62 protein-coding genes (2 of these 62 cut by a window edge) are annotated in these 54870 nt (G+C 72.5%); 49 read left to right on the forward strand and 13 right to left on the reverse strand.

The genetic code is table 11. From position 1 onward, the window contains the following. The 3 genes in view from ABD948_RS04585 to ABD948_RS04595 are tightly spaced (each overlapping or abutting the next) and all read right to left on the reverse strand, a layout consistent with a single transcriptional unit that may run on beyond the window. Window positions 1-315, reverse strand: the beginning of a protein-coding gene (locus ABD948_RS04585) for a DUF4350 domain-containing protein (protein ID WP_345263103.1). The gene continues 918 nt to the left of window position 1, outside the view; only the first 315 of its 1233 coding nucleotides appear in the window; it begins with the start codon at window positions 313-315; its stop codon lies off the left edge, out of view. Continuing rightward, entirely contained in the window at window positions 312-935 is a 624-nt protein-coding gene (locus ABD948_RS04590; protein ID WP_345263105.1) for a DUF4129 domain-containing protein, read from the reverse strand. The genes ABD948_RS04585 and ABD948_RS04590 overlap by 4 nt, the downstream gene beginning before the upstream one ends. Beyond that, window positions 932-1858, reverse strand: coding sequence for a hypothetical protein (locus ABD948_RS04595; RefSeq protein WP_345263107.1), 927 nt, complete (start codon window positions 1856-1858; stop codon window positions 932-934). The genes ABD948_RS04590 and ABD948_RS04595 overlap by 4 nt, the downstream gene beginning before the upstream one ends. A gap of 1025 nt (window positions 1859-2883) precedes the next feature. Here ABD948_RS04595 and rpsJ point away from each other — a divergent pair. The 25 genes from rpsJ (at window position 2884) to ABD948_RS04720 (ending at window position 16798) form a co-directional block, all read left to right on the forward strand. Beyond that, complete coding sequence (gene rpsJ, locus ABD948_RS04600; protein ID WP_008360994.1) at window positions 2884-3192, forward strand: 30S ribosomal protein S10; 309 nt, start codon at window positions 2884-2886, stop codon at window positions 3190-3192. A 17-nt stretch (window positions 3193-3209) separates the two neighbouring features. Beyond that, complete coding sequence (rplC, locus tag ABD948_RS04605; protein ID WP_425576527.1) at window positions 3210-3869, forward strand: 50S ribosomal protein L3; 660 nt, start codon at window positions 3210-3212, stop codon at window positions 3867-3869. A gap of 2 nt (window positions 3870-3871) precedes the next feature. Next, window positions 3872-4525: a 50S ribosomal protein L4 gene (rplD, locus tag ABD948_RS04610; RefSeq protein WP_345263108.1), complete on the forward strand. Its 654-nt coding sequence runs from the start codon at window positions 3872-3874 to the stop codon at window positions 4523-4525. Continuing rightward, window positions 4522-4827, forward strand: coding sequence for a 50S ribosomal protein L23 (gene rplW, locus ABD948_RS04615; protein ID WP_345263109.1), 306 nt, complete (start codon window positions 4522-4524; stop codon window positions 4825-4827). Before rplD ends, rplW begins: the two co-directional genes overlap by 4 nt. A gap of 24 nt (window positions 4828-4851) precedes the next feature. Next, window positions 4852-5688, forward strand: coding sequence for a 50S ribosomal protein L2 (rplB, locus tag ABD948_RS04620; protein WP_345263111.1), 837 nt, complete (start codon window positions 4852-4854; stop codon window positions 5686-5688). A 5-nt stretch (window positions 5689-5693) separates the two neighbouring features. Further along, complete coding sequence (gene rpsS / locus ABD948_RS04625; protein ID WP_110182960.1) at window positions 5694-5975, forward strand: 30S ribosomal protein S19; 282 nt, start codon at window positions 5694-5696, stop codon at window positions 5973-5975. Continuing rightward, window positions 5972-6400 (forward strand): 50S ribosomal protein L22, encoded by a 429-nt coding sequence (gene rplV / locus ABD948_RS04630; protein ID WP_345263115.1) that lies wholly within the window; start codon window positions 5972-5974, stop codon window positions 6398-6400. Before rpsS ends, rplV begins: the two co-directional genes overlap by 4 nt. Continuing rightward, window positions 6400-7230, forward strand: a complete 831-nt coding sequence (rpsC, locus tag ABD948_RS04635; RefSeq protein ID WP_345263117.1) for a 30S ribosomal protein S3 — start codon at window positions 6400-6402, stop codon at window positions 7228-7230. The genes rplV and rpsC overlap by 1 nt, the downstream gene beginning before the upstream one ends. A gap of 5 nt (window positions 7231-7235) precedes the next feature. Next, window positions 7236-7655, forward strand: coding sequence for a 50S ribosomal protein L16 (gene rplP / locus ABD948_RS04640; RefSeq protein WP_345263119.1), 420 nt, complete (start codon window positions 7236-7238; stop codon window positions 7653-7655). Then, a complete protein-coding gene (rpmC, locus tag ABD948_RS04645) occupies window positions 7655-7900 on the forward strand; it encodes a 50S ribosomal protein L29 (protein ID WP_345263121.1) in 246 nt (81 codons plus the stop codon). Before rplP ends, rpmC begins: the two co-directional genes overlap by 1 nt. Continuing rightward, window positions 7897-8175 carry a 30S ribosomal protein S17 gene (gene rpsQ, locus ABD948_RS04650; RefSeq protein ID WP_345263123.1) on the forward strand — a complete coding sequence of 93 codons (279 nt, stop codon included), beginning with the start codon at window positions 7897-7899 and terminating at the stop codon, window positions 8173-8175. The genes rpmC and rpsQ overlap by 4 nt, the downstream gene beginning before the upstream one ends. Before the next feature lie 76 nt (window positions 8176-8251). Next, window positions 8252-8620 carry a 50S ribosomal protein L14 gene (rplN, locus tag ABD948_RS04655; protein WP_345263125.1) on the forward strand — a complete coding sequence of 123 codons (369 nt, stop codon included), beginning with the start codon at window positions 8252-8254 and terminating at the stop codon, window positions 8618-8620. A 3-nt stretch (window positions 8621-8623) separates the two neighbouring features. After that, window positions 8624-8989: a 50S ribosomal protein L24 gene (rplX, locus tag ABD948_RS04660; protein WP_345263127.1), complete on the forward strand. Its 366-nt coding sequence runs from the start codon at window positions 8624-8626 to the stop codon at window positions 8987-8989. Continuing rightward, window positions 8989-9582, forward strand: coding sequence for a 50S ribosomal protein L5 (gene rplE, locus ABD948_RS04665; RefSeq protein WP_345263129.1), 594 nt, complete (start codon window positions 8989-8991; stop codon window positions 9580-9582). The genes rplX and rplE overlap by 1 nt, the downstream gene beginning before the upstream one ends. A 20-nt stretch (window positions 9583-9602) precedes the next feature. Beyond that, a complete protein-coding gene (locus ABD948_RS04670; RefSeq protein ID WP_010831721.1) occupies window positions 9603-9788 on the forward strand; it encodes a type Z 30S ribosomal protein S14 in 186 nt (61 codons plus the stop codon). 78 nt (window positions 9789-9866) lie between these two features. Continuing rightward, window positions 9867-10268 carry a 30S ribosomal protein S8 gene (gene rpsH / locus ABD948_RS04675; RefSeq protein ID WP_345263133.1) on the forward strand — a complete coding sequence of 134 codons (402 nt, stop codon included), beginning with the start codon at window positions 9867-9869 and terminating at the stop codon, window positions 10266-10268. Between the two features lie 35 nt (window positions 10269-10303). Continuing rightward, on the forward strand, window positions 10304-10843 hold the full coding sequence (gene rplF / locus ABD948_RS04680; RefSeq protein WP_345263135.1) for a 50S ribosomal protein L6: 540 nt from the start codon (window positions 10304-10306) through the stop codon (window positions 10841-10843). A 2-nt stretch (window positions 10844-10845) separates the two neighbouring features. After that, complete coding sequence (gene rplR, locus ABD948_RS04685; protein WP_345263137.1) at window positions 10846-11229, forward strand: 50S ribosomal protein L18; 384 nt, start codon at window positions 10846-10848, stop codon at window positions 11227-11229. A gap of 35 nt (window positions 11230-11264) precedes the next feature. Then, on the forward strand, window positions 11265-11888 hold the full coding sequence (gene rpsE, locus ABD948_RS04690; protein WP_345263139.1) for a 30S ribosomal protein S5: 624 nt from the start codon (window positions 11265-11267) through the stop codon (window positions 11886-11888). After that, window positions 11888-12070: a 50S ribosomal protein L30 gene (gene rpmD, locus ABD948_RS04695; protein ID WP_345263141.1), complete on the forward strand. Its 183-nt coding sequence runs from the start codon at window positions 11888-11890 to the stop codon at window positions 12068-12070. Before rpsE ends, rpmD begins: the two co-directional genes overlap by 1 nt. 1 nt (window position 12071) lies before the next feature. Next, complete coding sequence (rplO, locus tag ABD948_RS04700; protein ID WP_345263143.1) at window positions 12072-12512, forward strand: 50S ribosomal protein L15; 441 nt, start codon at window positions 12072-12074, stop codon at window positions 12510-12512. 152 nt (window positions 12513-12664) lie between these two features. Continuing rightward, window positions 12665-13969 carry a preprotein translocase subunit SecY gene (secY, locus tag ABD948_RS04705; RefSeq protein ID WP_345263145.1) on the forward strand — a complete coding sequence of 435 codons (1305 nt, stop codon included), beginning with the start codon at window positions 12665-12667 and terminating at the stop codon, window positions 13967-13969. After that, window positions 13969-14544 carry an adenylate kinase gene (locus ABD948_RS04710; RefSeq protein WP_345263147.1) on the forward strand — a complete coding sequence of 192 codons (576 nt, stop codon included), beginning with the start codon at window positions 13969-13971 and terminating at the stop codon, window positions 14542-14544. Before secY ends, ABD948_RS04710 begins: the two co-directional genes overlap by 1 nt. A 178-nt stretch (window positions 14545-14722) precedes the next feature. Continuing rightward, window positions 14723-15544: a type I methionyl aminopeptidase gene (gene map, locus ABD948_RS04715; protein WP_345263149.1), complete on the forward strand. Its 822-nt coding sequence runs from the start codon at window positions 14723-14725 to the stop codon at window positions 15542-15544. A gap of 204 nt (window positions 15545-15748) precedes the next feature. Then, window positions 15749-16798, forward strand: coding sequence for a TerC family protein (locus ABD948_RS04720; RefSeq protein ID WP_345263151.1), 1050 nt, complete (start codon window positions 15749-15751; stop codon window positions 16796-16798). Window positions 16799-17161: 363 nt separating this feature from the next. Here the strand turns inward: ABD948_RS04720 and ABD948_RS04725 are convergent, their stop codons facing one another. Then, window positions 17162-18571 (reverse strand): serine/threonine-protein kinase, encoded by a 1410-nt coding sequence (locus tag ABD948_RS04725; protein ID WP_345263153.1) that lies wholly within the window; start codon window positions 18569-18571, stop codon window positions 17162-17164. Between the two features lie 53 nt (window positions 18572-18624). Continuing rightward, the gene (locus ABD948_RS04730) at window positions 18625-19794 is read right to left on the reverse strand and encodes a hypothetical protein (protein ID WP_345263155.1); all 1170 of its coding nucleotides are present in this window, start codon (window positions 19792-19794) and stop codon (window positions 18625-18627) included. 169 nt (window positions 19795-19963) lie between these two features. Here ABD948_RS04730 and ABD948_RS04735 point away from each other — a divergent pair, with 169 nt between their 5' ends. From ABD948_RS04735 to ABD948_RS04800, 14 genes are all read left to right on the forward strand, one after another. Further along, complete coding sequence (locus ABD948_RS04735; RefSeq protein ID WP_345263157.1) at window positions 19964-26209, forward strand: Ig-like domain-containing protein; 6246 nt, start codon at window positions 19964-19966, stop codon at window positions 26207-26209. Window positions 26210-26256: 47 nt separating this feature from the next. Continuing rightward, a complete protein-coding gene (locus tag ABD948_RS04740; RefSeq protein WP_345263159.1) occupies window positions 26257-27225 on the forward strand; it encodes an AAA family ATPase in 969 nt (322 codons plus the stop codon). Window positions 27226-27249: 24 nt separating this feature from the next. Further along, a complete protein-coding gene (locus ABD948_RS04745; protein WP_345263161.1) occupies window positions 27250-28452 on the forward strand; it encodes a DUF58 domain-containing protein in 1203 nt (400 codons plus the stop codon). Further along, window positions 28449-30866, forward strand: coding sequence for a transglutaminase-like domain-containing protein (locus tag ABD948_RS04750; protein ID WP_345263163.1), 2418 nt, complete (start codon window positions 28449-28451; stop codon window positions 30864-30866). The genes ABD948_RS04745 and ABD948_RS04750 overlap by 4 nt, the downstream gene beginning before the upstream one ends. Window positions 30867-30926: 60 nt before the next feature. Then, the gene (locus tag ABD948_RS04755) at window positions 30927-31961 is read left to right on the forward strand and encodes an LLM class flavin-dependent oxidoreductase (RefSeq protein ID WP_345263165.1); all 1035 of its coding nucleotides are present in this window, start codon (window positions 30927-30929) and stop codon (window positions 31959-31961) included. Between the two features lie 296 nt (window positions 31962-32257). Next, on the forward strand, window positions 32258-32479 hold the full coding sequence (infA, locus tag ABD948_RS04760) for a translation initiation factor IF-1 (protein ID WP_011757309.1): 222 nt from the start codon (window positions 32258-32260) through the stop codon (window positions 32477-32479). Between the two features lie 24 nt (window positions 32480-32503). After that, window positions 32504-32617 carry a 50S ribosomal protein L36 gene (rpmJ, locus tag ABD948_RS04765; RefSeq protein ID WP_004008316.1) on the forward strand — a complete coding sequence of 38 codons (114 nt, stop codon included), beginning with the start codon at window positions 32504-32506 and terminating at the stop codon, window positions 32615-32617. 185 nt (window positions 32618-32802) lie between these two features. Beyond that, window positions 32803-33180 carry a 30S ribosomal protein S13 gene (rpsM, locus tag ABD948_RS04770; protein WP_345263167.1) on the forward strand — a complete coding sequence of 126 codons (378 nt, stop codon included), beginning with the start codon at window positions 32803-32805 and terminating at the stop codon, window positions 33178-33180. Window positions 33181-33252: 72 nt separating this feature from the next. Next, a complete protein-coding gene (gene rpsK, locus ABD948_RS04775) occupies window positions 33253-33657 on the forward strand; it encodes a 30S ribosomal protein S11 (protein WP_345263169.1) in 405 nt (134 codons plus the stop codon). Window positions 33658-33684: 27 nt separating this feature from the next. Next, on the forward strand, window positions 33685-34293 hold the full coding sequence (rpsD, locus tag ABD948_RS04780) for a 30S ribosomal protein S4 (protein WP_345263171.1): 609 nt from the start codon (window positions 33685-33687) through the stop codon (window positions 34291-34293). Between the two features lie 155 nt (window positions 34294-34448). Next, window positions 34449-35465, forward strand: coding sequence for a DNA-directed RNA polymerase subunit alpha (locus tag ABD948_RS04785; RefSeq protein ID WP_345263173.1), 1017 nt, complete (start codon window positions 34449-34451; stop codon window positions 35463-35465). Between the two features lie 276 nt (window positions 35466-35741). After that, a complete protein-coding gene (gene rplQ, locus ABD948_RS04790) occupies window positions 35742-36332 on the forward strand; it encodes a 50S ribosomal protein L17 (protein WP_345263175.1) in 591 nt (196 codons plus the stop codon). Between the two features lie 334 nt (window positions 36333-36666). Then, a complete protein-coding gene (locus tag ABD948_RS04795) occupies window positions 36667-37230 on the forward strand; it encodes a SigE family RNA polymerase sigma factor (protein WP_345263177.1) in 564 nt (187 codons plus the stop codon). Then, on the forward strand, window positions 37227-38492 hold the full coding sequence (locus ABD948_RS04800; RefSeq protein WP_345263179.1) for a hypothetical protein: 1266 nt from the start codon (window positions 37227-37229) through the stop codon (window positions 38490-38492). The genes ABD948_RS04795 and ABD948_RS04800 overlap by 4 nt, the downstream gene beginning before the upstream one ends. Here ABD948_RS04800 and ABD948_RS04805 read toward each other — a convergent pair. Then, window positions 38462-38866 (reverse strand): GntR family transcriptional regulator, encoded by a 405-nt coding sequence (locus ABD948_RS04805; RefSeq protein WP_345263181.1) that lies wholly within the window; start codon window positions 38864-38866, stop codon window positions 38462-38464. The two genes, ABD948_RS04800 and ABD948_RS04805, sit on opposite strands and share 31 nt — an antisense overlap. A gap of 34 nt (window positions 38867-38900) precedes the next feature. Here ABD948_RS04805 and ABD948_RS04810 point away from each other — a divergent pair, with 34 nt between their 5' ends. Further along, complete coding sequence (locus ABD948_RS04810; protein WP_345263183.1) at window positions 38901-39791, forward strand: PfkB family carbohydrate kinase; 891 nt, start codon at window positions 38901-38903, stop codon at window positions 39789-39791. Between the two features lie 22 nt (window positions 39792-39813). On the opposite strand, the gene ABD948_RS04815 is transcribed toward ABD948_RS04810, so the two are convergent. Together ABD948_RS04815 and ABD948_RS04820 are read right to left on the reverse strand one after the other, a co-directional pair. Next, window positions 39814-40197, reverse strand: a complete 384-nt coding sequence (locus ABD948_RS04815; protein WP_345263185.1) for a DUF4345 family protein — start codon at window positions 40195-40197, stop codon at window positions 39814-39816. Between the two features lie 150 nt (window positions 40198-40347). After that, window positions 40348-42030, reverse strand: coding sequence for an NAD(P)/FAD-dependent oxidoreductase (locus tag ABD948_RS04820; RefSeq protein ID WP_345263187.1), 1683 nt, complete (start codon window positions 42028-42030; stop codon window positions 40348-40350). A gap of 59 nt (window positions 42031-42089) precedes the next feature. On the opposite strand from ABD948_RS04820, the gene truA reads away from it, so the two are divergent. Genes truA through ABD948_RS04835 form a run of 3 tightly spaced genes read left to right on the forward strand, consistent with a single transcriptional unit; the run spans window position 42090 to window position 44071 of the window. Then, window positions 42090-42908 carry a tRNA pseudouridine(38-40) synthase TruA gene (gene truA, locus ABD948_RS04825; RefSeq protein WP_345263189.1) on the forward strand — a complete coding sequence of 273 codons (819 nt, stop codon included), beginning with the start codon at window positions 42090-42092 and terminating at the stop codon, window positions 42906-42908. Continuing rightward, window positions 42901-43533, forward strand: a complete 633-nt coding sequence (locus ABD948_RS04830) for a class I SAM-dependent methyltransferase (protein ID WP_345263191.1) — start codon at window positions 42901-42903, stop codon at window positions 43531-43533. Before truA ends, ABD948_RS04830 begins: the two co-directional genes overlap by 8 nt. After that, complete coding sequence (locus tag ABD948_RS04835) at window positions 43526-44071, forward strand: hypothetical protein (protein WP_345263193.1); 546 nt, start codon at window positions 43526-43528, stop codon at window positions 44069-44071. The genes ABD948_RS04830 and ABD948_RS04835 overlap by 8 nt, the downstream gene beginning before the upstream one ends. Window positions 44072-44177: 106 nt before the next feature. Here the strand turns inward: ABD948_RS04835 and ABD948_RS04840 are convergent, their stop codons facing one another. The 5 genes from ABD948_RS04840 to ABD948_RS04860 form a co-directional block, all read right to left on the reverse strand. Continuing rightward, window positions 44178-45329: an acyl-CoA dehydrogenase family protein gene (locus tag ABD948_RS04840; RefSeq protein WP_345263195.1), complete on the reverse strand. Its 1152-nt coding sequence runs from the start codon at window positions 45327-45329 to the stop codon at window positions 44178-44180. 158 nt (window positions 45330-45487) lie between these two features. Continuing rightward, window positions 45488-46720 (reverse strand): acyl-CoA dehydrogenase family protein, encoded by a 1233-nt coding sequence (locus ABD948_RS04845; RefSeq protein WP_345263197.1) that lies wholly within the window; start codon window positions 46718-46720, stop codon window positions 45488-45490. Window positions 46721-46723: 3 nt separating this feature from the next. Beyond that, complete coding sequence (locus ABD948_RS04850; protein WP_345263199.1) at window positions 46724-47815, reverse strand: phosphotransferase family protein; 1092 nt, start codon at window positions 47813-47815, stop codon at window positions 46724-46726. Then, window positions 47808-48629, reverse strand: coding sequence for an SDR family oxidoreductase (locus ABD948_RS04855; protein WP_345263201.1), 822 nt, complete (start codon window positions 48627-48629; stop codon window positions 47808-47810). The genes ABD948_RS04850 and ABD948_RS04855 overlap by 8 nt, the downstream gene beginning before the upstream one ends. Next, a complete protein-coding gene (locus tag ABD948_RS04860; protein WP_345263203.1) occupies window positions 48629-49381 on the reverse strand; it encodes an SDR family oxidoreductase in 753 nt (250 codons plus the stop codon). The genes ABD948_RS04855 and ABD948_RS04860 overlap by 1 nt, the downstream gene beginning before the upstream one ends. 78 nt (window positions 49382-49459) lie before the next feature. On the opposite strand from ABD948_RS04860, the gene ABD948_RS04865 reads away from it, so the two are divergent. The 6 genes from ABD948_RS04865 to ABD948_RS04890 form a co-directional block, all read left to right on the forward strand. After that, window positions 49460-50098, forward strand: a complete 639-nt coding sequence (locus tag ABD948_RS04865; protein ID WP_345263205.1) for a TetR/AcrR family transcriptional regulator — start codon at window positions 49460-49462, stop codon at window positions 50096-50098. 53 nt (window positions 50099-50151) lie between these two features. Next, window positions 50152-51312, forward strand: a complete 1161-nt coding sequence (locus tag ABD948_RS04870) for an acyl-CoA dehydrogenase family protein (protein ID WP_345263207.1) — start codon at window positions 50152-50154, stop codon at window positions 51310-51312. A 26-nt stretch (window positions 51313-51338) separates the two neighbouring features. Continuing rightward, window positions 51339-52484, forward strand: coding sequence for an acyl-CoA dehydrogenase family protein (locus ABD948_RS04875; protein WP_345263209.1), 1146 nt, complete (start codon window positions 51339-51341; stop codon window positions 52482-52484). 78 nt (window positions 52485-52562) lie between these two features. Beyond that, complete coding sequence (locus ABD948_RS04880; protein WP_345263211.1) at window positions 52563-53117, forward strand: SigE family RNA polymerase sigma factor; 555 nt, start codon at window positions 52563-52565, stop codon at window positions 53115-53117. Next, complete coding sequence (locus tag ABD948_RS04885; protein ID WP_345263213.1) at window positions 53110-54447, forward strand: hypothetical protein; 1338 nt, start codon at window positions 53110-53112, stop codon at window positions 54445-54447. The genes ABD948_RS04880 and ABD948_RS04885 overlap by 8 nt, the downstream gene beginning before the upstream one ends. Window positions 54448-54561: 114 nt before the next feature. Further along, window positions 54562-54870: the 5' end (the start) of an ABC-F family ATP-binding cassette domain-containing protein gene (locus tag ABD948_RS04890; RefSeq protein WP_345263215.1), read on the forward strand. The gene runs 1395 nt beyond the window's last position; only the first 309 of its 1704 coding nucleotides appear in the window; the start codon lies at window positions 54562-54564; its stop codon lies off the right edge, out of view.

Genomic DNA, 54870 nt, shown 5'->3' on the forward strand with positions numbered 1-54870 from the left:
GACCACCAGGGTGTCGCCGGACCCCAGCCGGGTGGACCCCAGCTCCTCCAGGCCGCGCACCACCTGCACCTCGACGCCCTGGTCGTCGAGCACCCGCGCGATCGCACGCGTGCCCTCGGGGCCGGGGTTGTCGGGGTCCAGGGGCTCACCGGTGCGCGCCGGCCCGTTGGTCGCCACGGCGAGCGCGACGGCGAGCGCGAACCCCAGGCCGACCAGCAGCATGGCCCGGTGACGACGCCAGGACCCGGGGCCTGCCCCCGCGGAGGCGGGTGCGGGGTCGGCGGGGGCCGGGGCGGAGCCGGCGAGCAGGCTCATCGCGCCACCGCGAGCTCGTCGTCGAGCGCCAGCACCTCGGTGGCCTGGGGCAGCGTGGCCTCACGGTCGCCGTAGAGCACCTCGTCGAAGAGGCGTGCGCCGGCCCCGACGGCGTGGGCGCGGTCGGGGAACTCCGCGGCCAGTGCCCGCGCGACGTCCTGCGCGGTGAGGCCGGGGGCGTCCTCCACCAGGCCGCGCTCGACCTGGCGCAGCGCCAGGGCCCGGAAGCCCTCGACGACGGCCTCGGCGTAGCGCTCCTGCGCCAGGGCCTCCTCCGCCCGACGTCGCAGCTGGGCGGCGGTGGCGCGCTCCTCGCCCAGCACCGACCCGGCGCGCGACTCCTGGCGCGCGCTCGACCGCTGTCGCGAGACCAGCCACGCGGCGGCCGCGACCAGGCCCGCCAGCACCAGCATGGCCGCCAGGGTGGTCAGGGGCGGTGCGCTGCTCGCGACGTCGAGTGCGGCGTCGAGACGTCGCTCCACCCAGCGCAGGACGCGGTCCAGGAGGTTCTCGTCGTTGTACTCCGGGCGCAGCAGCTCGCGGCGCAGCTCGGAGCGCGCCTCGTCGGGGGTGGGCGTCAGCGGCACGCCGTCCGCACCGACCCGGAGCGGGGGAGTCACGAGGCGGTGACCCCGGCCCGCGCCAGCAGCTCGACGTCGTAGGCCTCCTTGCGGATGCGCTGGTCCAGGTACTGCAGCGAGGTGACCGCGGAGGTGAACGGGGCCACGAAGGCCGCGGCCACGACCGTGCTGACCGCCTGCGTGACCACGAGACCGAGCGTCGCGTACTCGGGGGCTGCCAGCACCACCACGTTGCCGATGATCGCGAGCGGCACCGCGATCACCTGGCTGGCCAGGGAGGTGGCGAGCACCGTGAGCAGCGCGATGCCGAAGGTGCGCCAGAACTGGCCGCGGGTCAGCGCGTAGCCGCGGGCGACCGCCCCCAGCACCCTGCCCTGGGGCTCGAGCATCAGCGCTGCGGGCGCCAGCAGGTAGCAGCGCACCCAGAACCAGCACATGACCGCCACGAACGCCGGCACCGAGAGCAGGCCCCACAGCACCACCGGCAGCGCGCCGTCGGCGACGGCGACGACGGCGATCCAGGCGAGCACGTAGCCGACCAGCAGCGCCGCCGTGGCCAGGTTGAGCAGTGCGGTGAGCCCGAGCAGCCGCCAGCGGCGACCCCGGGTGGCGGCCCAGGCCTCACCCAGGTCCAGCCGGCGGCCCACGGCGGCCGCGTGCGCCACGTGGGCGACCATCCCGGTGACGAAGACCAGGCCTATCTGCAGCAGCACCGCTCCGCCGACCAGGGCGAGGAGGGACCCCGCGGTGCCCGCGACCTCGGCGGCCGTGGCGTCGTCGCCGAGGCCCGCGTCCATGGCCGTGCCCACCGTGGCCGTGAACAGCGCGGTGACCAGGATCGGCACCGCCATCACGATCGAGGAGACCAGCACCGCCGCCCCCACCGTGGCCTTGGGGTTGAACCGGATGATCCGGAACGCGGCGTCGTAGATGTCGCCCAGCCCCAGGGGACGCAGCGGCATGGCCCCCGGCTTGTGGGCGGCGCCCAGCATGCCGGGCACCGGCGCCCACCCCCCGGGAGGTGGTGGCGGGTTGCCCGGCGGCGGAGCCGAGTAGCCGGGAGGGGGTGCGGCGTAGCCGGGTGGTGGGGGAGGCCCGGGCGGGGCCGGCGTGGGCGTCCCCGGGGCGCTCCAGCGCGACGGCGCCTGCTGCTGCGGCGGCTCCGCGCCCGGGGGAGGTGGCGACGACGGCGGCCGGTACGGCTCGTAGTCCGACATGCAGGCTCCCGGGAGTCAGGCTGGTGGCGCGCCGGGGTGGCGCGCGGCCATCTTGTCAGCCGGTGGGGACGGTGGGGTCGGCCGGCGCACGCTGGTCGAGGTGCACCGAGCGTCAGCGAGCGGCCACGAGACATGGTGGGTCGGGCGTCCTGCGGTGAGTGGGCACTGCTGCTCGCTCGGTGAGTCGATGGGTCTCGATGCGCCCGTTCCGGGTTCGCGAGCTCACCGGGAGGGCTTGCTCGACCTTCGCTCGCCCACGCCGTCCCCTCCTTTCTCCTCGGTGACGGCTGCTCGCTCGGTGAGTCGATGGGTCTCGATGCGCCCGTTCCCGGTTCGCGAGCTCACCGGGAGGGCTTACTCGACCTTCGCTCGCCCACGCCGTCCCCTCCTTCGTCGGGGACGGCTGCTCCCTCCGATTTGGCGTGGGTGTCGCGGGTCTGCCAAGATGTTCCGGTTGCTCCGGCGAGTCGCCGGCGTGCGGCACACCTTGACTTCTGAATCGCGTCTCCAGGCTCGCGGGCAACCGCTGGGCCATGATGCCGGTCGTCAGCGTGCGCTGCCGCGGCGGAGACCCGATCAGCCCGACGAACTGTCGGGTGCCCCGAACAGCACCGCAACACCCGCTTCGAGCGTCGTCCACTGTGCGACACGCCCGACCGCGGGGGTCGGCGGGGCGGGGTGGAGCCAGGGCGGGGCCGACCCACACGGGGGGACGCCCGGCAGACACGTGGCGAAGAGATGCCAGACGAGTAGAAGGACGAGACTGACCTATGGCGGGACAGAAGATCCGCATCAGGCTCAAGGCCTATGACCACGAGGTGATCGACACCTCGGCGCGGAAGATCGTGGACACCGTCACCCGCACGGGTGCCAAGGTCGCCGGCCCGGTGCCGCTGCCGACCGAGAAGAACGTCTACTGCGTCATCCGCTCGCCCCACAAGTACAAGGACTCTCGCGAGCACTTCGAGATGCGCACCCACAAGCGCCTCATCGACATCATCGACCCCACGCCGAAGACCGTCGACTCGCTCATGCGGCTCGACCTGCCGGCGGGCGTCGACATCGAGATCAAGCTCTGAGGTCGAGGACGGACATCATGACGATCGAACGCAACGTGAAGGGCCTGCTGGGCACCAAGCTCGGCATGACCCAGGTGTGGGACGAGAACAACCGCATCGTCCCGGTCACCGTCATCGCCGCCGGCACCAACGTGGTGACCCAGGTGCGCCAGCCCGAGACCGACGGCTACAACGCCGTGCAGATCGGCTTCGGCGAGATCGACGCCCGCAAGGTCAACAAGCCCGAGGGTGGTCACTTCGCCAAGGCCGGGGTCACCCCCCGTCGCCACGTGGTGGAGGTGCGCACCGCCGGTGCCTCCGAGTACACGCTCGGCCAGGAGATCGGGGTCGACACCTTCGCCGCCGGCGAGGTCATCGACGTGACCGCGACCAGCAAGGGCAAGGGCTTCGCCGGTGTCATGAAGCGCCACGGCTTCCACGGCGTGGGCGCGAGCCACGGTGCCCACAAGAACCACCGCAAGCCCGGTTCCATCGGCGCCTGCGCCACCCCGGGCCGCGTCTTCAAGGGCGTGCGGATGGCCGGACGCATGGGTAGCGACACCGTCACCACCCAGAACCTGACCATCCACGCGATCGACGCCGACAAGGGCCTGATCCTGCTCAAGGGTGCCGTTCCCGGCCCCCGCGGCGGCCTGGTCCTCGTGCGCTCCGCCGCGAAGAAGAGCCAGGAGGCCTGAGCATGGCTGAGAACGCCAAGAACGCCGACGTCAAGACCGTCCAGGTCGACCTGCCCGGCGAGATCTTCGACGCCAACGTCAGCATCCCGCTGATGCACCAGGTCGTCGTGGCCCAGCTGGCCGCGGCCCGCCAGGGCACGCACGCCACCAAGACCCGCGGCGAGGTCCGCGGCGGTGGCCGCAAGCCCTACAAGCAGAAGGGCACCGGCCGCGCGCGCCAGGGCTCGACCCGCGCCCCGCAGTTCGTGGGCGGCGGCGTGGTGCACGGCCCGCAGCCGCGCAGCTACGACCAGCGGACCCCCAAGAAGATGAAGGCGGCCGCCCTGCGCGGTGCCCTCTCGGACCGGGCCCGCAACGGCCGCATCCACGTGGTGGAGTCGCTGGTCACCGGTGAGGCGCCCTCCACGCGTGCCGCGCTGAAGGCCCTGCTCTCGCTGAGCGACCGGCCCCGCCTCCTGGTGGTGCTCGAGCGCAGCGACAACCTGACCTGGCTCTCGCTGCGCAACGCGCCGCAGGTGCACCTGATCTTCACCGACCAGCTGAACACCTACGACGTGCTGGCCGCCGACGACGTCGTCTTCACCCAGGGTGCCTACGACGCGTTCGTGCGCGGCGCCTCGAACAGCACCGCGACCGCCGAGGAGGCCGACCAGTGAGCACGCTGCACAAGGACCACCGCGACGTCCTGATCGCGCCGGTCGTCTCCGAGAAGAGCTACAGCCTGCTCGACGCGAACAAGTACACCTTCCTGGTGCGCCCCGACGCCAACAAGACCGAGATCAAGATCGCGGTCGAGAAGATCTTCGGCGTCCGGGTCACCTCGGTGAACACGCTCAACCGGTCGGGCAAGACCCGCCGGACGCGCAACGGGCTGGGCAAGCGCAAGGACACCAAGCGCGCGATCGTCAGCCTCGCCGACGGTCACCGCATCGACATCTTCGGAGGTCCGGTCAGCTGACCGGGCGAGTGAAGGAACTCTGACATGGCTATCCGCAAGTACAAGCCGACCACCCCGGGGCGCCGGGGCAGCTCGGTCGCCGACTTCGTCGAGATCACCCGCACCACCCCCGAGAAGTCGCTGACCCGTCCGCTGCCCAAGAAGGGCGGCCGCAACAACCAGGGCCGGATCACCACGCGGCACCAGGGTGGCGGGCACAAGCGCGCCTACCGGATCATCGACTTCCGTCGCTACGACAAGGACGGGATCCCGGCCAAGGTCGCCCACATCGAGTACGACCCCAACCGCACCGCACGCATCGCGCTGCTGCACTACGCCGACGGGGAGAAGCGCTACATCATCGCCCCCAAGGACCTGCGCCAGGGCATGGCCGTCGAGGCGGGCGTCGGGGCCGACATCAAGCCCGGCAACAACCTGCCGCTGCGCAACATCCCGGTCGGTACCACCATCCACTGCGTGGAGCTGCGGCCCGGGGGCGGCGCGAAGATCGCCCGCTCCGCCGGCAACAGCGCGCAGCTGGTGGCCCGTGAGGGAAGCCGCGCGACCCTGCGCATGCCCTCGGGCGAGATGCGCTTCGTCGACGTGCGCTGCCGCGCCACCGTCGGCGAGGTCGGCAACGCCGAGCAGTCCAACATCAACTGGGGCAAGGCCGGCCGCATGCGGTGGAAGGGCAAGCGCCCGACCGTCCGCGGTGTCGTCATGAACCCCGTCGACCACCCGCACGGTGGTGGCGAGGGCAAGACCTCCGGTGGTCGCCACCCGGTGTCGCCGTGGGGCAAGCCCGAGGGTCGCACGCGCAAGCGCAAGGCCAGCGACTCCCAGATCATCCGTCGCCGCAAGACCGGCAAGGGTAGGAAGTAAGAGATATGCCTCGCAGCCTGAAGAAGGGCCCCTTCGTCGACGACCACCTGATGAAGAAGGTGGACGCCGAGAACGACAAGGGCAGCCACAACGTCATCAAGACCTGGTCGCGCCGCTCGATGATCGTGCCGGCCATGATCGGTCACACGATCGCCGTGCACGACGGCCGCAAGCACGTGCCGGTCTTCGTCACCGACTCCATGGTCGGTCACAAGCTGGGCGAGTTCGCCCCGACCCGCACCTACCGCGGTCACGTCAAGGAAGACAGGAAGGGACGCCGCCGATGAGTGCCGCAGAGCGCCAGCGCACCAGCGCCCGCCGCGAGTCGCTGCTCGGCGACGCGCCGGGCGCCTTCGCCCGGGCCCGCTTCGTGCGGATCACCCCGATGAAGGCCCGCCGTGTCGTCGACATGGTCCGCGGCCTGCCCGTCGAGGACGCCCTCGCGATCCTGCAGTTCGCGCCGCAGGCCGCCTCCGAGACCGTCTACAAGGTCCTCGAGAGCGCGATCGCCAACGCCGAGACCGCCGAGGGCCTGGACGCCGGGGACCTCGTGGTCTCCATCGCCCAGGTCGACGAGGGCCCCACCATGAAGCGGTGGCGTCCTCGTGCGCAGGGCCGGGCCACCCGGATCAACAAGCGCACGAGCCACATCACGCTGGCCGTCCAGCCGGCGTCGGTGGTCGCGGCCACCAAGAACGGAAAGGGTGCCTGATGGGCCAGAAGATCAACCCCAACGGCTTCCGCCTGGGCATCTCGACCGACCACAAGTCGCGCTGGTACGCCGACAAGCTCTACAAGAGCTACGTGGGCGAGGACGTCGCGATCCGCAAGCTGCTCTCCAAGGGCATGGAGCGGGCCGGCATCTCCAAGGTGGAGATCGAGCGCACCCGTGACCGGGTCCGCGTCGACATCCACACCGCCCGCCCCGGCATCGTGATCGGTCGCCGCGGCGCCGAGGCCGACCGCATCCGCGGCGACCTCGAGAAGCTCACCGGCAAGCAGGTCCAGCTGAACATCCTCGAGGTCAAGAACCCCGAGATCGACGCACAGCTGGTCGCCCAGGGCGTCGCCGAGCAGCTCACCGGTCGCGTGCAGTTCCGCCGTGCCATGCGCAAGGCCATGCAGACCTCGATGCGCTCGGGCGCCAAGGGCATCCGCATCCAGTGCTCGGGCCGCCTCAACGGCGCCGAGATGTCGCGCACGGAGTTCTACCGCGAGGGCCGCGTGCCCCTGCACACGCTGCGTGCCGACATCGACTACGGCTTCTACGAGGCCAAGACGACCTTCGGCCGCATCGGCGTGAAGGTCTGGATCTACAAGGGCGAGGTCGCCGGCTCCCGTGCCGAGCGCCAGGCCCAGGCCGCCGCCCGCGCCGGGGTCCCCGGTCGCGGCGGGCGTCCGCAGCGTGGTGGCGAGCGCCCGAGCCGTGGCTCGCGCGGCGACCGCCCCTCGCGCTCGGACCGCGAGGCCCCCGCCGCGGAGACCACGACTGCTCCCCAGGAGCAGGCCGCGGCCCCCGCCGAGACCCCGCAGGAGGGCTGAGCACCATGTTGATGCCCCGTCGTGTCAAGCACCGCAAGCAGCACCACCCCAACCGCCGTGGCGCGGCCAAGGGTGGCACCACGCTGGCCTTCGGTGACTTCGGCATCCAGGCCATCGAGGGCCACTACGTGACCAACCGGCAGATCGAGTCGGCACGTATCGCCATGACCCGCCACATCAAGCGCGGCGGCAAGGTGTGGATCAACATCTACCCCGACCGCCCGCTCACCAAGAAGCCCGCCGAGACCCGCATGGGTTCCGGAAAGGGATCTCCCGAGTGGTGGATCGCCAACGTCAAGCCCGGCCGCGTCATGTTCGAGCTCGCCGGCGTCGACGAGGAGACCGCTCGCGAGGCGATGCGTCGCGCGATGCACAAGCTGCCCATGAAGTGCCGGTTCATCTCGCGAGAGGCGGGTGAGTTCTGATGGCCCAGGGTGTCAAGGCCCACGAGCTCGACGAGCTCAACGACATCGACCTCGAGGCCCGCTTGCGCGAGGCCAAGGAGGAGCTGTTCAACCTCCGGTTCCAGGCCGCCACCGGCCAGCTGGAGAGCCACGGCCGGCTCCGCACGGTCAAGAAGGACATCGCCCGGATCTACACCGTGGTGCGTGAGCGCGAGCTCGGCATCCGGACCGCTCCGGGCTCTGAGGACGAGGACGGTGCCGCGTGAGCGAGCAGAACACCAGCGCTCCCCAGCGCAACGCCCGCAAGGTCCGCGAGGGCCTCGTGGTGAGCGACAAGATGGACAAGACGGTCGTCGTCGAGGTGGAGGACCGCGTCAAGCACGCCCTCTACGGCAAGGTCATGCGCCGCACGAGCCGGCTCAAGGCCCACGACGAGAACAACGAGTGCGGCGTCGGCGACCGCGTCCTCCTCATGGAGACCCGGCCGCTGTCGGCCACCAAGCGCTGGCGCCTCGTCCAGATCCTCGAGAAGGCCAAGTAATCATCGCCCGTCCCCACGGGCAGACACGTTCCCCCAGGCTCACCACCGGTGAGAACCGGGTGACAAGGAGACAACAGTGATTCAGCAGGAGTCGCGGCTCAAGGTCGCCGACAACACGGGTGCGAAGGAGATCCTCTGCATCCGCGTGCTCGGCGGCTCGGGTCGTCGCTACGCCGGCATCGGTGACACCATCGTCGCCACCGTCAAGGACGCGATCCCCGGCGGCAACGTCAAGAAGGGCGACGTCGTCAAGGCCGTCATCGTGCGCACCGTCAAGGAGCGCCGCCGCGCCGACGGTTCCTACATCCGCTTCGACGAGAACGCGGCGGTGATCCTCAAGACCGACGGCGAGCCGCGCGGGACCCGCATCTTCGGCCCCGTGGGTCGCGAGCTGCGCGAGAAGCGCTTCATGAAGATCATCTCGCTGGCACCGGAGGTGCTCTGAGTCATGGGCAAGAACTCTGTGAATATCAAGAAGGGCGACACCGTCAAGGTGATCGCCGGCCGCGACAAGGGCGCCGAAGGCAAGGTCATCAAGGTGCTCCGCGAGGAGCAGCGCGTGATCGTCGAGGGCGTCAACCGCGTCAAGCGCCACACCAAGGTCGTCGACCAGGGTGGTCGCGCCGGCAACACCGGCGGGATCATCACCACCGAGGCCCCCATCCACGTCTCCAACGTGATGCTGGTCGAGGACGGTGTCGTGACCCGCATCGGGTTCCGTCGTGACGAGGTGCTCAAGCGCCGTCCCGACGGCTCCACCTACGCCGCGACGCGCAGCGTCCGCATCTCCCGCAAGACCGGCAAGGACATCTGATGACCGACACCGCCACCGAGACCACCGAGACCACCGTCAGCGCGCCGGTGACCCCGCGACTCAAGACCCGCTACCGCGAGGAGATCCTCCCCGCGATCAAGTCGGAGTTCGAGATCGCCAACGTCATGCAGGTGCCCGGCCTGACCAAGATCGTGGTCAACATGGGTGTGGGCGAGGCAGCCCGCGACTCCAAGCTGATCGAGGGCGCCGTGCGCGACCTCACCGCGATCACCGGCCAGAAGCCCCTGGTCACCAAGGCCCGCAAGTCCATCGCCCAGTTCAAGCTGCGCGAGGGCATGCCGATCGGCGCCCACGTGACGCTGCGCGGCGACCGCATGTGGGAGTTCCTGGACCGCCTGCTCTCGCTGGCGCTGCCCCGCATCCGCGACTTCCGCGGCCTCTCGCCCAAGCAGTTCGACGGGCGTGGCAACTACACCTTCGGTCTGACCGAGCAGGTCATGTTCCACGAGATCAACCAGGACAAGATCGATCGCACCCGCGGTATGGACATCACGATCGTCACCACCGCCACCAACGATGACCAGGGTCGCGCGCTGCTCAAGCAGCTCGGCTTCCCGTTCGCCGAGCGCTGAGCAGGACTGAGGAGAAACCGATGGCGAAGACTTCACTGAAGGTCAAGGCAGCCCGCAAGCCCAAGTTCGCGGTGCGTGGCTACACGCGCTGCCAGCGTTGTGGCCGGCCCAAGGCCGTCTACCGCAAGTTCGGCCTGTGCCGGATCTGCCTGCGCGAGATGGCGCACCGCGGCGAGCTGCCCGGTGTCACCAAGTCCTCCTGGTGATCACCACCCACCACGACCGCTGAAGGTCCGCGACGCCCCCGGCGCGCGGAAACCGCAGAGAAGAGAGAACCCAGAACCATGACGATGACCGACCCGATCGCAGACATGCTGACCCGTCTGCGCAACGCCAACCAGGCGTACCACGACGCGGTGGCGATGCCGTACAGCAAGCTGAAGCAGGGCGTGGCCGAGATCCTGCAGCAGGAGGGCTACATCTCCTCCTTCGAGGTGACCGACAACGAGGGCGTGGGCCAGACCCTCACCATCACCCTCAAGTACGGCCGCAACCGCGAGCGCTCCATCGCCGGTGTGCGCCGCATCAGCAAGCCCGGCCTGCGCGTGTACGCCAAGAGCACGGGCCTGCCCAAGGTGCTCGGCGGCCTCGGCGTGGCCATCATCTCCACGAGCCAGGGCCTGCTCACCGACCGCCAGGCGAACCAGAAGGGCGTGGGCGGCGAAGTCCTCGCCTACGTCTGGTGACCCGGACTACCTAGAGACCGAAGGAGAGAAGAAGCATGTCGCGCATTGGCAAGCTCCCCATCGCGGTCCCGTCCGGTGTCGACGTCGCGATCGACGACGCGCTGGTCACCGTGAAGGGCCCCAAGGGCACGCTGTCCCACAGCATCCGCCGCCCCATCACCATCGAGCAGACCGACGGCACCCTCGAGGTCCGTCGCCCCGACGACGAGCGTGAGTCGCGCTCGCTGCACGGCCTCACCCGCACGCTGATCAACAACATGGTCGTGGGTGTCACCGAGGGGTACGAGAAGCGGCTCGAGATCCACGGTGTCGGCTACCGCGTCCTGTCCAAGGGCCCCACCCAGCTGGAGTTCCAGCTCGGGTACAGCCACCCCATCATCGTCGACGCCCCCGAGGGCATCACGTTCAACGTCGAGGGTCCCACGCGCCTGGGCGTCGTCGGGATCGACAAGCAGCTGGTCGGTGAGGTCGCCGCCAACATCCGCAAGCTGCGCAAGCCCGAGCCCTACAAGGGCAAGGGTGTTCGCTACGCGGGGGAGCACATCCGTCGCAAGGTCGGAAAGGCTGGTAAGTGACGATGGCGATCTCGCTCACGCACAACAAGAACACCGCGGACCGTCAGCGCTCGCGCCAGCGGCGCCAGATCCGGGGCCGCAAGAAGCTCAACGGCACCCCCGAGCGTCCGCGCCTGGTGGTCACCCGTTCCTCCAAGCACATCACCGTGCAGGTCGTCGACGACCTGGCGGGCACGACGCTGGCCTACGCCTCCACCATGGAGGCCGACCTGCGCTCGCACGACGGTGACAAGACCGCGAAGGCCAAGCGCGTCGGCGAGCTCGTCGCCGAGCGGGCCAAGGGTCTGGGCGTGGAGTCGGTCGTCTTCGACCGCGCCGGCAACCGGTACCACGGCCGCATCGCGGCCCTCGCCGACGGCGCCCGCAGCGGCGGCCTGACGTTCTGATCGCCCCAAGAGACACTGAGAGAAGGTAGAGACTCATGAGCGGACCCCAGCGCGGACAGCGCGGCGGTGACCGTCAGGGCGGTGGCCGCGGGCGCGACGGTGGTCGCGGCCAGGCCGACAAGAACGCCTACATCGAGCGCGTCGTGGCCATCAACCGCGTCGCCAAGGTCGTCAAGGGCGGTCGTCGCTTCAGCTTCACCGCCCTCGTGGTGGTCGGCGACGGCGAAGGACTGGTCGGCGTCGGCTACGGCAAGGCCAAGGAGGTGCCCGCGGCGATCGCCAAGGGCGTGGAGGAGGCGAAGAAGAACTTCTTCCGCGTCCCCCGCATCCAGGGCACGATCCCGCACCCCGTCCAGGGCGAGAAGGCCGCCGGCGTCGTCATGCTGCGCCCGGCTGCTCCCGGTACCGGTGTGATCGCCGGTGGCCCGGTGCGCGCCGTCCTGGAGTGCGCGGGCGTGCACGACATCCTGAGCAAGTCGCTCGGCTCCTCGAACCAGATCAACATCGTGCACGCGACCGTCGAGGCGCTGCGGATGCTGGAGCAGCCCGAGGAGGTTGCCGCACGCCGCGGCATGCGGGTCGAGGACGTGGCCCCGGCCGCGCTCCTGCGCGCCAAGAACGAGGTGCCCGAGGGCGTCTCGCAGGAGGTGTCGGCCTGATGGCGCAGCTGAAGGTCCAGCAGAAGAAGTCGACGATCGGCTGCAAGTCGAACCAGCGCGACACGATGCGCAGCCTCGGGCTCAAGCGCATCGGCGACGTCGTCGTCAAGGAGGACCGCCCGGAGATCCGCGGCATGGTCCACACCGTCCGTCACCTCGTGACGGTCGAGGAGGTCGAGTGACATGACGATCAAGCTGCACCACCTGCACCCCGCCCCGGGTGCCAAGAAGGCCAAGGTCCGCGTCGGCCGCGGTGAGGGCTCCAAGGGCAAGACCGCCGGTCGCGGCACCAAGGGCACCAAGGCCCGCAACCAGGTGCCGGTCGGCTTCGAGGGTGGCCAGATGCCCATCCACATGCGGCTGCCCAAGCTGAAGGGCTTCAAGAACCCCTTCAAGGTCGAGTTCCAGGTCGTGAACCTCGACAAGCTCGAGCAGCTCTTCCCCGAGGGCGGCGACGTCACCGTCGCCGACCTGGTCGCCCGCGGCGCCGTCCGCAAGGGTCAGCCCGTCAAGGTGCTGGGCCAGGGCTCGATCTCGGTGAAGGTGTCGGTCCAGGCGCAGGCGTTCTCCGCCTCCGCCGTCGAGAAGATCGAGGCCGCCGGCGGCAACGCCACGGTCGTCTGACCTGCTCGCACGTTCCACCGTGACAGGGGCGCGCGCCGTCTCCTCGGTCGAGGAGACCCGGCCGCGCCCCTGCCGCGTACTCAGCCCCTGTTAGGCTGCGACGGGCCCGTGGCAGGGCCGTGTTCCACCCTGGCCAGACGAAAGAGGACCTCGTGCTCAGCGCGTTCGTGAACGCCTTCCGAACCCCGGACCTGCGGCGCAAGCTGCTGTTCGTCCTGATGATCATCGTGATCTTCCGCGCCGGGTCGCAGGTCCCCGCGCCGGGGGTCAACGTGGCCAACGTGCGCGAGTGCATCAGCCTCGCGCAGGAGGGCGAGAACGCCGGGCTCTACAGCCTGGTCAACCTGTTCTCCGGCGGCGCGTTGCTCCAGCTGACGATCTTCGCGCTGGGGATCATGCCCTACATCACCGCCAGCATCATCCTGCAGCTGCTCGTCGTGGTCATCCCGCGGCTGGAGATGCTGAAGAAGGAGGGGCAGGCCGGGCAGACCAAGATCACCCAGTACACGCGCTACCTGACCCTGGGTCTGGCGCTCCTGCAGGCCACGGGCATCGTGGCGCTGGCCCGCTCCGGCGGCCTGCTGCAGTGCGAGCTGCCCCTGCTGCACAGCGACGGCACGAGCACCTTCCTGGTCATGGTGATCACCATGACCGCCGGTACCGCGGTGATCATGTGGCTCGGCGAGCTGATCACCGAGCGCGGCGTGGGCAACGGCATGTCGATCCTGATCTTCTGCCAGGTGGTGGCCACGTTCCCGGCCTCGCTGTGGCAGGTCCAGAAGACCACCGGCAGCTGGTGGGTCTTCGGCGTCGTGATCGCCATCGGACTCGTGGTGGTCGCGGGCGTCATCTTCATCGAGCAGGCGCAGCGCCGCATCCCGGTGCAGTACGCCCGCCGGATGGTCGGGCGCAAGATGTTCGGCGGCTCCTCGACCTACATCCCGCTGAAGGTCAACCAGGCCGGCATCATCCCGGTCATCTTCGCCTCCTCGCTGCTCTACCTGCCGGCCATGGCGGTCCAGTTCAACCAGACCAGCACCAACCCGGTCATCACGTTCTTCAACGACTACTTCGTGACGCAGTCGCACCCGCTGTACATGGCGGTGTACTTCGGCCTCATCGTCTTCTTCACCTACTTCTACGTGTCGATCACCTTCAACCCCGTCGAGGTGGCCGACAACATGAAGAAGTACGGCGGCTTCATCCCCGGGATCCGGGCGGGCAAGCCGACCGAGGACTACCTGTCCTACGTCCTGTCCCGCATCACGCTGCCGGGTGCTCTCTACCTCGGCCTGATCTCGCTCATCCCGCTGATCGCGTTCGTGCTGATCGACGCCAACCAGAACTTCCCGTTCGGCGGCACGTCCATCCTCATCATGGTGGGCGTCGCCCTCGACACGGTGAAGCAGATCGAGAGCCAGCTCCAGCAGCGCAACTACGAAGGATTCCTCCGCTGATGCGCTTGATCCTGATGGGTCCCCCGGGAGCCGGCAAAGGCACCCAGGCCACGTTCGTGGCCCAGCACTACTCGATCCCGGCGATCTCCACCGGCGACATCTTCCGCGCCAACGTCTCCGAGGGCACGCCCCTGGGCAAGGAGGCCCAGCGCTACATGGACGCCGGGGAGTACGTGCCCGACGACGTGACCAACAAGATGGTGCGCAACCGCATCGACGAGCCGGACGCCGAGGGTGGCTTCCTGCTCGACGGGTACCCCCGCACGGTCGCCCAGGTCGAGGAGCTCGACGGGATGATCGCCCACACCGGGCACCGCCTGGACGCCGCGATCGTGCTCACCGTCGACGAGGAGGAGATCGTCCAGCGACTCCTCCAGCGCGCGCAGACCGACGGCCGGGCCGATGACACCGAGGAGGTCATCCGGCGTCGCCAGGAGGTGTACGCCGAGCAGACCGCGCCGCTCATCGAGACCTACCGCGAGCGCGGGATCCTGCGCGAGGTCGACGGCCTGGGCGAGGTCGAGGAGATCACCCGGCGGATCTTCGCCGCGCTCGACGACCTGCCCGAGTCCTAGGGACGGGCCAGGGCATGTCTCTCCGTGCGGCGTGGATGCCAGCCTCGTCCCGGTGGTGCGGGGGCAAGGCGCCGGTCCGAGCGCAGACTGGGCGTCTTCGAAGGATCGGCAACGCCGCACACGTGCCGCCGGGGCGGGGCTGGCGCCGCGCATCCGTACGGGGAGGCATGCCCTAGCCGTGCTGGGCCGTCCGCGACTGGAGATCAAGACCCCCGAGCAGCTGCTGCTGATGCGCCGTGCCGGACTGGTGGTGGGACGCACCCTCGAGGTGCTCCGGGCCACCGTCCGGCCGGGCATCAGCACGGCCGAGCTGGACGCCGTCGCCGAGGACTCGATCCGCGGTGCCGGCGCCGTGCCGTCCTTCCAGGGCTACCAGGGGTTCCCGGCCTCCATCTGCGCCTCGGTCAACGACGAGGTGGTGCACGGCATCCCGGGGTCCCGGGTGCTCGCCGAGGGCGACCTGGTCTCGATCGACTGCGGGGCGATCGTCGAGGGATGGCACGGCGACGCCGCCATCACCCTCGCCGTCGGCGCCGGCACCACGCCGGAGGCGGCGCAGCTGGACCGGGTCACCGAGCGCGCGATGTGGGACGGCATCGCCGCCGCACGCACCGGCGGCCGCGTCGGCGACATCTCGCGCGCCGTCGAGGGGTCGGTGCAGGGCGCCGGTCACTACGGGATCGTGGAGGACTACACCGGCCACGGGATCGGCACGGCCATGCACCTGGCCCCCGACGTCCCCAACTACTCCGGGCCGCGCGGACCCCGGCTCGTGCCCGGGCTCGCGCTCGCCGTCGAGCCCATGGTCACCCTCGGCACCCACCGCACCCGCGTGCTCGACGACGACTGGACGGTGGTCACCCAGGACGGTGCGTGGGCCGCCCACCACGAGCACACCTTCGTGCTCACCGAGCACGGGGCCTGGGTGCTCACCGCGCTCGACGGGGGCGAGGCCCAGCTGACCGCGCGCGGCGCTCCCTTCGGCCCGCTCGCGGACTGACCCGCCGCGCCCGGCGTCCGCGGACGCCGTCGGATTGCCCGGCTGCGCGCAAAGCGTGACAGTCTGGGTACCGCAGGAGGGGAGTATCCTCACTCCTCGGTCTCGTCAGCACGCCCAGGCAACCGGGCCGGGGCCGGGGGTCGGCAAGCGCCGGCGGGAGAGACCTCAGGCGGACCAGCCATCCTTCCAGTCCAGGAGAACCCTGTGGATGTTTCACCCCTCGCGTGGGGACTGACGATCGGCATCACCTGCGCGGTGCTGCTCTTCGACGTCATCGTCATCGCCCGCAACCCGCACGAGCCGTCGATGAAGGAGTGCGCGATCGCGCTCTCGGTCTACATCAGCGGCGCGCTCGCCTTCGCGGCCTACATCTTCCTGACCGCCGGCCGTGACGACAGCGGGGACCTCTACGGCACCCAGTTCCTGACCGGCTGGCTGGTGGAGTACAGCCTTTCCATCGACAACCTGTTCGTCTTCATCATCATCATGTCGAGCCTCGCGGTGCCCCGGAAGTACCAGCAGGAGGCCCTCATGGTGGGCATCATCCTGGCGCTGATCTTCCGCGGCATCTTCATCGCGCTCGGCTACCAGCTGGTCGCCAACTTCAGCTGGATCTTCTACATCTTCGGTGCCTTCCTGGTCTACACGGCCGTCAAGCTCGTGCAGAGCTACCGGGCCCACGACGACGAGGAACCCGAGGACAACAAGATCGTGGCCTTCGCCCGCCGGCGCCTCAACGTGGGCGAGGAGTGGCGTGGCCTGAAGCTGTTCTGGAAGGAGAACGGCGCGCGGGTCATCTCCCCGATGCTGATCGTCATCATCGCGCTCGGCACCACCGACATCCTCTTCGCGCTCGACTCGATCCCGGCGATCTTCGGCATCACCCAGGAGCCGTACCTGGTCTTCACCGCCAACGTCTTCGCGCTGATGGGTCTGCGGCAGCTGTACTTCCTGCTCGGCGGCCTGCTCAAGCGCCTGGTCTACCTCTCGCTCGGCCTCTCGTTCATCCTGGCGTTCATCGGCGTCAAGCTGGTCATCCACGCGCTGCACGAGAACGAGCTGCCCTTCATCAACGGCGGCGAGCCGGTGATCGAGTGGGAGGTGCCGACGCTGGCCAGCCTCGGCGTCATCATCGTGACGCTGGCCATCACCGCCGTCGCGAGCCTGGCCAAGGACAAGCGCAACCGCGAGGAGGGCGAGCAGGAGAGCCTGCGCGAGGTCACCCCGCCGCCCCCCACCCAGCCGACCCCGTGAGTCGCTGAGCCCCTCGCTCCACCAGCACGCCCCCGGGTCCGCCCGGGGGCGTGCTGCGTCCTACGGCGGCACCGACGACCGGTGATCGGGCAGGGCTGTCCCGAGGAGCGAGGGACGGCGTACCGAGATCCCCTGCGTGGCCGGACTGCCCTCCTGTGCGGCTGCGGCTGGTGCGCGGCTCCGAGTGGTGCTCGGTCCGTGAGTCGGTGGGTCTCGATACGCCCTGGTCCCCGTTCGCAGGCTCACGGGGAAGGGCTACTCGACCTTCGCTCGCGACGCCGTCCCCTCCTTCGTCGGGGACGGCTGCTCACTCACTCGACCTTCGCTCGCGACGCCGTCCCCTCCTTCGTCGGGGACGGCTGCTCACTCCACGCAGCGGTTGGTGGTGGGGGAGGCGGTGGGGCCGCGCACCAGCGTCACCTGCAGGCACACGCGGTCCGCAGCGCGAACCTCCAGAGAGGTGTCGGTGGTCCGCTCGCTCTCGCCGGTGTCGGTGCGCCGCCACTCCCAGGTGTCGCCCACCTGCTCGCCGCCGGGAGCGCTCCACCGGAAGGTGACGACCGCCCCGGTCCGCTCGGCGCGCACCCGGGGCTGCTCGAGGGGTGCGGGCGGCGCCAGGGAGAGCGGCGTGCTCGGGGTGGGGCTCGGCGTCGCGGCGGAGTCCTCGTCGGGGTCACCACCCCCGAGCACCAGCCAGGCGGTGAGCCCGGCCGCCACGACGACGGCCGCCACCGCCCACAGCACCCCGGCTCGCCGCGAGGAGGTCGGGGTCGGTGGCACCTCGGTCGGCGTCATGCCGCGCGAGGCCTCCACCTGGGCGGCGCGGGGGCCGGAGGCAGGGATCACCGTGATCGGCTTGACGTAGGTCTGGTCGCCGCCGTCGGTGCCGCCGGCGTACGAGGCGGGGTCGGGGCGGTCTCCCTCGACCGCGATGGCGGTGCGCGAGAAGCCCGCCTCCGCCTCGATGCGCTGCAGCGAGCGGGCCACCTCGAGGGCCGTGCGCGGCCGGTGCGCGGGGTCCTTGGCCAGGCACTGGGCGAGCAGCCGCTCCAGGCCGGGCGGCACGTCGCGGCGGTGGGTCGGCGGGGCGGGCGTGTGCAGGATGCGCGCCGTCAAGGCCTGCGCGGAGTTGTCGCCCTGGGGCACCGAGAACGGGGAGCGGCCGGTGAGCAGGTTCCAGATGGTGGCGCCCAGCGAGTAGACGTCGGAGGCGACCGAGCCGTTGCTGCGCCCCTCGAGCAGCTCGGGCGGCGACCACGGGTAGGAGATCCGGACCTCGTCGTCGGCGTCGACCTCGTGCAGGTGCCCTGCGATGCCGAAGTCGGTGAGCGCGGGCTCCTGGTAGCTCGTGACCAGCACGTTGCTCGGCTTGATGTCGCGGTGCACGATGCCGGAGCGGTGCGCCGTCTCCACGGCGCTGGCCAGCTTGACGCCGGTGGCGATCGCGTCGGCGGTGCCCATCGGGGTCGCCCGCACCCGGACGCCGAGGTCGGGCGGCGGGCAGTAGCGCATCACCAGGTAGGGCCGACCCTCGGTGACGCCGGCGGTGATCACCGAGACGATGTAGGGGTGGTCGGCCAGCCGCGCCATCGCGTTGGCCTCGGCGGTGAACAGGCTCTTCTCGCGCTCGGTGAGCGCGACGTCGGGGCGCACCACCTTGACGGCGACCCGCTGCTGCGGCCACTGCTGCTCGTAGAGGTAGACGTCGGCGAACCCCCCGCTGCCGAGGTGCTGCAGGTAGGTGAATCCGGGGATCTGGGGGCCGCCGCTCACGGGGTGAGGCTAGGGCACGTCTCCCTCCGCGCATCCGGATGGGGAGAGGTGCCCTAGGTGACGGAATACAGGATCTCGTAGCCGTCGGCCAGGTCGAGCACCTGGCCGGGCTCCCACACGTAGCGCTCGCCGGCACGGATCCGCTCGGGCGGACGGCCGGGGGCCCGCAGCGTGGTGCCGCTGCGGGAGCCGAGGTCGGTGGCGAGCACCAGCCACCCGTCGAGCTCGACCAGCAGGTGGCTGCGCGAGACGTAGGTGTGGTCGGGGGGGAGGCGCACCAGCTGCGGCCAGTCCTCGCTGGCCGGGGCCGCGGCCGGTTGGCGGCCGATCACGACCCCGCGGTCCAGCGGCACCTGGGTGCCGTCGGGCAGGTGCAGCACGCCCAGGCGCGGTCGGGGCAGTCGCTGGGGCTCCTGCGGGGGCACCGCCACGTGGCAGACCCGGCAGCTCGCGGTGGCCGCCGGCGTCACGTGGCCCTCGGGGCAGTGGACCGCCAGCACGGTCTCGCGGGTGCTCTGGGTGAGGTGGTCGACCGCAGGCCCGGCGGAGCCGCCCGGCCGGAACGTGGTGTGGCCGTCGTGGTCGCTGTCGCCCGGAGGAGCGGGGTCGGGTGCCGCGGGCGCGCGCCGGACCGTGTGCGTCGGGGCCTCCCGCCGCGGCGGGGTCGCGGGAGGGTCGCCGGTGGGGACCCCGGGGTCGGGCGCGTCGGTGGGTCGCCGATCGGGTGCACCGGCGGCGAGGATCTCCGGCGGGATGCCGTCGATGAGCGGACCCGACGGCGGTGGTGCCGGCGGCGTCGGCCGGGCGGCGGTCGGTCGGGTCGAGGGCGCCCGCGGAGCCGGGGCGCTGCTCGGCTCCAGCTCCACGGCGCAGGCGTCGACGACGCCGCCCGTCAGCGGCCGGGTGCCGGGTGGCGTCGCGTCACCGACGCTCAGCGAGTGACGCCGCCCCGCGGTGCCGGCCCGGGCCCCGCCGCGGGTGACGACGCGCTCGGCGCCCGGCGTCAGGTCGGCCAGCGCCCAGGAGGCCCCGGGGGGCGTGCCGGCCTCGAGGTCGGCGAGCACCTGCTCGGTGGGCGTGGGCGAGGCGAGGCTCTCCCAGAGGCGGTGGGGCAGCGCCAGGTCGACGACGTCCGCCCCGAGGAGCACCCACCGGTGCCCGGCGCCCACGAGCACGCCGGCGCCCGGGGCGTAGCGGGCCACGAGGGCGGGGGAGGGGGGCACCGGCCCATTGTCGTCCCCCGCGCGGCGGGGCGCATCCGCCCGGGTCGTGACGTACCCATTTTCGTGATGTCGGTACGCGTCCTTACCCTTGGCTCGACACTGGAGGCAGGCCCGCCCCCGGCCGTCTCGATCCGTCCGCCCCCGTCACCCCAGCTCGGCAGGTGAGCCCGTGCCCCTCTCGGAGGCCCTGCGACGCCACCGCGTGGCGATCGCCGCGCAGCTGGCTCTGCTGATGGCGGTCGTGGGCATCGTCGTCGTCGCGATCAACGCCGACGGCTACGAGACCCACGAGGCCCAGCTCAACGACGGCGGCATCTGGGTCACCAACTCCCGCGACGGCTTCTACGGGCGCATCAACAAGCCCATCGGGCAGCTCGACGGTGCGGTCTTCAGCGAGCTCGACACCCAGCTCGACGTCGTCCAGCAGGGCGCGGTGGTGCTGGGGCACAACCTCTCCTCCTCCAGCCTGGTGCCCATCGACCCCGCCACCGTCGAGCACCCCGACGGCGAGGTCGCTTCCCTGCCCGGCGGCGCACAGGTCGGCCTGTCCGGCGGCTCGCTGGCGGTGCTCGACCCCGGGTCCGGGCGGCTGTGGGCCGAGCGGGTCGACCCGCAGCTCGGCAATCCGCTCGTGGGCAACCTCGACGCCCAGTCCCCGCCGCTGGCCACCGCCGGGCCGGGCTCCGCGCTCTCCGTCACCGAGCGCGGCCGGCTGCTCGTGCTCACCGCCGAGGACGACACCCTCACCACCCTGCGCCCCACGGGCACGGGGTTCGGGGCTCCTGCCAGCGCCGGGCTGCCGCGCGAGGTCGAGCCCGGTGCCACCGTCACCGCGGTGGGCGAGCGACCGGTCGTCCTCGACGCCGGCACCGGAGCCCTCACGGTCCTGCCGGACGGTGGTGAGCAGGCAGACGAGCAGGCCGGCGAGCCGGTCGAGGTCGAGGTGGCCGCGGGGTCGGTGCTGCAGACCGCCGGGCCGCAGGCTGCGGGCGTGCTCGTCGCCACTGGCGACCGGCTGCTCGAGATCGACCTGGCCAGCGGCGAGGAGCGTGTCGTCGCGGACGGCGTCGGTGGCCGCCCCTCCGCCCCGGTCCGCCTGGGGGCCTGCACCTACGGCGCCTGGTCGGGGGGCTCGGGCACCGTCGCGGTGCAGTGCGGTGACGAGCCGGCCCAGGTGAGCCAGCTCGGCACCGAGAGCAGCGACCTGGTGTTCCGGGTCAACCGCGGCGAGATCGTGCTCAACGACCGCGCCGACGGTGCCGTGTGGAACATCGACTCCGACGAGCCGACCCGCATCGACAACTGGGACGCCTACAAGAACAAGGTCACCGACGAGGAGGACCAGGAGCAGGACGAGCAGGAGGACGTCGGCGACCGCCGGCCCCCGGAGGCCAAGCCCGACCGGCTCGGTGCGCGACCCGGGCGCACCACCGTGCTGCACCCGCTCGACAACGACACCGCCCCCGAGGGCCGGCTGCTCTCGATCCGCTCGGTCCAGGACGTCAGTGATCCCGACGCCGAGGTGACGATCAGTCCCGACGGGCAGACGGTGCAGGTGCGGTTGCCCCAGGAGGCGCCCACGGTCACCTTCGAGTACTACGTCGACGACGGTCGCCAGGACGTCTCGGCGCACGCCACGGTGACCGTGGTGCCCCGCCCCGAGGAGGTCAACGCCGCGCCGGCGCTGCGCGAGAGCTTCGAGCCCCGGGTCTGGACCGTCCCCTCCGGCGGCACCCTCGACGTGCCCGTGCTGCCCGACTGGCGCGACAACGAGGATGGTGACCCCGTCTCGCTGGTGGAGGCCGCGGCCAGCGGTGGTGTCCGCTCCGGCGCGGTGGCCCGGGCCACCTCGGCGGGCCGGGTCCGCTTCACCGCCCCGGCCAAGCCGGGCACCGTCAAGGTCGCCTACGAGGTCACCGACGGCACCGAGACGGTCACCGAGGACCTCACCTTCCAGGTCCAGGACAAGCTGGACCGCCGCGCGTTCCCCGCCACCGCCGAGCCCGACGTCGTCGCGGGCCAGGCGGGCGAGCCGATCACGATCCGGCCCCTGGCCAACGACCTGCCGGGCTCCGACCCGGTCACCCCCACCGCGGTCGTCGAGCTGGCGGGCACCGTGGCGCCCGTGGGTGGGGCCGAGGTGAGCACCGACCTCACCGAGGGCACCATCACCTTCCGCTCCGACGTCGCCCGCACCTACTTCCTCGACTACGGCGCCAAGTTCGGCAACGCGCCCTTCGACGAGGGCCGCGTGCGCGTCGACGTCCGCCCGGCCGAGCGCCCCCCGCGCGAGCCCGTCGCGATGCCCGACACGGTGACCCTGCACGGCCAGACGGCCACCCTGGTCGACGTGCTGGCCAACGACGTCGACCCCACCGGCGGCATGCTCGTGGTGCAGGGCGCGGAAGCGCTGCGCGAGGGGCAGCTCGACGTCGCCGTCGTCGACGGCCGCTGGGTGCGCGTCTCGGCGCGCCAGGGCAGCCTGCAGCCCAACCCCCAGGTGGTCCGCTACACGATCAGCAACGGCAACCGCGCCGGCGCCCAGGGCGAGATCGTGGTGACCCAGCGCCCCCTGCCCGAGGACAACGCCCCCGTCACCGAGACCGATCGCGTCACGGTGCGGGCCGGCGGCGGCGCCTCGGTGCCGGTGCTCGACAACGACTTCAGCCCCGCCGGCGACGAGCTGACCCTGGTGGCCGACGTCGCCGGCCAGGACGCCGGCCGCCTGGCGGTCCAGGCCCCGGGCGAGGTGCGCGTGGAGACCGGCGAGGCCTACGTGACGGGTCGCTTCGTGCGCTACGTGGCGCCCACCGACCTCGCGGACGCCGAGACCTTCACGGTGCGCTACCTGGCCAGCAACTCCTCCGGCCTCACCACGCCGGGGCGCCTCGAGGTCACCGTCGTGCCGCAGGACCGGCGCAACAACCCGCCCGCCCCGCCCGCGCTCGAGGGGCGCGCCGTCGCCGGGGACACCCTGCGCCTGCGCGTGCCCGGCGTCGGCGTCGACCCCGACGGCGACCCGGTGACGCTCACCGGCCTGGGGTCGGCACCCCGCCTCGGTCGCCTGGTCACCATCGGCGCCAACTCCCTGGCCTACCAGGCCTACCCGGGCAGCGTCGGCACCGACGAGTTCACCTACACCGTGACCGACGGTCGCGGTGGCACCGGCACCGGCACGGCTCGGGTGGCCGTGGTGGCCCCGGGCACGCCGCAGCCGCCGCTGGCCGTGCCCGACACCGTGACCGTCGAGACCGGGCGGACCGCACGCGTCGAGGTGCTCGCCAACGACCTCGTGGCGGCCGGCGACCGGGTCAGCCTGGAGCTGCTCGACGCCCCGCCCGGCGTCGAGCTGGCCTCCTCCACCGGCCCCCTGCTGATCCCCGCGCCCGAGGTGGCCGAGGGGGAGGAGGGCCGCACGCTCGACGTCGTCTACCGGGTCACCAACGGCCTGGACGCCTCGCAGGCCACGGTCACCCTGCGCACGGTCACCCCCTACAACAACCCGCCCGTGGTCTTCGACGCGTTCGGCCAGGCCGACGACGGCGCCTCGGTCACCGTCGACGTGCTCGAGACCGCCTACGACCCCGACGGCCCGCCCGAGGCGCTGCGGGTCACCGGCGTGGTGACGCCGCCCGAGGTGGCCTCCTCGGTCAGCGACGGCGAGATCACCGTGGCGCGCGGCGCCGAGCCGGCCGTGTACCCCTTCACCGTGGTCGACGCCGACGGTGGCGCCTCCACCGCCTCGCTCTACGTGCCCGCCGCCGCTGCTGACGCACCGGTGCTCCGCGCCGGCACCGTGATCCCGGTCGAGAGCGGCGGGTCGGTCACCGAGGACCTCGCCGACCACGTGGTCAACCCGTCGGGCGGACCGGTCCGGTTCACCCTCAAGAGTCGGATCTGGACCTCGCCCGACACCCAGGTGCGCGCCGAGGTGCAGGACGACACCACCTTCGAGGTCAGCGCCGACGAGGACTACGCGGGCCCGGCCGCCGTCGTCGTCGAGGTGACCACCGGCACCTCGGTCGACGACCCCGACGGCGTGACCGCGGTGCTCTCCATCCCGGTGCAGGTCGGCGCGGAGGTACCGATCCTGCGCTGCCCGACCGAGCCGATCGAGATCGCCCAGGACCAGCGTCTCGACCTCGAGATCGCCTCGCTGTGCCACGTGTGGACCCCCACCCCCGAGATGCTGGCCGAGCTGAGCTTCACCGCCGACTGGAGCGCCTCGGTCGAGGGCCTGGCGATCGTGGAGCCCAGCGGCCCCACGATCGGCGTCGCCGCCGAGGGCTCCGCGACGCCGGGCATCGAGGCCACCCTGGAGGTGTCCGCCGAGGAGGGCGAGGCCGGCGAGCTGACCTTCGTGGTCGTCGAGTCGCCGCCGCCGAGCCTGGCGCCCATCCGGATCGCCGACCTGCGTGCGGGCCAGAGCCGCACGATCGACCTCGCGCCCTACCTGCGCCCCGGCATCTCCGACCCCGAGCCGACGCTGGTCGAGGTCAGCCAGGTCACCGACCTCGACATCAGTGCCGAGCCCGAGGGTGCCGCCGGGCTCAGGATCACCGCCGGCGACCGCGTCGACGGCCGGGCCGAGTTCTCGGTGACCATGAGCGACGTCGCCGGGTCGACCGGCGAGGAGCGCCAGGCCGAGGGACGCCTGGTGGTGGAGGTGCTCGACGTGCCCGACGCGCCGAGCGCCCCGGTACCGGGCAACGCGGTGCGTGACGAGGAGGTGGCGCTCTCCTGGCAGGCGCCGGAGGCCAACGGGTCACCGGTCGACCGCTACCGGATCCGCGGCACCGACGGCGTCTCCCAGGAATGCGCGACCACGGCGTGCGAGGTCGGTGGCCTCACCAACGGTCAGGACTACCGCTTCGAGGTGCAGGCCCACAACGCCGTCGGCTGGTCGGAGTGGAGCGAGCAGTCCGCCGTGGCCACCCCCGACGCCAAGCCCGGTCGGGTCGGCCCCGTCGAGCTGGTCCGCGAGGGCGACGGCCTGCTCGTGCTGCGCTGGACGCCGCCGACCACCCAGACCTCGGCGATCAAGCGGTACCACGTGAGCTACGAGGGCGGGGAGCCCAAGACCACCAGCCGGCCCACGATCACCGTCACGGGGCTCGACAACAACAACACCTACGCCTTCACGGTGGCGGCCGAGAACGACTTCGACATCGGCGAGGCCCGCACCTCGGCGAGGTTCCAGTCCGTCGGCCCGCCGGGTCGACCCGCGGCGCCGACCGTGACCGACCAGAAGACCCCCGGTGACTCCGGAGCCGTGACGTTGACGTGGCCGGCCGTGGACCCCAACGGGCCGACCCCGGTGCGCTACACGGTGCTGCGCGACGGTCGACCGCTGCCCGCGTGCACCGGCATCACCGCCACCCGCTGCGACAACTCCGGCATGACCTACGACGGCACGCAGTACCGCTACGCGGTGCGTGCGGTGAACAAGAACGGCGAGGGCCGCACCACCGACGGCCCGGCCAGCACGTGGAGCGCCGTGGGCCAGCCCGAGGCGTGGGGCTCCTGGAGCGTCGCGCCCACCGGGGAGAACGCCCAGGGCACCGCCAGCTTCACCGTGCCGGACTCCCGCGGCGGCCAGTCGCGGGTGCGGGTGCTCGTGGGAGACGCCGCGGCCAAGGAGTTCGAGGGGCGCGGGCAGCGCACCGAGACCTTCGGCGTGCCGAGCAACGACGGGCCGTACCCGGTCACGCTCGAGGTCTGCAACGAGAGCGGTGCGTGTGAGCGCTCGACCACCCAGAACGTGCAGACCTACGGTCCGTTCACCGACAACCACATCATCTCGGCGACCTCGCAGGGTGAGCGCGCCGGGCCGAACCTGTGGCGGGTGCGGTGGACCATCACCGTCGACACCAACGGCGACCCCGCGGAGCTCGCGGTGCGCAGCACCATCGGTGGTGGCGCCAGCGACCGCAGCGAGAGCTACCGCCTCGACGGCGTCGACGTGCAGACGATCACCACGCCCTGGAAGGACGTGCCGGCGGAGAACTCCGAGATCCTGCGCGTCGAGCTCGCCGACTCCTCGCCGCGCCGGGGCCCGGTCTCCAAGGCCTTCCGGTACAACGCGCCCCCGCGCGACAACCCGAGCGTGACGATCCGTCGCGGCACCGCGTGCATCGACCCGCCCAGCGGCGGCCGGCCCGCGTGCAACACCCAGGGCACCGGCACCAACTGCGTCGTGAACGCGTGCGGTCGCATCCAGTTCACCACCGAGAACTTCTACCTCGACGAGATCACCTGCCAGGTCTACGACGGCCGCAACGGCCAGCAGTTCGCCAGCCGTCGCATCCGCGCCAACACCACCGCCGAGCCCGGCGCGTACTACGGCTACGTGGGCTCCACCGTGTGGGCCGTGTGCAACGGCGAGCGCTCCAACACCTACACCTGGCCCAACTGAGCCCGCCCCGTCCAGCCCCACCAGCCCGCCCAGACAGGAATCCCCGCGTGACTCTCAGCCACGAGCAGGCCGCCTGGTTCAAGCAGACCTTCGACCAGCTCACCGACAACATGGAAAAGGCCGTCCTCGGCAAGCGGCACGTGGTGCGCCTGGCGCTGACCTGCCTGCTCTCGGAGGGGCACCTGCTGCTAGAGGACTTCCCGGGGACGGGCAAGACCATGCTGGCCCGCGCACTCGCCAACACCGTCCAGGGCTCGCACGCGCGCATCCAGTTCACGCCCGACCTGCTGCCCTCCGACGTCACCGGTGTCACGGTCTACGACCAGCACCAGGGCACGTTCGAGTTCCACCCCGGCCCGATCTTCCACACCATCGTGCTGGCCGACGAGATCAACCGCGCCTCGCCCAAGACCCAGTCCGCGCTGCTGGAGGTCATGGAGGAGGGCCGCGTCACCGTCGACGGCACCCCGCACCCGGTGGGCCGCCCCTTCATGGTGATCGCCACCCAGAACCCCATCGAGCAGGCCGGCACCTACCGGCTGCCCGAGGCACAGCTGGACCGGTTCCTGATGAAGACCTCGGTCGGCTACCCCGACCAGGCCGCGATGGTGCAGCTGCTGGTCAACGCCAAGGTGCGCGACCGGGCATCCTTGGTCACCCCCGTCATCACCGCGGCCACGATCGAGCAGATGGGCGGCCTGGCCGACGAGGTGTACGTGGACCCGGCCGTGGTCACCTACGTGGCCGAGCTGGCCGAGGAGTCGCGGCGCCAGCCGCACGTCAAGCTCGGGCTCTCCGCCCGCGGCTGCCTGGCATTCATCCGGGTCGCCAAGACCTGGGCCGCCGCCGACGGTCGCGACCACGTGGTGCCCGACGACGTCAAGGTGCTCGCCGAGCCGGTGCTCTGCCACCGCCTCCTGCTCGACGCCGAGGCGCAGTTCAGCGGGGTCACCGTCTCCTCGGTGATCGCCCGGCTGCTCGAGGTCGTCGCCCCGCCCACCGACCGGGTCGCCTGAGCGACCGACCAGCCGAGAGAGGACATGACCACGGTGAGCAGGCTGCGCGAGCTCGTGGGGGCCGTGCGCCCCCTCGGGTGGCTGCTGCTCGCCGTCGCGGCGGTGGGGCTGCCCGCCGCGGCGCTGCTGGGCTGGCGCGAGCTGGCACTGCTGGCGGCCGCGTGCCTGGTGCTGCTGCTGCTCGCACTGCCCTTCCTCCTCGGACGCACCCGGGTCGAGGTGCGCCTGGCGCTGGAGCCCTCCCGGATCGTGGCGGGCGGCTCGGTGGCCGCGGCGGTGCACGTGCGCAACACCAGCGCCGCCCGGATGCTGCCCACGGTCCTGGAGCTACCGGTGGGGGCCTCGCTGCACCGCTACGGGCTGCCCGCGCTCGCCTCCGGTGCCACCCACGAGGAGAACTTCACGGTGCGCACCGACCGGCGTGGCGTCATCGCGGTCGGCCCGGCCACCACGCGGCGCGGCGACCCGCTCGGGGTGTGCTCGCGCGACTCGCGCTGGAGCGAGGTGCACGAGGTGCTCGTGCGCCCGCCGCTCGTGCCCCTCGAGGCGCTGGGAGCGGGGCTCCTGCGCGACCTCGAGGGCGTCACCACCGACGCCGTCTCGCAGAGCGACCTGGCCTTCCACGCCTTGCGTGAGTACGTCCCCGGCGACGACCTGCGGCACGTGCACTGGCGCTCCTCGGCCAAGGCGATGGCCTCGGGCGGCGAGAGCCAGCTGCTGGTGCGGCAGTACCTCGACACCCGCCGCAGCCACGCCACGATCGTCGTCGAGGACGACCTGGCCGCGTGGGGCGACGCCCTGCAGCGCGAGGAGGCCTTCGAGACCGGGATGTCGGTGGCCGCCTCGCTCATCGTGCGTGCCGCGCTCGACGAGTTCGAGACCTCGTTCTTCTGCGGCGACCACGCCACCTCCGGTGCCGAGGGCAACCGGGCGCTCGACACCGTCTGCCGGGCGGTGCCCGGCTCGCGGGGCCTGGTCTCCGCGGCCCAGGCCGCTGCCGGCACCGCCGTCGACACCAGCCTGCTGTTCCTGCTCGCGGGGGCGCGCACCCCCGTCCAGACCCTGCTGCGCGCCGCGTCGGTGTTCGCCCCCGAGGTGCGTCGGGTGGCGGTCGTCGTCGACCCCGCGACGACCACCGCCGGGGTCTCCGAGGCCGGCGGCATCTCGGTGCTGCGGCTGGCGGCCAAGGAGGACCTGCCCGGTCTGCTGCGCTGGAGCGTGCGATGAGCGGCCCGACGATGCCGAGCGGTCGGACGAGCGCGCGGCCGGACGAGCACACCGGCAGCACCACCGGCGGGCGCACCGGCGGGCGCACCGGGTGGCGCACGGCCGGGACCACCCGCCGGGTGCCCACCGGGGCGCGCCGCTGGCTGCCGACGCCGCACGCGTGGGGCGACCACCTGGTGCTGCTGGTGCTCTGCGCGCTGGCGCTCGCCTCGCTGACCACCACCTTCACCGGCCTCGGCCCGTGGGTCGTGGGGGTCCTCGGCGTGGCGGTGGGCGTGCTCATCGGGCACCTGACCCGCGCCGCGCGCTGGCCAGCGGTCGCCGGCGTCCTGATCGGCGTGCTGGCGTTCCTGCTGCTCGGCGGGCCGTTGTGCCTGGCTGCGGAGGGTCAGGGGGCGCCGACGCCCAGCACGTTCGCCGCCCTCGGCGACCAGGTGGTCGGCGGCTGGAAGGACCTGCTCACCACCCTGCCACCGGTCGACGGCGACGGGCCGGCGCGGGTGCTGCCCTGGGCGCTCGGGCTCGCGGCGGGTCTGCTGGGCACGCTCACCCGCGACCTCGTGCGCGGACCGCTGCTGGTGCGGGCCGCGCTGCCCCTGCTGGCCCCCGTGCTCCTGCTCGGCACGGTGATCCTGATCGGGGTCGGGCGCCCGCAGTCGCTGCTGCTGCAGGGGGTGGTGTTCACCGCGGTGGCGCTGGGCTGGCTGGCCTGGCGCACCCGGCGGGCCGCAGGTCCGTTGCGGGGCCAGCGCGCCGGCGGCGCGCGGCGCCTGAGCCAGCCGCTCGCCGCGGCGCTGATGCTGGCGGTCGCGGCCGGCGTCGCCCTCCCGGTGGCCGACCTGGTGGCCGACGACGACCAGCGCGTCGTGCTGCGCAGCTACGTCGAGCCGCCCTTCGACATCGGGCAGTACCCCTCGCCGCTGGCGTCCTTCCGCCGTTACGTCGAGCTGCCCGAGCGCCGCACCGACCCCGCCAACCTCTACGACGTCGAGCTCGCCAGCATCACCGGCGTCCCGGCCGGCACCCGCATGCGGATCGCCACGCTCGACGCCTACGACGGCACCGTGTGGGGGGCGGCGGACTCGAGTGGGTCGGCGAGCGCGCAGGACGGGTTCCAGCGGGTCTCCTCGGTGATCGACAACCCCGTCGAGGGCCGCCGCGTCGAGGGTCGGATCACCCTCGGCGAGGGGTACTCCGGTGTCTGGCTGCCCTCGGTGGGCGCGCTCACCTCCCTCGAGATCGAGGGCGACGACGCCCGGCACGAGGCGCAGCGCGAGTCCTTCCGCTACAACCTGGCCACCTCCACCGGTGTCGTGCCGGCCGGCCTGGGGGAGGGCGACAGCGTCGAGTTCAGCGCGGTGCTGCCGCCCGAGGAGGTCGACGAGGACGACGCCTCGTCGGGCGAGGTCACCGACGCCGCCTTCGCCGCCGCCTTCCTGAACAACCAGGCCACCACGTGGTCCGCGGGGGCGGGGGAGCCGATGGCGCGGGTCTTCGCCATCGCCGAGCACCTCAAGACCGAGGGCCGCTACTCCGACGGTGTGGCCGCAGCCGAGCGCATCTACCACCCCGGGCACGGCGTCAAGCGGCTCGGCGACGAGTTCGCCAACGCCCCGATCATGGTGGGCAACGACGAGCAGTACGCGGCGATCATGGCGCTGCTGGCCAACAACGTGGGCGTCCCCGCGCGGGTGGTCCTGGGCGCCGTGGTGCCCGAGGGCGGCGTCGTGCACGGCCGCGACGTGCAGGCCTGGGTGGAGCTGCAGGTGGCCGACGGCTCCTGGCGCACCCTGCCCACCGAGGAGTTCATGAGCACGGTGCGGCCCGCCGAGCAGCCGCCGCTGGCCGAGCAGCCGATGAGCGGCACCGTGGTGCCGCCGCCCGCCCCCATCCCGCCGCCCTCCACGCTCGCGGAGCAGAACGACGCCGAGCTCGAGGCGCGCAAGGTGAACCGCGAGGGCGAGGACGGCCCCCTCTCGCTCCCCGCCTGGCTGCGCGCGCTGCTGCTCTACGTGGGCGTGCCGCTGCTGCTGGCGCTGCTGGTGGTGGGCGCGATCGTGGGCGCCAAGGCGTGGCGACGGCGCCGCCGTCGCACGGCCGCCCGCACCTCGGCCCGCATCGTCGGCGGCTGGCGCGAGCTGGTCGACCACGCCCGCGACCTGGGGCAGCCGGTGCCGGTGGGCGCGGGCTCGACCCGGCGCGAGCAGTCCTTCCGGGTGGCCTCGGCCCAGGCCCCCACGCTGGCGCGCCGCGCCGACGGCCACGTCTTCGGCCCGCGGGTGCCCGACGACGCCACCGCGGAGGCCTTCTGGGAGGCGGTGGAGGCCGAACGGCGGTCGATGAGCCGGGCGGTGGGGCGCCGGCGCCGCCTCCGGGCGGCCCTGAGCCTGACCACCTTCCGTCGTCGACGCTGAGCACAGGCGCCGGGAATCGGTGGGGCCGACCGGGCGTTGTTCCAGGCGATGACCTCCCAGATGCCTGCCCTGTCCGTGCTCGACCTGGTGCCGGTGCGCACCGACCAGGCCACCGGCGACGCCGTGCGCTCCTCCCTGGCACTGGCCAGGGCGGCCGACGCACTGGGGTACCGCCGGTACTGGGTGGCCGAGCACCACAACATGCCGGCCGTGGCGGCCACCAACCCGCCGCTGCTGATGGCGATGATCGCGGCGGCGACCGAGCAGATCCGGGTGGGGTCGGGCGGCGTCATGCTGCCCAACCACGCACCGCTCGTGGTCGCCGAGCAGCTCGCCCTCCTCGAGGCCGTGCACCCCGGTCGCATCGACCTGGGCATCGGCCGGGCGCCCGGGTCGGACCCGGTCACCTCCTGGGCGCTGCGCCACGGCGCCGGCGGCGTCACCGACGAGGCGGTCTCGCGCTTCCCCGAGTACGTCGACGACCTGCTGGCGATGATGTCGCCCGAGGGTGTCGGGTTGTCGGTGCAGGGCCGCACCCACCTCCTGCGCGCCACCCCGGCCGCGCGCAGCGTGCCCCAGCTGTGGCTGCTCGGCTCCTCGGACTACTCGGCGCGCCTGGCAGGGGAGAAGGGCCTGCCCTACGTCTTCGCCCACCACTTCTCCGGCTCCGGTACCGCCGAGGCGATCGCGCTGTACCGCAGCAGCTTCCGGCCCTCGCCCGAGCTGGAGCAGCCGCGCACCTTCCTCACCCTCAACGTCAGCGTCGCGCCCACCGCCGAGGAGGCGCAGCGGCGGGCCCTGCCCCAGCTGCTGCAGATGATGGCGCTGCGCACCGGTCAGCCGCTGCAGCCCCAGCCGCTGGTCGAGGAGGCCGAGAAGGTCGAGCTCGGCGCCGGGCAGCGCGAGATCCTGGAGAGGATGAGCAGCCGCTGGGTGATCGGTGACCCCGACGGCGCCCGCAGCCGCGTCGCCGAGCTAGCCGCCGAGCACGGCGTCGACGAGGTGATGGTGCACCCGGTGGACTCCGCTTGGGTCGGCACCGACCCCGGGGCGTCCCCGACGCGCGAGGAGACCCTGCGCCTGCTCGCGGGCTGAGGCGGACGCGCCGCCGCCGGGCTCCGCCCCGGGCTGGATTAGGTGAACGCCCGCGCCGCTGCATAAACTGGCGTGTCGGCCCAACGTGGGTCTGTCCTGTGGTGCCTCGCGGCTGCCCGGACCACGCACGGCGACCAGCTCACCAGCCGGTCCGCCGTGCGCCGGGAAGAGGTGCACGGGCGGGCTCGACGAGGTCCACCACCGCACTCGGCGCCCCGGCGTCGCGGGCGGAGGAGGTTCCCGGGCCACCGGTAGATGAGCGCACATCCGTCAACGGACAACAGATTGTGGAGGACATGCCGAAGAAAGAAGGCGTGATCGAGATCGAGGGCACCGTCGTGGAGGCCCTCCCCAACGCGATGTTCCGCGTGGAGCTGAGCAACGGGCACAAGGTTCTCGCCCACATCAGCGGCAAGATGCGACAGCACTACATCCGGATCCTCCCCGAGGACCGCGTGGTGGTGGAGCTCTCGCCGTACGACCTCACCCGGGGTCGCATCGTCTACCGCTACAAGTAGTCGACCCAGCCGAGAGGAACGACCGTGAAGGTCAACCCGAGCGTCAAGCCCATCTGTGACAAGTGCAAGGTGATCCGTCGCCACGGCCGCGTCATGGTGATCTGCGAGAACCCGCGCCACAAGCAGCGCCAGGGCTGACCGCAGCGCAGCACCGGTTCCACCAGCACCACCAGCAGGACCCGCACAACTGAACACCACCACCACGTGATCGCTAGCGCCGTCAGGCGTGAAGCCACCCCCGGAGCAGACGGCCGGGGCCGGGACCCAGGGACCGGATGCGACACGATCGAAACCGCTGCAGAACTCACAAGGAGCACGCCTACATGGCACGCCTGCACGGGGTCGACCTGCCGCGCGACAAGCGCATCGAGGTCGCCCTCACCTACATCTACGGCATCGGCCGTACCCGCAGCCAGGAGATCCTGGCCGCCACCGGGGTCAACCCCGACTCCCGCGTCCACCAGCTGGGTGATGACGACCTGGTCAAGCTGCGCGACGAGATCGACAACCGCGAGCTGAAGATCGAGGGTGACCTGCGCCGCGAGGTGCAGGCCGACATCCGCCGCAAGATCGAGATCGGCAGCTACCAGGGCCGCCGCCACCGCATGGGCCTCCCGGTCCGCGGTCAGCGCACCAAGACCAACGCGCGTACCCGCAAGGGTCCCAAGCGCACGGTCGCCGGCAAGAAGAAGGCCAAGTGAGCCCTCGCCGCCTAGGCGAACCGCTCATCCAGCCCTTCCTCATCACACAGACCAGCTAGTTCAGGAGAACGCATGCCTCCCAAGGCTCGTGCGGGCGCGGCCAAGAAGGTCCGCCGCAAGGAGAAGAAGAACATCGCTCAGGGCGAAGCCCACATCAAGAGCACGTTCAACAACACCATCGTCACCATCACCGACCCCACCGGCGCGGTGATCTCGTGGGCCTCTGCCGGCACCGTCGGCTTCAAGGGCTCGCGCAAGTCCACCCCGTACGCCGCCCAGATGGCCGCCGAGGCCGCCGGGCGCCGCGCGATGGACCACGGCATGAAGAAGATCGACGTCTTCGTCAAGGGCCCGGGCTCCGGCCGCGAGACCGCGATCCGCTCGCTGGGCGCGATCGGCCTCGAGGTCGGCACCATCCAGGACGTCACGCCCACCCCGCACAACGGCTGCCGCCCGCCCAAGCGCCGGCGCGTCTGACCGAGCGACGAGACAAGGAGATCTGACATGGCCCGCTACACCGGTCCCATGACCCGCAAGTCGCGCCGCCTCGGTGTCGACCTCGTCGGCGGCGACTCCGCCTTCGAGAAGCGCCCCTACCCTCCCGGCCAGCACGGCCGTGCGCGCATCAAGGAGAGCGAGTACCGCTCGCAGCTGCAGGAGAAGCAGAAGGCTCGCTTCACCTACGGCGTGATGGAGAAGCAGTTCCTCAACTACTACAAGGAGGCCTCGCGCCGCAGCGGCAAGACGGGTGACAACCTGCTCCAGCTGCTCGAGTGCCGCCTCGACAACGTGGTCTACCGCGCCGGCTTCGCCCGGACCCGCCGCCACGCGCGCCAGCTCGTGGTGCACGGCCACTTCCTGGTCAACGGCCACAAGGTCGACATCCCCTCGTTCCAGGTCAGCGAGCACGACATCATCGACGTGCGCGAGAAGTCGCTCGAGATGACGCCGTTCATCGTCGCGCGCGAGACCCACGGCGAGCGGATCGTCCCCGCCTGGCTGCAGGTGCTGCCGAACCGGATGCGCGTGCTGGTCCACCAGCGCCCCGTCCGCGAGCAGATCGACCTGCCCATCCAGGAGCAGCTCATCGTGGAGTACTACTCCAAGAAGTGATCGCTCGGGGGCTCCGGCCCGCGTCCACACCCCTGCGGTGCGGAGCGGCCGGGGCCCGCCGCGCACCCCTACCGGCCCGCCTGGGCTGGTACCTTCCACCACCACTGCAGAACTGGGTCGTCAAATAGCGGTCGACCCGGAAGGGAACACACCTCGTGCTCATCGCACAGCGCCCCACCCTGTCGGAAGAATCCATCGGCGACTTCCGCTCGCGGTTCGTCATCGAGCCGCTCGAGCCCGGCTTCGGCTACACGCTCGGCAACTCCCTGCGCCGCACCCTGCTCTCCTCGATCCCCGGTGCCTCGGTCACGAGCATCAAGATCGACAGCGTCCTGCACGAGTTCTCGACGATCGAGGGCGTCAAGGAGGACGTCACCGAGATCATCCTGAACCTCAAGGGCCTGGTCGTCTCCTCCGAGCACGACGAGCCGGTCACCATGTACCTGCGCAAGTCCGGCGCCGGCGCCGTCACGGCTGCCGACATCGCGCCGCCGGCCGGCGTCGAGGTGCACAACCCCGACCTGCAGATCGCCACGCTGTCCGACAAGGGCAAGCTGGAGATGGAGCTGGTCGTCGAGCGCGGCCGCGGCTACGTCTCGGCCGTGCAGAACAAGGGTGCCGACAACGAGATCGGCCGGATGCCCGTCGACTCGATCTACAGCCCCGTCCTGAAGGTCACCTACAAGGTCGAGGCCACCCGCGTCGAGCAGCGCACCGACTTCGACCGCCTGGTCATCGACGTCGAGACCAAGCCCTCGATCCTGCCCCGCGACGCCATCGCGTCGGCCGGCAAGACCCTCGTCGAGCTCTTCGGCCTGGCCCGTGAGCTCAACGTCGAGGCCGAGGGCATCGACATCGGCCCCTCGCCGGTCGACGAGCAGCTCGCCGCTGACCTGGCCCTCCCCGTGGAGGACCTGCAGCTCACGGTGCGCTCCTACAACTGCCTCAAGCGCGAGGGCATCCACACCGTGGGTGAGCTCATCAGCCGCTCGGAGCAGGACCTGCTCGACATCCGCAACTTCGGCGCCAAGTCGATCGACGAGGTCAAGGCCAAGCTGGTCGAGATGGGTCTCTCCCTCAAGGACAGCGCGCCCGGCTTCGACCCGCAGGCGGCGCTCGCTGCCTACGGCGACGACGACGACGACGCGTTCGTCGAGGACGAGCAGTACTGAGTCTGTCTGGGCCGAGCGTGTCGGCCTGATCGGACGGCGCCGCCGCCATCGCGAGGGTTTGTGGTTGCGATGGTTGCGGCGGTGCCGTCCGGGCCGACACGCTGCCGGCCCGCGGTCGACGTCGACCGGCCTTGCGGCTGATCGGCGCCTCGCCGTCGGCGCGGCTCACGGCCTCACAACTGAACATCCCGCTGCGGTCGCCTGACCGTTGCGGTCAGCACCACCACCTCTAACCCCGAGTACCTGGTACGGCCGGGGAGAATCGAGAAGAAGACCATGCCCACTCCCAAGAAGGGCACCCGCTTCGGCGGCGGTGCCGCCCACCAGCGCCTGATCCTGTCGAACCTGGCCACCCAGCTCTTCGAGCACGGCCGGATCACCACGACCGAGGCCAAGGCGCGCCTGCTGCGGCCGCACGCCGAGAAGCTGATCACCAAGGCCAAGAAGGCCCACCTGGGCGAGAACCCGCTGCACAACCGTCGCGAGGTCCTCAAGACCGTCCGCGACAAGGGCGTCGTGCACGTGCTGTTCACCGAGATCGCCCCGACCTTCGCCGAGCGCCCGGGTGGCTACACGCGGATCACCAAGATCGGCCCCCGCAAGGGCGACAACGCCCCCATGGCCGTCATCGAGCTCGTGACCGAGGCCTACACGCCCACCGTGCGCGCGACCAAGCCGGCCGCCGCCGCCCCCGCGCAGGAGGCCCCGGCCGAGGAGCCCGCCGCCGAGGAGACCGAGGTCAGCGCCGAGTCGACCGACGACGCTGCGGCCGCCGAGTCCACCGAGGCCGAGGAGTCGACCGAGGACGCCGCGGCCGAGGAGCAGGGCGACGACACGACCGACGAGAAGGCCGACGAGAAGGCCTGATCTCGCTCCACCGAGCCTCGCGACGACGGCCCGCCGCCCCCACCGGGGTCGCGGGCCGTCGTTGTTACCAAACACTGGCAATCGTGTGGATGTGGAGTGTGCGTGCTGAGCAGCGCCCCTCCGTAGTGTTTCGGTTGTCAGCAGGAGCCGGGGGGCTTCCGCCGACAGCAAGGATCACCGCAGGCCGGGGGGCCTGCACGATCCACGATCAGAAGTTGACCCACTGCCCGCGTCGGGGGACGCCGCCAGTGGGTCCTTCTGCATTTCGGGGTGGCTGCGTGAGACTCTCCGCGCGCAGGCAACCTCCTCGTGGTCCCAGGTGGTCCTGCTGGACATGACCACCACCACGGCGCGGCTCGGGGCCGCGTCCGACCTCGCGGGGGGCGACGTGCACCGGCGCGCCGAGTTCGACGAGTTCGTCGCCGCGCGGTCGCCCGCCCTGCTGCGCACCGCCTACCTGCTCACCCGCGACCACGCGCTGGCCGAGGACCTCCTGCAGACCGCGCTCACCAAGGCCTGGTTCGCCTGGGCCCGGATCGAGGGCCGCCCCGAGGCGTACGTGCGGCGCATCCTGGTGACCACCTACGCCACCTGGTGGCGCCGCAAGTGGAACGGCGAGGTGGCCACCGAGGAGCTCCCCGAGACCTCCGGCGCCGGCGCCACGGACACGGTCGAGGCCGTCCACGACCTCTGGACGGCGATGGGCCGGCTCCCGCGGCGCCAGCGCGCCGTGGTGGTGCTGCGTTACGTCGAGGACCTCAGCGAGGCCCAGACGGCCGAGCTGCTGGGCTGCTCGGTCGGCACCGTCAAGAGCCAGGCCAGCAGGGCGCTCGCCAAGCTGCGCATCGACCCCGCCCTCGCCTCCGACGAGAGCGGCGACCAGGAGGACGCATCGTGACCGGCATCGACGACCTGCGAGCGACCCTGACCCACCGCGCCGACGAGGTGGTGGCCTCCGCCACCGACACCGTCACCCGGACCGCAGCCGTGCACGATCGTGTCGCCACGGTGCGCCGCCGTCGGCGCGCCGGAGCCGCTGCCGGGGTGGCGGCCGTGCTGGCCGTCGTGGGCGGCGTCGCGCTGCTGCCCTCGGGCTCGGACGGGCCGGACCCGGCGACCCCGACCGTGGCCGGGCTGGAGGCCCCGCAGACCCTCGAGTCGCTCGGCTGGACCTACGACTTCGTCGACGCCGTGGAGGGTGCGGGCCGGGTGCGCCTGCGCCTGCCCGCCTCGGACCGTCCGCGCGTGGTCACGTGGGCGACGGCCGGCGACGAGCAGGGGGTGCGGGTGCGCAGCACCGGCGAGGACCTGCGCGTCGCCGAGGCGGACTTCGCCGGGCTCGTGCCCGTGGCGCCCGGCGAGCCGGCCCGCGTGGTGCTGGACGGCGTCGGCCGGCTGGGTCTGGCGGTCTACGAGCTGGGGGACGAGGTGCCTGCCGGCGTCACCGAGCACGGCGTCACCTTCCGCAAGCGGGTCGCCGACCGGACGCTGGTCGCAGCAGCCGTGGGAAGGCCCGGCGAGCCCTCCGTGTCGCTCGAGGCGCAGCCGCCCGCGGGCAGCTCCGGTCTCGCGGTGCTCTGCACGGGCCCTGCCGGGGCGCGCGTGGACGTGACCTTCGACGGTCGTCCCGGCTACGGGCTCGGTTGCGGGGACGAGAGATCCGGCTTCGACCCCGGTGCTCGCCTCGCGGTGGAGGGGCTGCCGCGGACCTTCACCTCGATCGAGGTGGAGGCCGTCGACGCCGACGGCCGACCGCTGGAGGAAGACGTCCAGGTGGGCGTCGGCCTGTACTCGATCCCGGAGTCCGGCCAGCAACTGCTGGGGGAGCCGTTGCCCCAGCTGGTGGAGGCCGAGGGCCGCACGTGGGAGCTGGACCGTTACACCGTGCTCCGCCCCGAGGACCGCACGTGGCAGGAGAGCCTGACGGGGGCGCAGGCGAGGTTGGTCCGGGTGGTCTCCCGAGGTCCGATCGAGCTGACGGCCAGCGTGTCCGGCTTGAGCCCGCAGACCATCGACATCGGGGTCGAGGGACCCGTGACCTCCGGGCTCGGCGTCCTCGACTCCTCCGACTCGGCGGACGTGGTCTGGCGACCGCGCGGCGATGAGGACCCGCGCGTCGCAGTGGTGCTCTACCGACCGCTGGGCGAGTCGGACGGCTGATCGCCGGCCCAGGCCGCCTCGACGAGACGGACGGCCTCGGGCAGTGCCAGGCCGGCCTGCCGCGCGGCGAGTGCCAGCTCGTCGGCCGCGTCGCGCACGGCGGCCGGCGTCGTGGAGGTGCCCGCCACGAACGTGCCGCGCCGGCCCTGCGTGACCACGACCCCGTCGGCCTCCAGCTCCCTGTAGGCCCGCGCCACGGTGCCAGGTGCGACGCCGAGCTGATCGGCGAGCCCGCGGACGGTGGGCAGCTTCGTGCCGGGCGGCAGCTCGCCGGAGGCGGCCCGGGCGGCCAGCTGGACGCGCAGCTGCTCGAAGGGCGGGGTGGGGGAGCCAGGGTCGAGAGGCCGGACGCGGTCGGGCTCGATGGGCTCCATGGGCGCAGGGTAGTGAGTCGGCTTGAATGGGCGCATGGTCGACGACGTGGGCAGGGGCGGTGCGGACGACGTGCTGGTGCTGGGCGAGGCGCTGGTCGACGTCGTGCGCACCGCCGACGGTGTGGTGACCGAGCGGCCCGGCGGCAGCGCCGCCAACGTCGCCGTCGCCCTGGCGCGGCTGGGCAGGCCGGTGCGGTTCGCCACCGCCTACGCCGACGACGAGCGCGGGGCCGTGCTGGCCCAGCACCTCGAGGCTGCCGGCGTCGACCTGGCAGGCGACCCGCACGTGCTCGCGCGCACGGCCAGCGCTCAGGCCACGATCGGCACCGACGGCTCGGCGAGCTACACCTTCGACCTCGACTGGCGACTGGGGCCGGTGGAGGTCGGCACCCCGCGGTTCGTGCACGTGTGCTCGATCGGGGCCGTGACCGCCCCGGGGGCCGACGACGTCGTCGCCGTCCTCGAGTCCCTGCCCGCGACCAGCACGGTGCTCTACGACGTCAACGCCCGGCCTGCCATCACCGGGACCGGTCCGGCGCTCGTCGAGGCGGTCGAGCGGGTGCTGCGGCGCGCCCACCTGGTCAAGGTCAGCGACGAGGACCTGGAGGCGGTCTACCCCGACCTCGCGTCGGCAGCCGCCGTCGAGCGGATCCTCGACCTCGGCCCGCGGACGGTGGCGGTGACCCGCGGCGGGGACGGCGCGGACTGGGTGAGCGCGGCGGGCACGGTCTCGGTGGCCTCGGAGCCCGTCCGCGTGGCCGACACGATCGGCGCCGGCGACACCTTCGCCGCGGCGCTGGTCGACGCCCTGTGGGACGACGTCGACCGCGATCCCGCGCAGGTGCTCGCCCACGCCGCACGTGCGGCTGCCGTCACGGTGGGCCGCCCCGGCGCGGACCCGCCGTGGCGCCACGAGCTGGCCTGACGGTCACGCCCGGCAGCACGGCTCAGCGCAGGGTGTGGCTGGCGAAGAGCGCGACGGCCAGCACCGCCTCGAGCGCCACGAAGCGCCACGTGGTGGCGTCGCCGGTCGACCGGTCCAGCAGCAACGAGAGCCCGCGCCCCACGGCCATGCCGAAGCACGCCACCGCGACCACGCTGCGGATCCACAGCTGCCCCCGCCCGTCGGTGAACACCGCCCACGCCAGCAGGCCCGCGACGGCCAGCCCGAAGCCGCCGTAGACCGAGCGGATCTCGGCGCGCCCGGGGACGGTGTCGACCCCGATGCCGAACCGTTCCACCACCCGGTCGGGGCGGGCCAGCGCCACGGCGCCCATGCCGGCGAAGAACAGCATCGGTCCCGCGATCAGCAGGTCGGCGAGGAGCTCCACAGGTCCATCATGCCGGTGGGGGTGAGGTGTGGATTTCCCCGGTCGGCCGGGGACTGTTCAGCTTGTCGGCCAATATTCAGGCCGGCAAGCGTGGTTATACCCGGTCGACCGGGTAAACCCCAGACACCACCAGTCCCACGAGCCCCACCCTCACCGCGCCGGCGCCAGGTAGGCGTGCACGAGCGGCACGACGGAGGACCCCTCACCGGTGGCGGCGGCGACCCGCTTCATCGAGCCGGCCCGGATGTCGCCGACGGCGAAGACGCCGGGCAGGCTGGTGGCGAGCGCCTCGGGTGGCTGGTTGCCCGACGCCCACGCCTGCCACGGCACGTCGCGGCCGGTGAGCACGAAGCCGCGCTCGTCGCGGGCGACGTCGCGCGGCAGCCAGTCGCAGTGGGGCTCGGCGCCGAGCAGGAGGAAGAGGCCCTGCGCCTCGCGGCGGTGCACCTCGCCGGTGGTGGTGTCGCGCAGGTCGAGCCACTCCAGGCGGGCCTCTCCGCCGCCGTCGACGACCTCGCAGCAGGGGTGCACCTGGACGCGGTCGTTGTAGTGGATCTCCTTGATCAGGTACTGCGACATCGTGGCCTCGAGCCCGTCGCGGCGCACCAGGATGGTGACCGAGCGGGCGAAGCGCGCCAGGTGCAGCGCGGCCTGGCCGGCCGAGTTGCCGCCCCCGACGACCACGGCGTCGTAGCCCTCCATCTCGCGGGCCACCGACATTGCGCTGCCGTAGTTAACGCCGCGGCCCACCAGCTCCTCGACACCGGGGACGCCCAGCTTGCGGTAGGACACCCCAGTCGCCACGACGACGGCGCGGGCCTGCACGACGCCGCCACCCTCCACGCGCAGCACGTGGGGTGCGCCGTCGACGCCGGGCTCGAGGGCCTCGACCTGCCAGCCGGTGCAGAACTGGGCCCCGAAGCGGATCGCTTGGTTGCGGGCACGCTGGGCCAGGCGCATGCCGGAGACCCCGCGCGGGAAGCCGAGGTAGTTGCGGATCATCGAGCTGGTGCCGGCCTGGCCGCCGATGGCCTCGCCCTCGAGCACGACGGTGCGCAGCCCTTCGGAGGCGCCGTAGACGGCGGCGGCGAGCCCACCCGGTCCGGCGCCGACGACGGCGAGGTCGACGACGCCCTCGACGTCGAGCTGGGCCGGTGCGCCGTACATGACGTGCCCGACCTCGCGGGCCGAGGTGGGGGCCATGACCGGGCGGTGCAGGACGCGCACGAGCGGCCAGCGCGGCGTGCCCTCGTAGGCCTGGACGACCTCGAGGCCCTCGGGCACGTCGGGCGGGTAGTAGCGGGTGGGCATCCCCATGCGCACGCAGTACTCGCGGATCTCGCTGGTCAGCGGGTCGAGCGTCGGCGCGACGATCCGGACGGTGTCCACCTCGGGGGCGGCGACCGTGGAGCCCCACTCGGAGAGCATCTCGGTGACCGCGCCGTGGAACTCCTCGTCGCGCACGCCGCGCGGCATCAGCAGGTACGCGTCGTACTTGCCCGTGGCCAGCCCGGGGCGCAGCTCGGCGGACTGCACGAGGAACCGCTCGTAGGGGGCCGTGACGATGCGCTTGGAGGTCGGCACCAGGCGTCGCCACGTCGCGAAGGCCTCGTAGGGGTGGGCGTCGGGCAGGTCGCCGTCGGTGACCACGAGGGCCACCGGCGCGGAGGCCGCGACCAGCTCGGTGAGCAGGTCGGTGGTCTGCTCGCAGGTGGTGGTGCTGTGCAGCTCGTAGTCGCGGGCGTAGCGGCCGAACTCGTCGAGCAGGTGCGCGCCGTGCTGCTCGGAGGCGATGACGATGGCGGGCCGGGGTGTGGTGCTGGGCTCGGGCACGCGACGAGCCTACGACCGCGCGGCACCGTCGCGGGTGGCGTGCTCGTTACAGTTCGCGCGTGCGGCTGCGTCTCGACCTCGCCTACGACGGCTCCGACTTCCACGGCTGGGCCGCCCAGCCGGGGCTGCGCACGGTGCAGGGCGAGCTGGGTGCCGCGCTGGCCACGGTGCTGCGGGTGCCCGCCGTCGAGGTGGTGTGCGCGGGGCGCACCGACGCCGGGGTGCACGCGAGGGGGCAGGTGGTGCACCTGGACCTACCGGTGGGCGCACCCGACCTGGACGACGAAGCGGTGGCGCGATTGGCGCGCCGGGTCAACGGCGTGCTCGACCCGGACGTCCGGGTGCGCGGGGTGCGGGTGGCGCCGCCGGGCTTCGACGCACGGTTCGGGGCGCTCTGGCGGCGCTACGCCTACCGCGTGGCCGACACCCCGGGCAGCGTCGACCCGCTGACCCGCGGCCACGTGCTGACGTGGCCGCGACCTCTCGACGAGGCGCTCATGAACGCCGCGGCCGCCGAGCTCGTGGGCCGCCACGACTTCGCCTCGTTCTGCAAGCGCCGCGAGGGCGCCACCACGATCCGCACCCTGCTCGACCTGGCCTGGGAGCGGCGCCCCGACGGCGTCCTGGAGGCCACCGTGCGCGCCGACGCGTTCTGCCACAGCATGGTGCGGGCGCTGGTCGGGTGCCTGCTCGCGGTGGGGGAGGGACGTCGTCCGGTGGCCTGGGCCGCCGAGCGCCTCGCCGCCGCCGAGCGGGACCCCTCGGTGGCGGTGGTGCACGCTCACGGGCTGACGCTGGAGGAGGTGGCCTACCCTCCCGACGACGAGCTGGCCGCGCGGGCCGAGCAGACGAGGGCGAAGCGGGTGGCCGGTGAGTGAGCAGGAGGAGCACTACTTCACCGCCGACCCGTCGGTGCCGTTCTCGCGGCAGCCGGTGGAAGCGCAGGTGTGGGGGCAGCACCTGGAGCTGAGCAGCGGCAGCGGGGTCTTCGCGCGGGGCCGTCTCGACATCGGCACGGCGGTGCTGCTGCGCGAGACCGACCCGCCCGCGCTGCCCGACGGCGCCCGGGTGCTCGACCTCGGCTGCGGCTACGGCGTCATCGGGCTGGCGCTGGCCGTCGCCGTGCCGGGGGCGCGGGTGGTCGGCGTCGACGTCAACGAGCGGGCGCTGCTGCTGGCGCGGGAGAACGCGGCGTCGCTGGGCGTCGAGGATCGCGTCGAGGCGCTGCTGCCCGACGCCGTGCCCGCGGACGTGGAGTTCGACGAGATCTGGAGCAACCCGCCGATCCGGATCGGCAAGCCCGCCCTGCACGCGCTGCTGCTGCAGTGGCTGCCGCGGTTGGCTCCCGGTGGCCGGGCGGTGCTGGTGGTGGGCAAGAACCTGGGTGCGGACTCGTTGCAGCGGTGGCTGGGTGAGCAGGGCTGGCCCACGACGCGGCTGGCCAGCGCCAAGGGGTTCCGCGTGCTCGAGGTGCGCCGGGCGGGGGAGGGGAGCGATGGCTGAGGCGCGGCCCTACGTCTCGCGCCGGCTCTCGGGAGCCCCGGGCGCCGTCGTCGACGAGGTGCGGGCGCGCCTCGACGACGGCGAGGAGCTGCTGGCCGCGGTGGCGGTGGCCAAGGTGTTCCCGCCGCTGGACGTCGTCGTCGTCACGCCGTGGCGCGTGCTGGCCGGCATGCGGCGCCAGCTGGACGACGAGGGCTGGCGCGTGCGGCTGGCACGCGAGGACGTCGCCGAGGTCGAGGTGACCGGCTTCATGGACAACGTGCGCTTCGTGATGCGGGACGGCGGCGAGGTCAAGGTCGGCAACCTGATCGACGCCCACGACGAGCGGCCGCTGCGCGAGGCGCTGGGGCTGCCGGTGACCGAGCCGGAGCCGGCTGAGTCGGACGCGTCCGAGGGTCCGGGGGACGAGCTGTCCTCGCTGGACGACCTGTTGGCGGGGCCCGACACGGAGACCGAGGCGGCGCCGCATGCCCCGGCCGCGACGTGGGAGCTCTACGACCCGCCGCCCCCGGCCCACCACCGGCACCGGCGGCGCTGAGGCGGTACTGGACGGCCGGTTGTGCAGCTTGTCGGCCAACGCGTTGGCTGACAAGCTCGGGAGTACCCGGCCGACCGGGGAAATCCCACCCGGGCGCCGGCCCGCCTCAGACGAACGCGTTGACGCCGGTCTCGGCGCGGCCGATCAGCAGCTTCTGCACCTGGGTGGTGCCTTCGTAGAGCGTCATCACGCGGGCGTCGCGCAGGAACTTCTCGGCCGGGTAGTCGTCCACGTAGCCGGCACCGCCGTGCACCTGGATGCAGTTGTTGGCGGCGCGGACGGCGGCCTCGGAGGCGAAGAGCTTGGCCTTGGAGGCGGCGACGCCGATGGGCTCGCCGCGCTCGATCAGGTCGGCGCAGCGCCACACGAGCAGGCGAGCGGCGTCGGCGTCGAGGCTGATGTCGGCGATCAGCTCCTGCACCAGCTGGAAGCCGGCGATCTCGCGGCCGAACTGGGTGCGGCTGGTGGCGTAGGCCACCGAGCTCTCCAGGCAGGCCTGCACCAACCCGACGCAGCCTGCGGCCACCGAGACGCGGCCCTTGTCGAGCGTCGTCATCGCGATCTTGAAGCCCTGGCCCTCGGCGCCGAGCAGCGCCGTGGAGGGCACCCGCACCTGGTCGAGGAACAGCTCGGCGGTGGCCTGGCCGCGCAGGCCGAGCTTGCCCTTGATCTCGCGGGCCTCGAAGCCGGGGGAGTCGGTGGGCACCAGGAAGGCGCTGACGCCGCGCGGGCCGTCGTCGCTGGTGCGGGCGAAGACCAGCGCGACCTTCGCCCAGGTGCCGTTGGTGATGAAGAGCTTCTGGCCGGTGATCAGCCAGTCGTCGCCGTCGCGCACGGCCTTGGAGGTGAGGTTGCCGGCGTCGGAGCCGGTACCGGGCTCGGTGAGGCCGAAGCATCCCAGGATCGAGGCGTCGGCGATGCGCGGCAGCCACTCCTGCTTCTGCTCCTCGGTGCCGAAGCCCAGGATCGACTTGCCCACCAGTCCGTTGCTCACCGAGACGATGCCGCGCAGGGCGGAGTCGGCGCGGCCGAGCTCCTCCATGCCGAGCACGTAGGTGAGGTAGTCGCCGCCCAGCCCGCCGTACTCCTCGGGGATGGTCAGCCCGAAGAAGCCGAGCTCGGCCATCTTGGGCACGATGTCGAGGTCGACCGACTCCCGCCGGTCCCACTCGGTGCGGTGCGGCACCGCCTCCTTCTCGAGGAAGGCGCGGGCGGCGTCGCGGAACGCCTGCTGCTCGTCGGTCAGCGCGAGGTCCATGGCTCCTACTCTGCCTGGTCGGGGGTGGGCGGTGGGTGGGTTCCCGAACGGTCGGCCAGAACGGTGACTGCGGCACCCCCGCCCGAGGGCAGCGGTGCCGCAGCGACCGATCGAGGTGGCCGGACGGTGACGGGGACACCCCCACCGCCCGGGCGAGGTCAGCCGGCGGTCGTGTGCCGCGCGATCTCGGCCTTGGCCAGCGAGTTCTTGTGCACCTCGTCGGGCCCGTCGGCCAGGCGCAGGGTGCGGATGCCGGCGAGCGAGGCGGCGAGCGGGAAGTCCTGCGAGAGGCCGCCGGCGCCGTGGGCCTGGATGGCGCGGTCGACGATCTCCTGCACGACCTTGGGGGTGGCGATCTTGATGGCCTGGATCTCGGTGTGGGCGCCGCGGTTGCCCACGGTGTCCATCAGCCAGGCGGTCTTGAGCACCAGCAGCCGCAGCTGCTCGACGGCGACGCGGGCCTCGGCGATCCACTCGCGGATCACGCCCTGCTGGGAGAGCGTGCGCCCGAACGCGACGCGCGAGTCGACGCGGCGGCACATCAGCTCGATGGACCGCTCGGCGACGCCGATGGCGCGCATGCAGTGGTGGATGCGGCCGGGGCCGAGCCGGGCCTGGGCGACGGCGAAGCCGGCGCCCTCCTCGCCGATCAGGTTGCTCGCCGGTACCCGGACGTCGGTGAAGCGCATCTCGGCGTGGCCGCCGTGCTCGTGGTCGTCGTAGCCGAGCACGTGCATGGGGCGCACGATCTCGACGCCGGGGGCGTCGCGCGGCACGAGGATCATCGACTGCTGGCGGTGCCGGCTGGCCTCGGGGTCGGTCTTGCCCATCACGATGAAGATCTCGCAGTCGGGGTTCACCGCCCCGGTGATCCACCACTTGCGGCCGTTGAGCACGTACTCGTCGCCGTCGCGCACGATCGAGGTGGCGATGTTGGTGGCGTCGGAGGAGGCGACGTCGGGCTCGGTCATCGCGAACGCCGAGCGGATGCTGCCCTCGAGCAGCGGCGTCAGCCAGCGCTCCTTCTGCTCGGGGGTGCCGAACATGTGCAGCACCTCCATGTTGCCGGTGTCGGGCGCGGCGCAGTTGAAGGCGGCGGGGCCGAGGTGGCCACTGCGGCCGGTGATCTCGGCGATCGGCGCGTACTCCAGGTTGCTGAGCCCGGCGCCGAGCCCGCCGGTGTCACCGGGCAGGAAGAAGTTCCACAGCCCCTGCTCCTTGGCGGTGGCGCGCAGGCGCTGCATCACCGGGGCCTGGGTCCAGGCGAAGCGGTCCTCCAGCTGCGCCAGCTCGTGCTCGAAGGTCTCCTCGGCGGGGTAGACGTGCTCGTCCATGAACGCGGTCACGCGCTCGACGAGCTCCTGGGTGCGGGTGTCGAAGGAGAAGTCCATGCGTCATCGGTCCTTTCGGGGGTGGACGGCGGCGAGGCCGGCGGCGAGCATCGGCTCGACGACCTCGCCGACGCGGTCGAAGCCGGCGCCGACGGTCTGGCCCTGCTGGTGGCGGTAGTGGATGCCCTCGAGGATCACCGCGAGCTTGAAGTGGGCCAGGCCGAGGTGGAAGTCGAGGTGGTCGGCGTCGACGCGGCGGCCGCTGGTGGCGGCGTAGCGCTCGAGCACCTCCTCGGAGGTGGGGTAGCCGGGGGCGGCGCTGGCGTCGGCGACGGCGCCGCCGCCCACCACGCGGGCCAGCCCGTCGTAGACGAGCAGCAGCGCGACGTCGGTGAGGGGGTCGCCGAGGGTGGCCATCTCCCAGTCGACGACGGCGCGCACGGGCTGCTCGGCGTCGGGCAGCGCGAGCAGGTTGTCGAGGCGGTAGTCGCCGTGCACGATGCCGGCACCGTGGCCCGGCGCGCGGTCGGCGTCGTCGGCGGGCACGTGCTCGGCGAGGTGCGCGAGCAGGCGGTCGGCGTCGGGGAGGTCGCGCGAGCGGGAGCCCTCGAGCTGCTGGCCCCAGCGGCGCACCTGACGGGCCAGGAAGCCCTGCGGGCGCCCGAACTCGGCGAGCCCCACGGAGGCGGGGTCGACCAGGTGCAGCCGGGCGAGCGCGTCGACCATGGCGTCGGCCAGGTGCCGCGTGCGCTCGGGGCCGACCTCGGCCAGCTGCGCGGCGGTGCGGTACGGCGTGCCCTCGACCTTCTCCATGACGTAGAACGGCGCGCCCAGCACGGAGTCGTCGGGGCAGTGCGCGTAGGTCTGCGGCACCGGCACGTCGGTGTCGGCGAGCGCGCTCATCACGGTGTGCTCGCGGCCCATGTCGTGCGCGGTGGCCTGCACGTGGCCCAGCGGCGGGCGGCGCACGATCACCTCGGTGGTGCCGTCGGTGACCTCGTAGGTGAGGTTGGACTTGCCGCCCGCGATCAGCCGCGCGCGCAGGTCACCGGTGGCGGCGCCGTCGAGGTGGCCGGGGCGCTGCTGCTCGTACCAGGGTCCGAAGACGGCGAGGTCGAGGCCGGGGGTCTCGGTCCGGTCGGGTGCGTCAGCCATGGTCTCCTCCGGGGGTGCCGTGCTGGGCGAGAGCGTCCACCTTGGTCTGCAGCCGGCGCATGCCGCCGAGCCACCGGTCGGTGTCCGTGGCGCGGGCGGCGTAGTAGCCCGCGACCTCGGGGTGCGGCAGCACCAGGAAGCGGCCCTCGTCGAGCGAGGCGACCCACGCCTCGGCCACGGCCTCGGGGGCCAGCGCCTCGTCGTGGGAGAGCAGGTCCTTGAGCGGGCCGGCCTGCTCGAGCATCGCCGTCTGCACGCCCTGCGGGCAGATCGCCTGCACCGCGACGCCGCGCTCGCCGTAGGTGACCGAGAGCCACTCGGCGAAGCCGACGGCTGCGTGCTTGGTGACCGAGTACGGGGCGGCGCCGATCATCGTCAGCAGGCCGGCCGCCGAGGCGGTGACGACGAAGCGCCCGCCCTGGCCGTCCGCGAGCCACCGCGGCACCAGGTTGCGGGCGACGCGCACGTGCGCCATCACGTTGACGTCGAGCATCTGCGCCCAGTCGGCGTCGGAGGCCTGCAGGCTGTCGGGCTGGGTGCGGTCGATGCCGGCGTTGGCGCAGAAGACGTCGATGCGCCCGAGCGCCAGGGTGGCCTTCTCGACCAGATCCGCGGCGCCCTCGGGCGAGGAGCAGTCACCGGGCAGCGGCACGATGTCGAGCTCGGTGGCCACCTGGTGCAGCGCCTCGGCGTCGAGGTCGGTGACGACGACGCGGGCGCCCTCGGCGACCAGGCGCTCCGCGAGCGCGCGGCCGATGCCGCGCGCGGCGCCGGTGACGACGGCGCCGCGGTCGGTCAGCTGCGGGTGACCCATCAGACGCCGCCGGTGAGCAGCAGGCCGCCGTCGGCCACCATCGTCTGGCCGGTGAGCCACGAGGCGTCGTCGGAGAGCAGGAAGGCCACGAGGCTGCCGATGTCCTCCGGCACGCCGAGGCGCTTGGCGGGGTAGGCCGCCGAGACCTCCTCCTCGCGGCCCTCGTAGAGCGCGGTGGCGAACTTGGTCTTGACGACGGCGGGCGCCACGGCGTTGACCCGGATCGAGGGGCCGAGCTCCACGGCGAGGCTCTCGGTCAGGCGGATCAGCATCGCCTTGCTGGCGCCGTACATGTCGATGCCGGGGGCCGGCTTGAGGCCGGCCACCGAGGCCACGTTGACGACGGCGCCGCCGTGCTCGCCCATCCAGGCGCGGTGGGCCTCCTGGACGAGCGCGAGGGCGGCGAGCACGTTGACGTCGACCATCTTGCGGGCGGCGTCGAGGTCGAGGTCCATCAGCGGGCCGTAGACGGGGTTGATGCCGGTGTTGTTGACCAGCAGGTCGAGGCTGCCGAAGGTCTCGACGGTGCGGCGCACGACCTCGGCGCGGTGCTCGGCGTCGCCGGCGTTGCCCGCCACCGCGAGCGCCTTGTCCGGCCCGCCCAGCGTGGCGACGGCCTCCTCGAGGGCCTCGGGCTCGCGCGCGGTGACGACCACCCTCGCGCCCTCGGCGACCAGCCGCTCGGCGATCCCCAGCCCGATGCCGCGGCTCGCGCCGGTGACGATCGCGACCTTGCCGTCCAGACCCCGCATGTGTCCTCCGCTCCGTGTGGGCGCCGCGGCAGCCGCGGGCCATTGCTTGTGACTAAGCGCTTGCTTACTATGCGTGTCATGAGCCCCGCCGTCAACGCCCCGTCCGGGGACGCCCCGCCGGGGGCGGCCCTCGCGGGTGACGCGCGCTCGCGGCTGCTCGCCGCCGCCGTCGAGGCTTTCGCCGCCAAGGGCTTCCACGGCACCACCACCCGCGACATCGCCGCGGCCGCCGGCATGTCGCCCGCCGCGCTCTACGTGCACCACCGCTCCAAGGAGGAGCTGCTGCACGCCATCTCCAGCGAGGGGCACCGTCGCACGCTGGCGCTGTGCGAGGAGGCCGTGCGCAGCGAGGGCTCGCACGCCGCACGTCTGGACCGGTTGGTGGCCGCCTTCGCGCGGCACCACGCCGTCAACCACACCAGTGCCCGCGTCGTGAACTACGAGCTCGCCGCGCTCAGCGAGGCGCACCGCGCCGAGATCGAGGAGCAGCGTCGTCGCATCGAGCACGTCGTCCGCGACCTGCTGGTGGCCGGCGTCGAGGCGGGGGAGTTCCAGACCCCCGACCCCGTCATGACCGCTGCGGCACTCTTGTCCCTGGGGGTCGACGTCGCCCGCTGGTACCGCACCGGCGCCGGCTGGACCCCCGAGCAGCTGGCCGAGCACTACGTGGTGCTCGCCCGGCGCATGGCCGGCGTCGTCGACGACCGGCCCGCCTGACCCGACTCACAGACCACCCGCACCACCCACCACAGGAGAGAAGAGGCGACCGCATGCAGCTGCAGCTGTCGGAGGAGATGAAGGCCTTCCGGGAGGAGATGCGCACGTTCTTCACCACGGAGGTCTCCGAGGAGATCCGCACCGCGGTGGCCGAGCAGCGCGAGCTCACCAAGGAGCAGATCGTCGAAAGCATGCGCACGCTCAACGCCGCCGGGCTCGCCGTGCCGCACTGGCCGGTGGAGTGGGGCGGCCGCGACTGGAGCGAGCTGCAGCGCCACATCTGGCACGAGGAGATGCAGCGCGCCTGCGTCCCCGCGCCGCTGGCGTTCAACGCCTCGATGATCGGCCCGGTGATCGCGCACTTCGGCACCGAGGAGCAGAAGGCCGAGTTCCTGCCCAAGACCGCCAACCTCGACATCTGGTGGAGCCAGGGCTTCAGCGAGCCCGACGCCGGCTCCGACCTGGCCAGCCTGCGCTGCGCCGCCGTCCGCGACGGCGACGACTTCGTCGTCAACGGCCAGAAGACCTGGACCACGCTCGGCCAGTACGGCGACTGGATCTTCAACCTCGTGCGCACCGACCCCGAGGCCAAGAAGCAGGCCGGCATCTCGATGCTGCTCATCGACATGACCACCCCCGGCGTCACCGTGCGCCCCATCGAGCTCATCGACGGCGGCTACGAGGTCAACGAGGTCTTCTTCGAGGACGTGCGCGTCCCGGCCGCCAACCTGGTGGGCGACCTCAACGGCGGCTGGACGATCGCCAAGTTCCTGCTCGGCAACGAGCGCGTCGGCGTCGCTCCCGTGGGCGCCACCAAGCGCTCGCTGGCCCGCTTCAAGGAGCTCGCGGCCGACGTCATCGCCGACGACCCGCTGCTGCGGGCACGCATCGTGGAGCTCGAGAACGAGCTGCTCGCGCTCGAGCTCACCGCGCTGCGCGTCGTGGCCCACTCCACCGACGGCGAGCCGCACCCGGCCTCGTCGGTGCTCAAGCTCAAGGGCACCGAGCTCCAGCAGGCCGTCAGCGAGCTGGCCGTCGACCTCGCCGGTCCGGCCTCGCTGGCCGGTGGCGCCGACGACGCCACCGGCTCGGCGCTCGACCCGTGGGCGCGGCGCGTGACGCCGACCTACCTCAACTTCCGCAAGGCCTCGATCTACGGCGGCTCCAACGAGGTGCAGCGCCAGATCATCAGCCGCACGATCCTGGGCCTCTGAGCCCCCGCGACGAGAGGGACGAGAACATGGACTTCAGCTACGACGACGAGCAGGAGGCCCTGCGCGACGCCGTGCGCGGGCTGGTGGGCAAGGCCTACGGCGACTACGAGAACCGCCGCCAGGCGGTCGCCGAGGCGCCGGGCTTCAACGAGAAGCTGTGGCAGCAGATGGCCGAGATGGGGCTGCTCGGGCTGCCCTTCGCCGAGGAGGACGGCGGCGTGGGCGCCGGGCCGGTCGAGATCGGCATCGTGTGCCAGGAGCTCGGCCGCGTGATCGCGCCCGAGCCCTACCTGGCCTCGGTCGTGCTCGCCGGCGGCCTGGTGGCTGCGGTGGGCACCGCCGAGCAGCGCAGCGAGGTGCTGGGTGCGCTCGCCGGTGGTGAGCGGGTGCTGGCCTTCGCGCACGACGAGCCCGGCCAGCGCTGGTCGGCGTCGGCTGCCGGTGTCACCGCGTCGGAGTCCGATGGTGGGTGGACGCTCTCCGGCACCAAGGAGCCCGTGGTGGCCGGCGAGCGCGCCGACCAGCTCGTCGTCAGCGCGGCGCTGCCGGGTGGCGGCACCGGGCTGTTCCTGGTGGACGGCTCGGCGGCGACCCGCACCGGCTACCGCGGCCACGACGGCACGCACGCCGCCAAGGTCGAGCTCGACGGCGTCACCGCGACGCCGCTGGGGGAGGCCGGCGCCGACGTCACCTCCAGCATCGCCACCGTGCTCGACATCGGCCGCGTGATGGCGGCCAACCAGGCGCTCGGCGCCATGCAGTACTCGCTGCGCGCCACCAGCGAGTACCTCAAGAGCCGCAAGCAGTTCGGCGTCACGCTCAACACCTTCCAGGCGCTGACGTTCCGGGCGGCCGACATGTACGTCTCGCTCGAGCTGACCCACAGCCTGGTCGACTGGGCGACGATGGTCGTCGAGGGCGGCGACCCCACTGCTGTCGCCGATGCTGCCGCTCGCGTGGGGCTGCAGGTCAGCCGCGCCGGTCGCCACATCGGTCAGGAGACCATCCAGCTGCACGGCGGCATCGGCGTCACCGCCGAGTACTCCGTGGGCAGCTACATGGCCCACCTGACGGCGCTGGACCACCTGCTCGGCGACGGCGGCCACCACCTGCGCGGCCTCTCCGCCGCGGTGATGGACCACGAGGACGTGGACCCGCTCACCGTGGCCTGACCCGCCACCGAGAATCCGCTTCACCCGCAGGCCGGGTGCGTGTCGCAACACGCACCCGGCCTGCGGCGTTCAGGATGCATGGAGGCATTGCTGGGCGCCGGGCCGGCGCGGAGCGGGAGGTCACGGGTGGTCGACGACGACGCGCTCGACTTCGACGCCTGGGTGACCGCGCGCGGGCCGGCGCTGCTGCGCCTGGCCTACACGCTGACCGGCAGCCGGACCGACGCCGAGGACGTGGTGCAGGACGCGCTGGCGCGGGCTCTGCCCCGGTGGGACCGGATCGCCCGGTTCGAGCACCCGGAGGCCTACGTGCGTCGGATGGTCGTCAACGCCCACACCTCGCGGTGGCGGCGCTGGCGGCGCCGGGAGACGCCGCACGCCGAGGTGGTGCTGCCGGGCGTGGTCGACGGGCCGGACACCGCGATGCCGGTGGACGAGGTGCGCGCCGTCTGGGCCGCCTGCGCCGCGCTGCCCACCGACCAGCGGGTCGCGGTGGTGCTGCGCTACTACGAGCAGCTGGAGTACCGCGAGATCGCTGCTCTCACGGGCGTGGCCGAGGGCACCGTGCGCTCGCGGGTCTCGCGGGGACTGGCGACGCTGCGGACGAGCATGGAGGTGGACGTCGATGAGTGACTTCGAGGACCGCGTGCGGCGTGGCCTCGCGGCCGGTGCCGAGCAGGCACCGGGCGCGAGCGGGCTGGCTGCTGCTGCGCGCGGTCGGGCGCGCCGACGCCGTCGTCGGCTGGCGGGTGCGGTGGCGGCGGTCGCCGTCGTCGCGGTGGCGGTGCCGGTGGGTGTGCTCATGCTGCGGGACGGCGACGGCTCCGCGCCGTCGGGTGGGCGGGGCGTCGACCCGGCTGCGCCTGCGAGCACGCTCGGGCAGGGGCCGGAGGTCGGCTGCGGAGGTGACGCGACGTGGCCCGTCGCCGTCATGGACGGCGGCCTCGCCGACGAGGTGGACGACGCCCGGGTGCGCGACGCCCTGGCCCGGTTGCTGGACGACGCTCCCATGGACGCGCCGCCGGTCCTGCAGGAGGCGGGCGCGGCGTCGGTGGACTACACGGTGCTCTCGGTGACCGGCGAGGAGCTCGTGGTCGGCGTCGGTCCGTGGTCCTCCGAGGAGGGTCCGGGAGCCGGGGCGATGAGCATCGGACTCGAGCGCGACGACACGGGCCGCTGGGAGGCCGGCGGGTGGGGTGACTGCCAGCTCGCCGTCGTGATCCCGGCCGGGCGGGGACAGGTCGAGGTGACGGCGCCGCCCGGTGGCGTCGACCCGGCCACGACCGCTCCCACCGTGCTGGTGAACGAGCGCGACTGCACCAGCGGACGCGACCCGCGACCGTTCCTGGGGCAGCCGACGGTGGTGGAGTCCGGTGACGAGGTGCTGGTGACCCTCACCAGCCAGGCTCTGCGCGAGGATGCGAGCTGCATCGGCAACCCGTCGGTCCCGCTGGAGCTGTCGCTGGCCGAGCCGCTCGGGGACCGACGGCTGCTCGACGCCGGCGTGTGGCCCTACCGCGAGCTGGAGGTCGCGACCCCGCCGCCGGCCGCCGATCTCTGCCCCGACGGCGTCTTCGCCAACTCCGACTTCGCGCTCGACCCCGACCCCGGCGGTGCCCTGGTGGTGTGCCGGATGGAGTGGAGCGCGCAGGCGGAGTCGGGTGGCTCCTACCTGCTGGCGCAGGAGCGGGCGCTGACCGAGGAGGAGTCCGACCTGGTGCGCCTCGCCGTCGCGGAGGCTCCGGAGCTGCCCCGCTCGGGGTTCCGGCGCTGCGACCGTGGCCCGCGCGAGTTCTACCTGGTGCTGACCGCCGACGGCCAGCAGGTGCCGTTCTGGGTCAACCACGGGGTCTGCGGTGAGACCTCGGTCTACACGAGCCCCACCGGCGACGGCGTCGTCTTCCGCGAGGTCACCCCAACACTCCTCGACGCCCTCGGCTCCCCGTACGACCTCCTCCGATAGTCCGCAGCGAAGTGGTCGCTCCACCCGCCGGTCCACGACCACATTGCTGCGCACTATCGGGGTGGGGCCGATATCGGGGTGCGGGCGGCACGGGGCACGGGGGATGATCGGGGCATGGGTCACGTGGAGGTCAGCGGCGTGCGCTACGAGCTGCCCGACGGCCGGGTGCTGCTCGACGACGTCTCGTTCCGCGTGGGCGAGGGCGCCAAGGTCGCGCTGGTCGGCGCCAACGGCGCCGGCAAGACCACGCTGCTGCGCATCGTCACCGGCGAGCTGGTGCCGCACGCCGGCGCCGTCACGCGCAGCGGTGGGCTCGGCGTCATGCGGCAGATGGTCGACGCCGGCCTCGGCGGACCCGAGTCGCCGCCGACCGTCGCCGACCTGCTGCTCAGCGTCAGCCCGCCGCGGGTGCGCGCAGCCGCG

Source organism: Nocardioides nanhaiensis (assembly GCF_039542785.1).
Classification (GTDB): Bacteria; Actinomycetota; Actinomycetes; order Propionibacteriales; family Nocardioidaceae; genus Nocardioides; species Nocardioides nanhaiensis.

What these genes read in the sequence shown, in the direction of transcription:
- rpmD (WP_345263141.1), top strand. Translation starts at nt 11,888, where the DNA reads ATGGCGCAGCTGAAGGTCCAGCAGAAGAAGTCGACGATCGGCTGCAAG.
- ABD948_RS04850 (WP_345263199.1), bottom strand. Translation starts at nt 47,815, where the DNA reads ATGGCTGACGCACCCGACCGGACCGAGACCCCCGGCCTCGACCTCGCC.
- ABD948_RS04885 (WP_345263213.1), top strand. Translation starts at nt 53,110, where the DNA reads ATGAGTGACTTCGAGGACCGCGTGCGGCGTGGCCTCGCGGCCGGTGCC.
- rplR (WP_345263137.1), top strand. Translation starts at nt 10,846, where the DNA reads ATGGCGATCTCGCTCACGCACAACAAGAACACCGCGGACCGTCAGCGC.
- rplO (WP_345263143.1), top strand. Translation starts at nt 12,072, where the DNA reads ATGACGATCAAGCTGCACCACCTGCACCCCGCCCCGGGTGCCAAGAAG.
- ABD948_RS04745 (WP_345263161.1), top strand. Translation starts at nt 27,250, where the DNA reads ATGACCACGGTGAGCAGGCTGCGCGAGCTCGTGGGGGCCGTGCGCCCC.
- rpsJ (WP_008360994.1), top strand. Translation starts at nt 2,884, where the DNA reads ATGGCGGGACAGAAGATCCGCATCAGGCTCAAGGCCTATGACCACGAG.
- ABD948_RS04755 (WP_345263165.1), top strand. Translation starts at nt 30,927, where the DNA reads ATGCCTGCCCTGTCCGTGCTCGACCTGGTGCCGGTGCGCACCGACCAG.
- rpsS (WP_110182960.1), top strand. Translation starts at nt 5,694, where the DNA reads ATGCCTCGCAGCCTGAAGAAGGGCCCCTTCGTCGACGACCACCTGATG.
- ABD948_RS04865 (WP_345263205.1), top strand. Translation starts at nt 49,460, where the DNA reads ATGAGCCCCGCCGTCAACGCCCCGTCCGGGGACGCCCCGCCGGGGGCG.
- infA (WP_011757309.1), top strand. Translation starts at nt 32,258, where the DNA reads ATGCCGAAGAAAGAAGGCGTGATCGAGATCGAGGGCACCGTCGTGGAG.
- rpsC (WP_345263117.1), top strand. Translation starts at nt 6,400, where the DNA reads ATGGGCCAGAAGATCAACCCCAACGGCTTCCGCCTGGGCATCTCGACC.
- ABD948_RS04870 (WP_345263207.1), top strand. Translation starts at nt 50,152, where the DNA reads ATGCAGCTGCAGCTGTCGGAGGAGATGAAGGCCTTCCGGGAGGAGATG.
- ABD948_RS04805 (WP_345263181.1), bottom strand. Translation starts at nt 38,866, where the DNA reads ATGGAGCCCATCGAGCCCGACCGCGTCCGGCCTCTCGACCCTGGCTCC.
- rpsH (WP_345263133.1), top strand. Translation starts at nt 9,867, where the DNA reads ATGACGATGACCGACCCGATCGCAGACATGCTGACCCGTCTGCGCAAC.
- ABD948_RS04595 (WP_345263107.1), bottom strand. Translation starts at nt 1,858, where the DNA reads ATGCCGCTGCGTCCCCTGGGGCTGGGCGACATCTACGACGCCGCGTTC.
- rplD (WP_345263108.1), top strand. Translation starts at nt 3,872, where the DNA reads ATGGCTGAGAACGCCAAGAACGCCGACGTCAAGACCGTCCAGGTCGAC.
- ABD948_RS04855 (WP_345263201.1), bottom strand. Translation starts at nt 48,629, where the DNA reads ATGGGTCACCCGCAGCTGACCGACCGCGGCGCCGTCGTCACCGGCGCC.
- rplF (WP_345263135.1), top strand. Translation starts at nt 10,304, where the DNA reads ATGTCGCGCATTGGCAAGCTCCCCATCGCGGTCCCGTCCGGTGTCGAC.
- ABD948_RS04795 (WP_345263177.1), top strand. Translation starts at nt 36,667, where the DNA reads ATGACCACCACCACGGCGCGGCTCGGGGCCGCGTCCGACCTCGCGGGG.
- rpmC (WP_345263121.1), top strand. Translation starts at nt 7,655, where the DNA reads ATGGCCCAGGGTGTCAAGGCCCACGAGCTCGACGAGCTCAACGACATC.
- ABD948_RS04880 (WP_345263211.1), top strand. Translation starts at nt 52,563, where the DNA reads ATGGAGGCATTGCTGGGCGCCGGGCCGGCGCGGAGCGGGAGGTCACGG.
- rpsM (WP_345263167.1), top strand. Translation starts at nt 32,803, where the DNA reads ATGGCACGCCTGCACGGGGTCGACCTGCCGCGCGACAAGCGCATCGAG.
- rplP (WP_345263119.1), top strand. Translation starts at nt 7,236, where the DNA reads ATGTTGATGCCCCGTCGTGTCAAGCACCGCAAGCAGCACCACCCCAAC.
- rpsK (WP_345263169.1), top strand. Translation starts at nt 33,253, where the DNA reads ATGCCTCCCAAGGCTCGTGCGGGCGCGGCCAAGAAGGTCCGCCGCAAG.
- rpsE (WP_345263139.1), top strand. Translation starts at nt 11,265, where the DNA reads ATGAGCGGACCCCAGCGCGGACAGCGCGGCGGTGACCGTCAGGGCGGT.
- rplB (WP_345263111.1), top strand. Translation starts at nt 4,852, where the DNA reads ATGGCTATCCGCAAGTACAAGCCGACCACCCCGGGGCGCCGGGGCAGC.
- ABD948_RS04750 (WP_345263163.1), top strand. Translation starts at nt 28,449, where the DNA reads ATGAGCGGCCCGACGATGCCGAGCGGTCGGACGAGCGCGCGGCCGGAC.
- ABD948_RS04670 (WP_010831721.1), top strand. Translation starts at nt 9,603, where the DNA reads ATGGCGAAGACTTCACTGAAGGTCAAGGCAGCCCGCAAGCCCAAGTTC.
- rpsD (WP_345263171.1), top strand. Translation starts at nt 33,685, where the DNA reads ATGGCCCGCTACACCGGTCCCATGACCCGCAAGTCGCGCCGCCTCGGT.
- ABD948_RS04840 (WP_345263195.1), bottom strand. Translation starts at nt 45,329, where the DNA reads ATGGACCTCGCGCTGACCGACGAGCAGCAGGCGTTCCGCGACGCCGCC.
- ABD948_RS04835 (WP_345263193.1), top strand. Translation starts at nt 43,526, where the DNA reads ATGGCTGAGGCGCGGCCCTACGTCTCGCGCCGGCTCTCGGGAGCCCCG.
- rplX (WP_345263127.1), top strand. Translation starts at nt 8,624, where the DNA reads ATGGGCAAGAACTCTGTGAATATCAAGAAGGGCGACACCGTCAAGGTG.
- ABD948_RS04845 (WP_345263197.1), bottom strand. Translation starts at nt 46,720, where the DNA reads ATGGACTTCTCCTTCGACACCCGCACCCAGGAGCTCGTCGAGCGCGTG.
- ABD948_RS04810 (WP_345263183.1), top strand. Translation starts at nt 38,901, where the DNA reads ATGGTCGACGACGTGGGCAGGGGCGGTGCGGACGACGTGCTGGTGCTG.
- rplC (WP_425576527.1), top strand. Translation starts at nt 3,210, where the DNA reads ATGACGATCGAACGCAACGTGAAGGGCCTGCTGGGCACCAAGCTCGGC.
- rplQ (WP_345263175.1), top strand. Translation starts at nt 35,742, where the DNA reads ATGCCCACTCCCAAGAAGGGCACCCGCTTCGGCGGCGGTGCCGCCCAC.
- ABD948_RS04875 (WP_345263209.1), top strand. Translation starts at nt 51,339, where the DNA reads ATGGACTTCAGCTACGACGACGAGCAGGAGGCCCTGCGCGACGCCGTG.
- ABD948_RS04710 (WP_345263147.1), top strand. Translation starts at nt 13,969, where the DNA reads ATGCGCTTGATCCTGATGGGTCCCCCGGGAGCCGGCAAAGGCACCCAG.
- rplE (WP_345263129.1), top strand. Translation starts at nt 8,989, where the DNA reads ATGACCGACACCGCCACCGAGACCACCGAGACCACCGTCAGCGCGCCG.
- ABD948_RS04860 (WP_345263203.1), bottom strand. Translation starts at nt 49,381, where the DNA reads ATGCGGGGTCTGGACGGCAAGGTCGCGATCGTCACCGGCGCGAGCCGC.
- rplV (WP_345263115.1), top strand. Translation starts at nt 5,972, where the DNA reads ATGAGTGCCGCAGAGCGCCAGCGCACCAGCGCCCGCCGCGAGTCGCTG.